The sequence below is a fragment of the Candidatus Brocadia sapporoensis genome (assembly GCF_001753675.2).
GTDB classification, from domain to species: Bacteria; Planctomycetota; Brocadiia; order Brocadiales; family Brocadiaceae; genus Brocadia; species Brocadia sapporoensis.
Genome location: NZ_MJUW02000024.1, coordinates 1 through 52242, shown reverse-complemented (window position 1 = coordinate 52242; position 52242 = coordinate 1). Strand labels below are relative to the sequence as shown.

The 52242-nt window shown below is 43.4% G+C and carries 40 protein-coding genes and 1 pseudogene; 24 read left to right on the top strand and 17 right to left on the bottom strand.

All coding sequences use genetic code 11. From position 1 onward, the window contains the following. Positions 1-432: 432 nt before the first annotated feature. The 3 genes from BIY37_RS02055 to BIY37_RS14000 form a co-directional block, all read right to left on the bottom strand. Complete coding sequence (locus tag BIY37_RS02055; RefSeq protein ID WP_070066187.1) at positions 433-1821, bottom strand: sensor histidine kinase; 1389 nt, start codon at positions 1819-1821, stop codon at positions 433-435. Then, positions 1818-2495, bottom strand: coding sequence for a response regulator (locus tag BIY37_RS02050; RefSeq protein WP_070066186.1), 678 nt, complete (start codon positions 2493-2495; stop codon positions 1818-1820). Before BIY37_RS02050 ends, BIY37_RS02055 begins: the two co-directional genes overlap by 4 nt. Before the next feature lie 407 nt (positions 2496-2902). After that, positions 2903-3037: a hypothetical protein gene (locus BIY37_RS14000; protein WP_261340824.1), complete on the bottom strand. Its 135-nt coding sequence runs from the start codon at positions 3035-3037 to the stop codon at positions 2903-2905. Here BIY37_RS14000 and miaB point away from each other — a divergent pair. From miaB to BIY37_RS02000, 9 genes are all read left to right on the top strand, one after another. Next, the gene (miaB, locus tag BIY37_RS02045) at positions 3036-4394 is read left to right on the top strand and encodes a tRNA (N6-isopentenyl adenosine(37)-C2)-methylthiotransferase MiaB (protein WP_070066185.1); all 1359 of its coding nucleotides are present in this window, start codon (positions 3036-3038) and stop codon (positions 4392-4394) included. The genes BIY37_RS14000 and miaB overlap by 2 nt on opposite strands. 176 nt (positions 4395-4570) lie before the next feature. Then, positions 4571-4843, top strand: coding sequence for a hypothetical protein (locus BIY37_RS02035; protein WP_070066183.1), 273 nt, complete (start codon positions 4571-4573; stop codon positions 4841-4843). 117 nt (positions 4844-4960) lie between these two features. Continuing rightward, complete coding sequence (locus BIY37_RS02030) at positions 4961-6034, top strand: hypothetical protein (RefSeq protein WP_070066182.1); 1074 nt, start codon at positions 4961-4963, stop codon at positions 6032-6034. Continuing rightward, on the top strand, positions 6031-6957 hold the full coding sequence (locus BIY37_RS02025) for a hypothetical protein (protein WP_070066181.1): 927 nt from the start codon (positions 6031-6033) through the stop codon (positions 6955-6957). Before BIY37_RS02030 ends, BIY37_RS02025 begins: the two co-directional genes overlap by 4 nt. A 252-nt stretch (positions 6958-7209) precedes the next feature. Continuing rightward, complete coding sequence (locus BIY37_RS02020) at positions 7210-7893, top strand: response regulator (RefSeq protein ID WP_070066180.1); 684 nt, start codon at positions 7210-7212, stop codon at positions 7891-7893. A gap of 3 nt (positions 7894-7896) precedes the next feature. Next, on the top strand, positions 7897-9324 hold the full coding sequence (pnpS, locus tag BIY37_RS02015; protein WP_070066179.1) for a two-component system histidine kinase PnpS: 1428 nt from the start codon (positions 7897-7899) through the stop codon (positions 9322-9324). Positions 9325-9514: 190 nt separating this feature from the next. Next, a complete protein-coding gene (locus tag BIY37_RS02010; protein ID WP_070066178.1) occupies positions 9515-10198 on the top strand; it encodes a hypothetical protein in 684 nt (227 codons plus the stop codon). A 265-nt stretch (positions 10199-10463) separates the two neighbouring features. Next, positions 10464-10967 (top strand): PH domain-containing protein, encoded by a 504-nt coding sequence (locus BIY37_RS02005; RefSeq protein ID WP_070066177.1) that lies wholly within the window; start codon positions 10464-10466, stop codon positions 10965-10967. A 102-nt stretch (positions 10968-11069) separates the two neighbouring features. Beyond that, a complete protein-coding gene (locus BIY37_RS02000; protein WP_070066176.1) occupies positions 11070-12488 on the top strand; it encodes a tetratricopeptide repeat protein in 1419 nt (472 codons plus the stop codon). Between the two features lie 23 nt (positions 12489-12511). Here BIY37_RS02000 and BIY37_RS01995 read toward each other — a convergent pair whose 3' ends face one another. The 11 genes from BIY37_RS01995 to rodA form a co-directional block, all read right to left on the bottom strand. Beyond that, positions 12512-13903, bottom strand: coding sequence for a sugar transferase (locus tag BIY37_RS01995; RefSeq protein WP_070066175.1), 1392 nt, complete (start codon positions 13901-13903; stop codon positions 12512-12514). Between the two features lie 174 nt (positions 13904-14077). Beyond that, positions 14078-15568 carry a B12-binding domain-containing radical SAM protein gene (locus BIY37_RS01990; RefSeq protein ID WP_070066174.1) on the bottom strand — a complete coding sequence of 497 codons (1491 nt, stop codon included), beginning with the start codon at positions 15566-15568 and terminating at the stop codon, positions 14078-14080. Positions 15569-16171: 603 nt separating this feature from the next. Further along, positions 16172-17323, bottom strand: coding sequence for a pyridoxal-phosphate-dependent aminotransferase family protein (locus BIY37_RS01985; protein WP_070066173.1), 1152 nt, complete (start codon positions 17321-17323; stop codon positions 16172-16174). A gap of 399 nt (positions 17324-17722) precedes the next feature. After that, a complete protein-coding gene (locus BIY37_RS01980; RefSeq protein WP_080324776.1) occupies positions 17723-18481 on the bottom strand; it encodes a ComF family protein in 759 nt (252 codons plus the stop codon). An 81-nt stretch (positions 18482-18562) separates the two neighbouring features. Continuing rightward, a complete protein-coding gene (locus tag BIY37_RS01975; protein ID WP_070066171.1) occupies positions 18563-19636 on the bottom strand; it encodes an LptF/LptG family permease in 1074 nt (357 codons plus the stop codon). Positions 19637-19640: 4 nt separating this feature from the next. Next, the gene (folK, locus tag BIY37_RS01970) at positions 19641-20138 is read right to left on the bottom strand and encodes a 2-amino-4-hydroxy-6-hydroxymethyldihydropteridine diphosphokinase (protein ID WP_070066170.1); all 498 of its coding nucleotides are present in this window, start codon (positions 20136-20138) and stop codon (positions 19641-19643) included. Between the two features lie 31 nt (positions 20139-20169). Beyond that, entirely contained in the window at positions 20170-22014 is a 1845-nt protein-coding gene (locus tag BIY37_RS01965; RefSeq protein WP_080324775.1) for a TIGR03960 family B12-binding radical SAM protein, read from the bottom strand. 323 nt (positions 22015-22337) lie between these two features. Beyond that, complete coding sequence (locus BIY37_RS01960) at positions 22338-23333, bottom strand: efflux RND transporter periplasmic adaptor subunit (protein ID WP_070066168.1); 996 nt, start codon at positions 23331-23333, stop codon at positions 22338-22340. An 8-nt stretch (positions 23334-23341) separates the two neighbouring features. Next, a complete protein-coding gene (locus BIY37_RS01955) occupies positions 23342-24070 on the bottom strand; it encodes an ABC transporter ATP-binding protein (RefSeq protein WP_070066167.1) in 729 nt (242 codons plus the stop codon). A gap of 4 nt (positions 24071-24074) precedes the next feature. Beyond that, positions 24075-25229 carry an ABC transporter permease gene (locus tag BIY37_RS01950; RefSeq protein ID WP_070066166.1) on the bottom strand — a complete coding sequence of 385 codons (1155 nt, stop codon included), beginning with the start codon at positions 25227-25229 and terminating at the stop codon, positions 24075-24077. 5 nt (positions 25230-25234) lie between these two features. Further along, positions 25235-26344, bottom strand: a complete 1110-nt coding sequence (rodA, locus tag BIY37_RS01945) for a rod shape-determining protein RodA (RefSeq protein WP_070066165.1) — start codon at positions 26342-26344, stop codon at positions 25235-25237. Positions 26345-26477: 133 nt separating this feature from the next. Between rodA and BIY37_RS01940 the strand changes: the two genes are divergently transcribed. From BIY37_RS01940 to BIY37_RS01900, 9 genes are all read left to right on the top strand, one after another. Further along, the gene (locus BIY37_RS01940; RefSeq protein ID WP_070066164.1) at positions 26478-27674 is read left to right on the top strand and encodes an ISL3 family transposase; all 1197 of its coding nucleotides are present in this window, start codon (positions 26478-26480) and stop codon (positions 27672-27674) included. Positions 27675-27923: 249 nt separating this feature from the next. After that, positions 27924-29846, top strand: coding sequence for a DNA mismatch repair endonuclease MutL (gene mutL / locus BIY37_RS01935; protein ID WP_070066163.1), 1923 nt, complete (start codon positions 27924-27926; stop codon positions 29844-29846). Positions 29847-30021: 175 nt separating this feature from the next. Then, on the top strand, positions 30022-30387 hold the full coding sequence (gene queD / locus BIY37_RS01930) for a 6-carboxytetrahydropterin synthase QueD (RefSeq protein WP_070066162.1): 366 nt from the start codon (positions 30022-30024) through the stop codon (positions 30385-30387). A 29-nt stretch (positions 30388-30416) separates the two neighbouring features. Then, complete coding sequence (gene hxlA, locus BIY37_RS01925) at positions 30417-31706, top strand: 3-hexulose-6-phosphate synthase (RefSeq protein WP_070066161.1); 1290 nt, start codon at positions 30417-30419, stop codon at positions 31704-31706. 42 nt (positions 31707-31748) lie between these two features. Beyond that, a complete protein-coding gene (locus BIY37_RS01920) occupies positions 31749-32246 on the top strand; it encodes a UvrB/UvrC motif-containing protein (protein ID WP_070066160.1) in 498 nt (165 codons plus the stop codon). After that, positions 32236-33288, top strand: coding sequence for a protein arginine kinase (locus BIY37_RS01915; protein WP_070066159.1), 1053 nt, complete (start codon positions 32236-32238; stop codon positions 33286-33288). The genes BIY37_RS01920 and BIY37_RS01915 overlap by 11 nt, the downstream gene beginning before the upstream one ends. 23 nt (positions 33289-33311) lie before the next feature. Then, a complete protein-coding gene (locus tag BIY37_RS01910) occupies positions 33312-35792 on the top strand; it encodes an ATP-dependent Clp protease ATP-binding subunit (RefSeq protein WP_070066158.1) in 2481 nt (826 codons plus the stop codon). Positions 35793-35877: 85 nt separating this feature from the next. Next, entirely contained in the window at positions 35878-37236 is a 1359-nt protein-coding gene (radA, locus tag BIY37_RS01905; protein ID WP_070066157.1) for a DNA repair protein RadA, read from the top strand. Positions 37237-37264: 28 nt separating this feature from the next. Further along, the gene (locus BIY37_RS01900; protein WP_080324779.1) at positions 37265-38281 is read left to right on the top strand and encodes an SHOCT domain-containing protein; all 1017 of its coding nucleotides are present in this window, start codon (positions 37265-37267) and stop codon (positions 38279-38281) included. 558 nt (positions 38282-38839) lie between these two features. On the opposite strand, the gene BIY37_RS13040 is transcribed toward BIY37_RS01900, so the two are convergent. Next, positions 38840-39262 (bottom strand): hypothetical protein, encoded by a 423-nt coding sequence (locus tag BIY37_RS13040; RefSeq protein ID WP_143299126.1) that lies wholly within the window; start codon positions 39260-39262, stop codon positions 38840-38842. Between the two features lie 56 nt (positions 39263-39318). Between BIY37_RS13040 and BIY37_RS01895 the strand changes: the two genes are divergently transcribed. Further along, positions 39319-39735 (top strand): hypothetical protein, encoded by a 417-nt coding sequence (locus BIY37_RS01895; RefSeq protein WP_230402407.1) that lies wholly within the window; start codon positions 39319-39321, stop codon positions 39733-39735. A gap of 235 nt (positions 39736-39970) precedes the next feature. Here BIY37_RS01895 and BIY37_RS01890 read toward each other — a convergent pair whose 3' ends face one another. Beyond that, entirely contained in the window at positions 39971-41443 is a 1473-nt protein-coding gene (locus tag BIY37_RS01890) for a DHH family phosphoesterase (RefSeq protein WP_070066154.1), read from the bottom strand. 668 nt (positions 41444-42111) lie between these two features. Here BIY37_RS01890 and nifJ point away from each other — a divergent pair. The 5 genes and pseudogenes from nifJ to BIY37_RS01850 all read left to right on the top strand — a co-directional run bounded on the left by nifJ (position 42112) and on the right by BIY37_RS01850 (position 51657). After that, on the top strand, positions 42112-45702 hold the full coding sequence (gene nifJ / locus BIY37_RS01885) for a pyruvate:ferredoxin (flavodoxin) oxidoreductase (RefSeq protein WP_070066153.1): 3591 nt from the start codon (positions 42112-42114) through the stop codon (positions 45700-45702). Positions 45703-46925: 1223 nt separating this feature from the next. After that, positions 46926-47735, top strand: coding sequence for a site-2 protease family protein (locus BIY37_RS01865; RefSeq protein ID WP_070066151.1), 810 nt, complete (start codon positions 46926-46928; stop codon positions 47733-47735). A gap of 45 nt (positions 47736-47780) precedes the next feature. Next, a pseudogene (mnmA, locus tag BIY37_RS01860) lies at positions 47781-48872 on the top strand (tRNA 2-thiouridine(34) synthase MnmA); the annotation flags it as partial. Positions 48873-48911: 39 nt separating this feature from the next. Beyond that, a complete protein-coding gene (locus tag BIY37_RS01855) occupies positions 48912-50318 on the top strand; it encodes an FAD-binding oxidoreductase (protein ID WP_070066149.1) in 1407 nt (468 codons plus the stop codon). A 151-nt stretch (positions 50319-50469) separates the two neighbouring features. Continuing rightward, the gene (locus BIY37_RS01850; protein WP_070066148.1) at positions 50470-51657 is read left to right on the top strand and encodes a pyridoxal phosphate-dependent aminotransferase; all 1188 of its coding nucleotides are present in this window, start codon (positions 50470-50472) and stop codon (positions 51655-51657) included. Between the two features lie 335 nt (positions 51658-51992). Here the strand turns inward: BIY37_RS01850 and BIY37_RS13760 are convergent. Then, on the bottom strand, positions 51993-52242 hold a 250-nt coding region (locus tag BIY37_RS13760; protein WP_230402406.1), incomplete at its 5' end, for a hypothetical protein.

The following is a 52242-nucleotide window of genomic DNA, read 5'->3' as shown; positions in this document are numbered from 1 at the left end:
TGGGCGATTCATGCCTAAAAATAACCTTTTTTCAGCTCGAATTGCGAAAGTCGGGTTAGCTCTGTTTGTCCAGTAATATTTGTGGGACATGCTAAGCTTTCTAGCGGGGAAACCCTCTGTTTGAAATTCCTTGACATCAAGTTATGCCTTCGGTTGCAGGGTAACATGGACTTCATCGGGAGGTTCGGCAGGCTCACCATGCACGGCGCTACATCCTGAGCCTGCCGAAGAATCCGTCGAACGACATACTTGTTCGTCCATGGTGCTTGAATATACACACGGATTTGGAATTTATCGCACAGACAAACAACGCTTGTCCGTGCCACCCGGTAATCTGCTTAAATACAATGATAATTCCTATGCAATTACATTATATCGTGCGGTGTATGAACAGGGGATGAACGCAAAATTAATTGTTTGTAATCCAGGGGTCTAACAGGTGGGGAGTGTGACGGTAAAGGCACTTCCCTTTTGCAGCGTACTTTCGACAGCAATTGTGCCATAATGGGACTTGACGATCCATTGACAGATGCTGAGTCCGAGCCCGGTACCGTTATGGTTTGCCGTACGGGCATTATTGGATCTGTAAAAACGATCGAATATGTGAGGAATGTCTTCTGGAGAAATACCGATACCATTATCTTTGATGACGATTTTTGCATAACCATTTGTCTTGCCGAGTGACATCCTGATTGCCCCATGCGGCAGGGTATATTTTACGGCATTGTCAACGAGATTTAAAAGCAGCATCCTGACAAGCAAGTCGTCACCGCTAATAAATGCCTCTTCCATCTTATCCATGGATACGAAGATATTTTTCGGCTCGGCAATAAGTTTTAACTGTTCAGCAATATCTGTGATAACAGGACAAAGATTCATCCGCTCCTTATGCAATTCATAACGTCCCACATCTGCCTTTGCCAGGAGAAACAGATTCTCTACAATTTTAGACAGCCGCCCCAAATCCTCCAGGGTGTTTGCAAGGACTTGCTGATAGCCACGGATATCCCTCTCTCTTGATAGAGCAATCTCGAGTCCCGCTCTCATAATAGCGATAGGAGTACGCAATTCATGAGAGGCATCGGCTGTGAACCGGCGTGTCTGATTAAAAGAGTTTTCCAGGCGCGACAACATTTCGTTAACAACTCCCGAAAGCTTATGGATTTCATCTTTCGCCGGATGGAGTGCCAGCCTTTCTCCCAATTGTTCGGTTTCGATCTTCCTGAGTTCTTTTGTCATACGATCTATGGGCTTTAGGGCCTTTTTCGCCATAAAGCGACCGCCAAACCAGCTACTGACAATCGCAAGGAATCCCAGCGCCGTAAGGATAAATAGAAAGATATTGAGTGCAACATCCTTGTTAATGGCGATTCCAATCTGAATTAATCCCCGGGTGTCCATCATGGACATCGTAATGATACGCAAAAGACGTCCCTTTGAGTTCTTCTTAGTCTTGAAGTATATCTTTCCTGAAAGGATTTCCTTGATTTGATGGCTTTGCAGCGGCAGATGAGCATCCGTTAAGTTTCCCGACCGGAATTGAAGGTTTCCTGCAGAATCGAGTATCGCGACATATTTTCCCGCAGCCCATTCATCATCTCTTTCATTTGAGATACGCACAATGTATTCCTTGAAAGAATTCATATTAATTTGTGCATAATGAGCTATTCCATCAGCTTCTTCTTTAAGCCCGACATCTATGCGTTTGTTATTTGCATAAGAAAATGCGAGATAGATTAATAAACCAAAAAGAACAAGCGTCGTTCCGAAAATGCTGGTGTACCAGAAGGTGAGTTTTGTGCGAATTGTCCACGATTTCATGATTTTTTATCTTTCATGATGTACCCGACACCCTTGATCGTGTGAATCAGTTTATGGGTGCGATCTTTATCAATCTTATTTCTCAGGCGATTTACAAAGACATCGATTACATTGGTAAGGCTGTCAAAATTGTAATCCCATACATGTTCTGCAATCTGGGTACGGGTTATTACCGTATTGAGATTTCTCATAAAAAACTCTAACAAGGCAAATTCTCTATTGGTAAGATCTACGGGCTGTCCATTTCGATAAAGTCTGTGTGTTGCCACATCCAGCAAAATATCCGCAACCGATAACCGTGTTTGATAATGAACCTTTCCCCTTCGGATTAATGCCCGTACCCGTGCCATCAGTTCTATAAAAGAAAAGGGTTTTACCAGGTAATCATCCGCCCCTGAATCTAATCCACGAGCCTTGTCCTCAACGGCATCCCTTGCAGTTAACAAAAGGATCGGCATATCCTTGTCGTTTTTTCTTGCCTGCTGTAGTATCTCGAGTCCGCTTTTCTTTGGAAGCAGGATATCCAGGATAACGAGATCATATTCATTTGCATTAAGCAGAAAGAGACCTTCTTCACCATCATGACTCACATCAACGGCAAAGTGGTTTTCTTCGAGCCCCTTTTTTATATAGGCTGCTAATTTTTTTTCATCCTCTACGACCAATATTCTCATAAAGTATCATTCTCTAAAATTCAAATTTTACCCCTATTTTTACCCACACCTGAATCCCTTTTCGACTTGTCCACTATTGCATTCCCTCCAGATTTACCCACGGATAAGTTTGAAGCATATTCTGTTACACGTACCAAATATTTCCCTGTTTAAAATCTTAGCGGTCCGTGAGGTATGAATTTGGGCAGCAAACGGTACGATACCCAAAAAATACTTGGATTACCTCCCGTGTTTCGTTACAATGTAAATCTTAGGTTAAGAGCGGCTAGTATGTCGTTTTCATAGAAATCTATACGCAAGCAATCCGTTGTTTACAAAAGACTTAAGATTGCTTCGCGGAGTTTACACGGGGCAATACGAATGTGCTCGCAATGACAATAACCCGTGTAGACACACCTTGTGAAACGCTACGCTAGCCTCCTGCGGTCTGACAGAACCTGCTTGCCAACAATTGATAGCTGAGCATTCGAAAAAAATGGAGTTGCTTTTAAACCGGGCGTAAGTAAAAAACCCACATATCGTTTGTTATAGATCCGTACCATGATCGATTCTCCTAATTTTACTAATAAAGGCCGCCAATACAAGACCGTTTTTTTTGAAACCTTCGGCTGCCAAATGAACAAACTCGATGCCGAGCTCTCATTAGGGTTATTACAGGAAGAAGGTTACAGAATTGTTGACAAACCTGACGCGGCCGATGTCATCCTGTTCAACACCTGCAGCGTACGGCAGCATGCCGAAGATAAGGTGTATTCCCATCTCGGTGCATTAAAAATGCTGAAGAAAAAACATCCGGAAGTCATTGTGGGTGTCCTTGGATGCATGGCGCAAAAAGACGGCGAATCTATATTTAAACGTATGCCTCATGTTGACCTGGTCTGCGGGACGCGCATGTTTTCCCGGTTGCCAGAACTGCTTTTAAATATTAAAAATCATGGTTCACATGTCCTTGCTGTAGAGGAGGATCAGATCGTTAACGTGAAGAGGGCAGTGACCTACCGGCCAAATTTTTATCAGGCATTCGTTACGGTTATGCGGGGCTGCGATAACTTTTGTTCCTATTGTATTGTGCCCTATGTGCGTGGACGGGAGATCAGCCGGACAATTGCCGATGTAAAAGAAGAGGTGCAAGCCCTTGTATCAAATGGTTGCAAGGAGGTTACCCTACTCGGTCAAAATATAAATTCCTACGGGAAAGGTTTGACAGGGGGTGTAACACTTGGAGATCTGCTTTCGGAATTAAACGATATAGACGGGCTTGAACGAATACGGTTTGTGACTTCACATCCTGCGGATATGTCCCGCGATCTCATCCGTACCATGAGCCGACTGAGCAAGGTCTGTGAACATTTGCACATGCCTGCCCAGTCGGGTTCTGACTCCATCCTCAAAAGGATGCGTCGTGGTTACACGGTGGATTATTACCGTGACTTGATCTCTTACGCAAGGGAATGGATCCCTCATATTAGCATAGCCAGCGACTTTATTGTGGGCTTTCCGGGAGAGACGGACGGAGATTTCCAGGAAACGGTGCGGTTGATGGAAGACATCCGTTTTCATAATTGTTTTATATTTAAATATTCACCCCGTACAGGCACGAAGGCTGCCGAACTGGAAGATGATTTACCCGATGGGGTGAAAAGGGCGAGAAATATGAAGTTGCTGGAATTGCAGAAAAGTATCAGCCTGGAAGAGAATAGAAAAATGATTGGCAAAAAGGTGCAGGTGCTTGTCGAAGGCGCCAGCAAATCCGACCCAAATAAGCTGTCGGGCAGGACAAGGCAAAACCATATCGTTGTTTTTCGCGGGTCACGGGACCTGGCAGGAAAACTGGCGGACGTTATGGTGGATGAGGTAACAGACCTTACCCTTTACGGCAAACAGCCTTCGTGTTCCTGAGCCTCTTTCTCCTGTTCCAGGAAAAGCGATATTCCAATCGCCCTTGTTTCAAAGAAAAACCACCTTTTCAAAAAACCAAATTGTTGCCAAAATTCAAAAATATTATTAAAAAAATGTTTGATTCAATGATATTACTCACTATAATTAATTCCTTAGAAAATTGCGGGTAAAATCAGATGTCAGATACTATAAAAAAGCATAGGGAATTGAGTAAAAAGGCGCTAATTTCCGGAGAGGCAAAATCCTCCGGGCAAAGAACGCCAGTGCAAACCCAACGGGGTATGACGCACCTCATGTATCTTTTTTTCCTGGGCGCAATAATTGGTTTTTTTATTTCGGTGACGATTTGGATTATTGCCGGATTTTCAAAAGTAGCAATTATGTTGCCGTTTATCATGGGATTTTTAGGTGTAACCATGGAGATGATACGACGAAAATGTTTCGAGTAGGCGGCAGGCAGTTACAGAATTTCTCTCTTTCTGATTTTGCTGATGAAGCGGCAGCCAGGAACCGACTACAGAATAGCCAACGATAATTAACAGCGTTTATTAGAGGTAATTTGGAATATGAAAGTAACCATGGTAGGAATTTCAGGCTCAGGCAAAACAACGTATATGTCGTCACTTTACGAGACCTTGGGAGACGCGGGGCAAAATGATGCGGGTTTTTGTCTTGCTCCACGTTCAATGCAACCATTTGATAAGGCCATTCTGAGTATCGGTGATTTTAGCAGATTCTCTCTTGCAGATACGTTTAGCTGGCCGGACGGGACACAACAAACCACGGTATGGCCTTTCACAGTTTTTTATAATTCAAAACCGGTAACGTATTTTGACTGGATTGATTATCGTGGCGGTATTTTAACGGAAATCACCGATATTCCTGATTCAAATGACACTTCGGAGATAACAAAATCAGAAATTTCTGACCTCGCTTCTCATATCGAACTCAGTAATGCGGTAATCCTCGTCGTCGATGCCTTTGTCCTCACGTATTATTCTAACATAAAAGAGGCACGGCACCGGTCGGGCGCCCGCAGGATCCATGAGATATTCACGACCTACAGCAGGGTATATCCCAACAGGAATCTAACCTTTGTAATCATGCTAACAAAAGCTGATACGGTTGATTCTAAATGGAAAAGCGATAATTACGCACCCTTGATAGAACGTGGTCTGGAAGTGTTCAATCAGATGGTGTCGTTATGTAAGCAAAATCCGGACTGGCAGGGCGGCATAGTCCCTGTCTCCGCCGTAGGAGAGGGGAATGCCAAAAGGACGGTTGTTCCCACAGGAGACGTAATGCATCCGTTTAAATCTGAAGATAAAATCATAGGATTTCCGGCGCCGCTAAATGCAGAGCATGTCTTGTTTTATTGTCTGGGACAAACGTTAAAACAGATGAAGGTTGAGGCCCACAAGAGTATTAAACAGCGCGAGAAAGAACTTTCAGAAGTTCTGAAAAAGGCGGGGCTAGTAAACAAGATTTGGTCACTCATTACCCGCAAGCCAGATGCTGAGAGCATCGCCAGAGCTATCCTGGAAGAAAAAAACAAGGATTACGAGGTGTTAAGTCAATTTGAACCACATATTGAACCTCTCCTCAATAAGGCGCTGGAAAGGGTAAGACGAATTGCATGATCTATCGGGAACTCTTATACTCTCGTTCCTTGTCCAGAGATTACCGGTGGATGATTATTCCGCCAAAGGTTTCTTTGGAAAGCCTTCAGGCATTAAATCGATTATACGATTCGTATGATGAGCACAAACATATCCTCAGCAAATCATCACTTTTGCCTCTCTACTGTTTGAACTATCCCGAGACGACATTTCTTGTAAGCTGCGGCTTGTCGAACCATAAAGACAAAGAGGGTCGTGATATTTATTGCCTGCAGGGAATAAGCGTCCCGCGGGAATACCGGCGGCATCTCTGGTTTGTCCTTCCGTGGATATTGGCGAACTATGACAGCAAGAACCTGTTAAATGTCTGGAGAAACCTGGACTTTTCCGGCGCGGATGCTATTGTTCGCCGCATATCGGGGGATTGTTTCTTCGAGATTGACCAAACGGATGAATCATTTACAGAAATGAAAAAGGGATGGAATCCTCCTTCTGAAAAATTATCCACGCAGGAATCAACCTATGTTTCGTTTAACGAAGATGGCCTCAAAGAATTATCTCATTTGATTGTATCGGCTTACCATGATTGCATCGACTTCGCCTTTGGAGTTACACCGGCAATGACTAAATACTTTAACTTCAAAATCATTGCTGAAACGGATATCCGTTCAAAAAGAAGTAATATTAAAAATAAGATACCCGAAGGTATTGCCTCTGCCACTCCTCCCTCTCCTGTTGGTTACGATCATGAGAAAACCATCGCAGAACCTTTTGATGATCCAATTTCCCGTTTTGATCCAGGAAAAAAAGATAAAGCACATCGGATGAATCTGTTGCGCGAAAACAGTTCTGCCCGTCTTCTTGGCCAATTTTTGCCACGTTTTTTGTCCCTCTTCAAGATAAGAGAAAGACTAAAACGATTCAACGGTTCGAACCAGCCTTGACTCGTTTGCCACACGGACAACCGCAGCAGACAATGATTGATGTACTATTCTTTGACCGGATTGGTACGGAGAGCTTCCGTCCTGTCAATTTTGGTTTTGGATACCACTATCGTGAGCTTTAAAAACAATCTGTGATATGAATAGCGTCACCAGACAAGGGTTGGAGGAAATAATGTAAAGACGTTTATTCCCTTGAGGAAAAGAATGCATTGAAAGTCCGGCTGTTGCTGAATTGAGACCCAAGAGAATTTCATGGCAAAAGAAAAAATCCTTGTAGTTGATGATGAACAAGACCTTGTCAAACTAATTCGTTATCATCTTGAAAAAGATGGCTATCGGGTATTATCAGCTTATAACGGCGAAGACGCATTGTTTCTGAGCAGAAAAGAGAGACCGGAGCTTCTCATATTAGATCTCATGTTACCGGGAATGGATGGTCTGGAGGTATGCAAAAAATTAAAAGCAGACCGGGATCTTACAAATACTGCCATTGTAATGTTAACTGCAAAAGGGGAGGAAGCAGATATAACAACGGGTTTAAAATTGGGTGCAGATGATTATATAACAAAACCCTTTAGTCCAAAAGAGCTCGTAGCGCGTGCACAGGCAGTCCTCAGACGGACAAAAAGCACTTCGGCAACACAAGAATATATTAAAATAGACGACCTTACGATTGATCTGGATAAACATGAAGTAATCATTAAGAATGAACCTGTTCAACTGACCCTAACAGAATTCAAGATTCTTTACCATCTTGCCAGAAAGCCGGGACGAGTGTTTACCCGCGACCAGCTACTCGATGCTGTTTCCGGTCCTGAAACAGCTGTCACGGACCGGACGATTGATGTACACGTCGCTTCCCTAAGAAAAAAATTAAAAACCTTCGCAAATCGTATTGCTACCATTCGGGGAATTGGCTATAAATTCAAGGAATAGCATATGTTAAAAAACAGCCTCTTTTGGAAGATTTTTATCAGCTACGCTGGCCTTTTATGCTTATGCCTGGCAATCGCTGGATATTTTGTAAACAAGATCATACAAGAATACTCCCTGAGTCCGTTAACCAGAACAATGGCATACGACATGAAAACAGTTATCGGCCACATGCTCCCGGCCTTTGTGATCACCCTGGTTATCGGTTTTGTCCTCATCCGGATCAATACGTCTTCTTTCCTACATATTACGCACATAGCAAAAAATTTTGCACGAGGCAATTTCGCTCAAAAAGCAGAGATTGTTTCCTCAGATGAGATAGGAGACCTGGCAACTGCAATTAATGCCATGGGGGCTGAACTTCAATCCCGTAAGCAAACGATCGTGGATGACAAAAACAAACTGGACGCTATCATGGCCCACATGAATGATGCGGTTATTACCACGGACTTGCAGGAAAGGATCATACTTATCAATAATGCGGCAAAAACGATGTTTGACATATCAACGGTTGTTTTACACAGAGATTATTTATGGGAAAAGATAAGAAATGAAAAGCTACATCGTCTGGTTAGAGAGACCATCAAAACACAAACGGCCAGGGTATCTGAGACAGAGATTTCTGCACCGGAGAAAAAATTACTACACATACATCTTTCTCCCATTCAGGTTGATAAGGAGAACCAGGGCATCCTTCTGGTATTTCACGATATCACAGAATTACGGAAACTGGAAAACACCCGCAGAGAATTTGTTGCCAATGTATCCCATGAATTACGAACCCCGCTGGCTTCTATTAAGGGATACGTGGAAACCCTGCTCGAAAACAACTCTCTAAGACAAGAAGAAATACACGAATTTCTTCATATTATCATGAAACACTCACAGCGGCTCGACAACCTTATCAAAGACATTTTAGAACTATCCAGACTCGATTCACATGACCTAAAAACAGAGTTCACCATGCTGGATATCCATCCATGCATAGAAAATATTTTTTCTCAATACCAGGAGCACGGTATCAGAAAAAATCAGGCGCTTGAACTGGACATACCCCAACAATTACCCCTGATAGAAACGAATGAATATCTTTTGCGCCAATTGCTGACCAATTTGCTTGATAATGCCATAAAATATACAGCAGAAGGCGGCAAAATACATTTAAAAGTTACGGCATTCAATACCTCCCTTTGCTTGGAAATATCCGATACCGGCATTGGCATCCCGCAAGAGCACATTCCACGCATTTTTGAAAGGTTTTACCGCGTCGACCTTGCCCGCTCACGGGAAATGGGCGGAACCGGACTAGGACTTTCCATTGTCAAGCACATTGTTCTTCTCCATCACGGACACATTCAAGTTGAAAGTGCGGTAAACATTGGAACGAAATTCCTCATTACCATACCTCAGCAACAGTCGAAGCATCCGGCATAAATGAGATATCGTGAACACAACAAAGAACATGGTTGTTGCGAACGGAGCGAAGCAATCCAGGCATGGGAGATTGCTTCGCTGCTCCACTCCTCGCAATGACATTTGTTTGTGTATAGGTTTTTATATGTTAGAAATACCATGGTTTTCTTCGTTCTTATTTCTACGGTCTAATTGACCCCAACGTGTCGTTATGGAATTCATCCTTCAATTTATTGAAAGCCTGTTGTATATTCACGGAGAGGTATTTTGGCTGAAGGAGTGTCTCACCGCATTTAAATCGCTATTGCTTTTCCTCTTTTTCCGGTGGATTATCAGTTGGAATTCAAGACAAGTGGTGCTTTTATTCCTGTCGGCCATTATTGGTGTCGCCTGTCTTTTTTTAGGAGACATCGGCTATTTCAGCGACAATGATGTGCTCAAGCTCATCGCGCCCATTTCTTTCTACCTCCTCGTTTATAATAAAGATCAGAAAAATGGCACCTTATTGTTTCTATTTCTAATACCATACTTTGTTACCTCCTACGAATTTTATCTGCATTTTCTTGCATTAATCGAATCCATAGTATCGCACGCATTCATTGTCTTTTGCATCATCCTTGTTAAGGAAAACAAATACTTTTCTCTGCTTGTCAGTACTGCAATTGGCATACTCATTAATTATATTGGCGATCATAGTCCGCCGGGAACGAATGATATCCTGATGAATCCCGCGCTCCTTACCCTTATCGTAAAAGGTCTTGAACTTTATACAAAAAATACCAAATATACCTCTTTTTTAAAATCCTTTTGGGCAACACTCTTATGCTTTGCCTTTTTTGGCAGTTGGATCTTTCATCTTATAAAACGGATCTATCCTTTGTACTCTAACCATTGACAATATAGTGTCAGGGCCGGGAGGAAAACCCTCTGTGCCACGATCATTATACGGATATAAACAGACCGGTAAGGATTTATTTTCTCCTGAATTTTCATCTGTATATCGTGAGCATCCTTATGGTGCATTTGCCTTGACATGATTGCCATTCTTGCCTATAATTCACACGCAGAGGGCATCTCCAGTTTTTGACAATCCAGGCAAGGCATTTTCCTAAAAATCAGGGACCGTCTGTTTGCGATTTTTTGAGACCAAATAAATCACCATGACAAACATACACACTTTATATAAAGACGCGGATTTCGATAAGGATGCAGAAACCAAAACCGTTCAATCTTTTAAACCGCAGATACGCCAAAACTGGTTCGTATTTACGATTTCTTCGTTTGCCATTTTTTTAGCATTAACAAAATTTGGTTTCGAGAACATTACAGGTTTGACCATCCTGTCTCTTAGTAGTCTCCTGATCCTCTATCATGTTCTTTCTGTTTACACAACCAAATATGTAATCACACAGGGTAAAATTCAGATTCAAAAAGGACTCTTTTCCAGAACGTTAAAGGAAATACCCTACGGTGATATCAACAATATTTCCGTAACGCAGGGAAACATGCAAAAGCGATTGAAAATCGGCAACCTTACGATAGTCACGAACCAAGCCAGTCACGTGTTCAGGGGAATTAAAAATCCTCACAAAACAAAAGAGCTCATCAATAAAGAAAAATATTTAGAGCATGAAAGGCGTACCTTATTGAGAAAAATATTATAAGTCGAATCAACCCTTACTATGTGCAGATATTTCGGAACACATCTTCGCTGCAAGCAAACCTGTCCTGTTACTTCATTCAGAAACAAGGAGAAAAGGAAAAACTTGTTTCCCGGGAAGCTGTTTTTGCGGGAAAATGCCGTAAAAATAGGTAATTATTTTGGAATTGTTGGCATTACCGTCTTTCTCTCTTTTCAAATGGTCTTTTCTTCCCCCATCGACCCCACCGACATCCCTGATAAAGAAATCATGAAAAAATATCAAAAAATACTTTTGCAAGAGCCTTCCAATCTAAATGCACACTTCAATCTTGGAATTCTTTTATATAGAAACGCTCACTATAATGAAGCCATCCGTGAATTCAACAAAGTCATTGAAATTAATCCAAATGACGCAGAAGCGTATTACAATTTAGGAAACATTTATAACAAAACGTCTCAGTACGACAACGCCGTCAATGCTTATAAAAAAGCCTTGGCTATTCAACCCCGCGACGCGGCGGTATTCCATAATATCGGGAATGCCTTTACCAACAAGGGAATGATTGACGATGCTATTACCTATTACCAGATGGCCGTCGAAATAGATCCAGGCCTTGCAGAAAGCCATAAAAACATGGCATACCTTTACAAAAAAAAGGGCGATGTCTCAAAATCCATTTCTTCCTTTGAAAAGGCAGCTACGCTCAACCCCAAAGACACCGGACTTCTCTTTGATCTGGCTTCTGCTTATGAATCAAACGGGTCGCAAGACAACGCCATTCTTACCTATAAAAAATTGCTGTCTGCAGACCCCTCTCATAAAGAAACAAAAAACCGGCTTGCTCTGCTGTATAACAATAAAGGAGTATCCTGTGCACTCCAGGGGAAAAAGGATGATGCGATCGCCTCATATAAAGAAGCTTTACAAAATAAGGAAGATTTTAGTGAGGTATACAATAATCTGGGGGCTGCCTATGTCGACAAAGGAATGATCGACGATGCAATCGTCACCTATAAAAAAGCGCTTACCATCAGCCCAAATTTTGGAGAGGTTTACAACAATCTGGGAGTAGCTTATACAAAAAAAAAGGCGTATGATGATGCAGTTTCTGCGTTCAAAAAGGCACTGTCTCTTAACAGGAATCACGCAGGCGCACATTTTAACCTGGGTGTTATTTATTCTGAAAAAGGGATGGCAGAAGAAGCAATAAACGAATATGGTGAAGTTTTAAAAGTTATCCCGGATGACCTTTCGTCACTTTATAACCGCGGGGTGCTTTATTTAGAAAATGGTAAGTTAGATGATGCCGCTTCGGACATAAAAAAAATAGTCGCACGCAACCCAAGGTTAGCAACTGCTCACGATAAACTTGGTGATATTTATCAAAAACAGGGGCACCTTGATGAGGCCATTGCAGAATACAAGAAAGCCCTGGAAATATCGCCAGAAATGAAGGATATATTCCACAAGTTAGAGGGCGCTCACCGGATAAAAGAACAACAGACAAAAAGCCAGATGAAAACGGGAGAGAAACCACAGTAACACCGTTGTCGCAAAAACACTTCTTATTTTCCACTTCCAAAAAATACGACCTTTATCGTTTTCAGCAATACCACAAAATCCAGCATAAAAGACATATTTTTGATATAGTAAAGATCGTATTGCAGTTTTTCTTCGGTTTGTTCTATCGAAGAAGCATATGGGTACTTTACTTGTGCCCAGCCTGTTAAGCCTGGCCTGACAGCGAGCCTCTGGGTATAAAAAGGGATTTTTTCTTCAAACTCTCTGATAAAGACATGTCGTTCCGGGCGCGGTCCTACCAGACTCATCTCTCCCTTGATTACATTGAGCAATTGAGGGATCTCATCCAGTCGCCATTTTCTCAAAAATTTTCCAATTTTTGTAATCCTGAGATCATTATCCGATGAATAAACCGCACCCGTAGTTAATTCGGCATTCTCCACCATGGTACGGAATTTTATGATCGTAAAACCTTTCCCATCTTTTCCGATACGTTCCTGCGTATAGAAAATATGCCCTTGTGAATCCATCTTTATCAATAATGCGATAACCACCATAACGGGCATGAACAGCACAAACAAGATCAACGTAAATAATATTTCAACAACAGGCTTCACCAATTTACCATACAATTTCGGTTTACTAATAACTACATGCAGCATCCACATATCATTAATGTGCTTGAAAGGTATCTTGCCTGTAAGCTGTTCGTAAAGGGTGGGCATATCGACAATTTCTATCCCATTCCATGAACAATTAATTAATGCCTTAATGAGATCCGCATGTTTTTCGTGGGTAATAGCGTTTACAATCAGGCTAATGTCATTTTGACGAACAACTGAGGGCAAGGTATATCGGCCTCCAAATACCGGGAATCCTTCAACGCTACCTTCCTGTTTTCCTGGGTTGTCATCAATGAAGCCTGCCACCTGCAACCCTGTTTTCTTTGCCCTGTTTATTTCTTGCAAAATGGTTTTTCCTGCCCAACCGGCGCCCACAATTAAAACGTTTCTTTTAAAAATCGGCTGATCCTGCAGATAACTGTAGAGAATCCTCCATCCGATGATAAAAAGGGTAATCAATAGACCATTGATAACAAATACACCTCGTCCTATCCTCAGAGACCAGTTTATATAAAATAAAAAGGTGGTAATAATAAAGGCACTGGCGGATGCAAAGGCAATGCTCATGATATTTCCGGCAGCCTTGAAATCCTTTCGGGTATCATACAGTTCGGCAAAAAAGAAGGTAAAAATAAAGATGATGCCTGTCAACACAAATGATAGGGGATTATTTCTTATATAGTCCCACCCATCGTTCAAGCCTAAACGGAGTATTGCCGATAAGAAAACCGATCCATTTACGATAAGCAGGTCTCCTGCAATGAGGAGTATCTGTTGTTTTGGTACAGGGTAATAAAACTTCTTGATTGACATATTCTTGTGTAAAGTAAAACCTTATAGTAATAAAAAAAATTTAGTGCTGTCCGGGTACGGGAGATTATTTCTGGCTGTCGCCCTTGCAAAACGACGCTTGCATGTATGCTTATTTGTTATGTCTGCTATACGTACAAAAGGAGAATCCATGATTTCTTTCTGATATTTTTCCCATCACCGTAGCCATCCTAAAAATTTTTTAATATCATTAAAAAAAATTCTGGGATTATGCAAATAGACATTGCTTCTGGCTTTTGCCCTTTCAAGGATACGCATTACACTTTTATTATAGTTATGAAATACGTCTTTCGCCTCATTTTCCATAGTTGTGAAATTCTCGTAATCCATGGTATCAACCCGCCGTTTAACGTCCTTTAAATAATAATCACTTGGTATATGAGTGAAAAAATCTTCATATGACATCTCTCTTTTCACCAACCCGTGTTCGATACCTACATCAAAGAGCTTTGTCCCAGGAAATGGTTCGTAAACACCGATTGAGGCAAAACTTGGCCGTATTTTATACAATAAATCCAGGGTCTTTTTCATATCTTCCTTTGTCTCCGTGGGAATACCCATCATAAAATAGGCGGTCCAATGAATTCCCGCTTCCCGGAAAAGCTTTGCCGCATTGTGAATGTGCTCAAGGGTAATACCTTTGTCCATCAATGCCAATATTCTTTCACTCCCGGATTCTATTCCCACCTTTATACTATTACAACCCGCCTTTTTCATCGTCTCCAGGAGTTCGAAATCAACTAAATCTGCCCGCGTATTGCAGTCCCAATTGATCTTTAAGTTCTCTTCGAGCACTTTATGACAAAATTCCAGGACTCTTTTTCTGTTAACCGTAAAAGAATCATCTTTAAAGGTAAACTGACGGGTACCGTAACGAAGATGTACATACTTGATTTCCTCTAAAATATTTGCTAGAGACCGATACCGTACCTTCCTTGTCCATATTTGTGTCGCACAATAGGAACAACGATAGGGGCAACCTCGACTTCCCATGAGTAACCCCATATCTTCCGAGGTATAGGTATCAAAACCCAAAAGCATCTCCCTGTCCGGGAATGGAAGAGCATCTAAATCGTCAATAAAACTTCGTGCTGCATTATGGACGATAGCATCACCCTGGCGATAAGAAAGCCCTCGTATCTCACGGAAAGCATTATTTCTCGCTCGTAAAGCATTTGCCAGCTCGAGGAATACCGCTTCACCCTCTCCGTTTATCACAAAATCAACATCCCGTGTATTCTTCAATATCTCATCGGACCTCAAAGTTGCATGAGGACCACCAAAGATAACGCAACAATCTTTGTTGTATTGTTTTGCCAGAGAGGCGATCGTAAATGCGGACGCCGTCTTTGGAGTCATAACCGTTATCCCAATGATATCAGGTTGATATTTTTTTATAGTTTCAGCAATCTCCTTTACAATGGGGTTCTCCGGATTCTTTAATTCTCTCAGATAGATACGATATTTTTCAGGCAATCGCGTATAATCCATTCCTTTTGAATTCTTATTGCAGTCTGCGTCATAGATAATCACCGCATGACCGGCTTTTTTCAGCGTAGAGGACAGGCAGCTCAATCCTAAAGGGAAATATCGATTGTAATAATTGAAAAAACGATAAAAAGGCGGGTCTATCAGAAGGATGTTCATGTGATCTTCTTCAATTACGTTGTCAGACCACGATACAGAATTTGGAATCGACCTGATCGATTTTTTTCATACCATTTAAAATCTCCATGTGAATACGATATATTTTAATATTTAAGAATCCTGTAATCAATCTTAAAACCCCTGGTGAAATGGATTCAGAAGAGATACTGTCGATGTTTCTGGTGAGATGTGTTAAATGATGTGAGTAAAAAGAATTTAATGTAAGCAAAAACGCAATGTATGATTTCCGTTTTGCAAATCACCGGAAAGCATTGCTATCAAATTCCTGCGTTTGATTCAATTATGGTCGTGAAAAACTATTTTATGTTGGAATATTACCGCGCAAAATCCTCCCTTCCTCTGTTTTCATGACGATACGTTTTAGCAAATCTTTTCACAACTCACATCCTCCTCCCTTTGCCAAGGAGGCATTGATTGTGGCTTGCCGTGTTAGGCTATCAGAAGTTACTCAATCCCTCTGCAATCTCTCTTTTTGATTAACGAGTTGCGTACCGAGGCTGAAAATCCTTTAGAAAAATAATAAATATTTCTCATTTCCGGGAATGAAAGACATAAGGCCTGAGGCCAAACCCATATGTCATCCTACCCCTGTTTCTTACTGACAAGCAACGACTGCACCGTGGAAAGTCCTATTCCTAATTCGAAGCGATATCCTGCATCATAGAGACCCTTTTCAAGGGCTGCGATAGCAACAATGACGTCAAAATCATTCACATAGCCCATGTGGCCGATTCTGACAATCTTTCCTTTTAACTCATCTTGCCCTCCCGTGAAGGTTACTCCTGTCTCGTCCCTTAGCTTTTTAATAATCTTATCGACATCTATCCCTTTCGGTGCCTTGATTGCGGTTAGTACATTGCTCGCATATTCCCCGGCAAAGAGTTCCAGGCCAAGCGACTTTGCTCCCTCTCTTGTGGCCTGAGCAAGGCGTGCATGTCTCTTCCAGACATTCTCAATTCCTTCTTTCTTGATCATATCCATTGCTGTTTTCATCGCCATGACCAGGGAAACGGCAGGAGTGAAAGGGGTTGTTTTGTCTTTTAATGCCTTCCCCATCTCCCTGAAATCCCAATAATATCTGGGCAAACCTGCTTTTTCTATGGCCGCCCAGGCGCTGTTATTCACACAAACAAAGGCAAGCCCTGGCGGCATCATGCATCCCTTTTGAGAACCGGTAATAGCAACGTCAATCTTCCATTCGTCCATCATAAATGGATGAACGCCGATGCCCGTAATAGAATCAACAACCATAAGAGCCCCGTATTTCTTCACAATGGGAGAGATCGATTGTATATCATGCACTACGCCCGTAGATGTCTCGCATTGTGTAGTAAATACCACAGTGATTCCCGGTGTTTTTTTCAGCGCTGCCTCAATATCCGCAGGATCCACCGCCTTGCCATTTTCAACGCAAATGGAAATCGTTTCAATGCCAAAACAAGCGCATAATTCTGCCCACCGTTCACCGAATTTTCCACTGACCACCACCAATGCCTTATCGCCGGGAGACAAGACATTCACCACGCATGCCTCCATAGCGCCGGTTCCGGAAGACATAAGGGTAAACACTTCGCCGGTCTTTGTCTGAAACAAATACTTTAAATCCTCACTCAACTCAAAAAAGATTTGCGAGAACTGTGGTGTCCGGTGATGGATCATCGTTTGCGCTTCAGCCAATGCAACCTCAGGCGGCACCATGGTTGGGCCAGGCGTGAAGAGGTAGTTTTTTTTCATAGAAATTGTCCTTTCGATTGTCTAGTAGCACCGGCAGTATAGCCGATCAACGGTTAAGAAGAAACTCCACAGCATTTACGAGATATTTTGAAAGAAAACACTATTTCCTCAGGAGAGACTTACCTACGGGCAAACACTATATAAATCAAAGAAAAAGCGTTATTATATGAAATTGAGAAAAAGAGTCAAGGAATAAACAGGTGAAAAATTATAGTGGTATTACCGTGTAAAATCTTCCCTTTTTTGTAAGTTTTTTATACCCCCATTCGCCTCCCTTGACTTCGTCGTGATGGTTCGACAGGCTCACCATACACGGCGCACATCCTGCGCTTGCCGAAGGGTCCGTCGAACGATAGGGGTGATCTGGTTGCGGATTTGCTGCGTTACGAATCATTGAAATTAAGAAGCGTACCTCGGGCCACGATCCGGTGCGGTCGCCAAAACGAGCAAATGAACAGACTTTGCGCCGGATTGTTTTAATTTTTTTGAACATTCGGATGCAGTTACGCCGGTAGTTAATACATCATCTACCAGCAATATCCTCTTTTCTTGAAACATTTTTGGATTATTTACACGAAACGCATTGTGGATATTTGCCTGTCTTTGTTTTTTTGACAACCGGGTCTGCGACGCAGTATTTTTAACACGGCAGAGATTGTTTAACAATATAGGCTTTGAAAAATATTGATGAATTCCCCACGCCAGAAGCTCTGATTGATTAAAACCCCGATACATCTTTTTAATCCAATGAAGAGGCACCGGTACAATGACGTCGATGTTCTGAATCGTCTCCTTCACGGTGTCTTGCGCCAGCATGATATCATTTAACGTACGAGACAAGAATTTTTGTTTCGAGTACTTAAACTTATGTATTAATGTTTTCATAACACCATCATAATAGGTGACAGATGTTGTTGTCGCATAAGGGAAATACCTTCCCTTGCATACCGTACAACCCTCCTGCATCGTTGAAAGACTGTGGGGTCCCAGAGCAGCCCCGCACCGGATACAATGAGTATTGCTGACGTAGGAAATTCCTTTTGTACAACCTTTACAGAGATAAAGTTCGTACGAACGGTTTAAATTACGATTACAATGGAGACACGTACGGGGATAAAAGAGATCCAGAAAGGCATGGAAGTATCCACGGATAGCCATATCATATTACCCGCTAAATACAAGAAAAATAAGGATTCGGGAGAGGAAAATACCAACGTCCTGTCGCCCATATTCGATCTGTTACATTCTCATCATATCAAAAAATAGCAATCCCACAGATCCAAACATAATATGCGGCAGCCATGCTGCCAATATGGGGTGAATCGCTCCCATATTACAGAGACTGGTACACACGAAAGACAATGCGTAAAAAACACCGCAGACAAAGACACACAGCCCCACACGAAGAAACAAATTCCTGCTTAACCGGTCAAATCCGATAACAAGAGGTATGCCAAGCAAGAGCAGCACAAAGTGTGTAAGGGTGTAAGCTATCCTGGAATGAAATAATACGCGGTTTCTTGGGTTATTCGGTTCGTTTTTACACAGTTCTTTCAATTGTTCAAAACTCAACAAACTAGGATCGAGCTTTATTTCCCCCAGCACTGTCGGTGTTATAGAGGATTTAAACTCCAAAGTATCCATTTGTGCTATAGGTGCAACCCACTTCCCCTGCTCATTATAAATATGTTTTGTCACCTTGCTCAGGAACCAGGTGTTATTTCCGATCCACCTGCCTTCATCGGCATTGATGGTAAATTTCTTTCTTTTGTTTTCATATCTTCCGAGAATAAACACCGATTGCATAGTTTGTGTTTTCTTATTATATCTCCAGATACGAACCAAGGTACCATTTTCCTTGTCATCCAAAAGGAGATTTCGGCTGATATTATCATCGAATGAAGCTTGCCGTAAGGTCTCTAACCTTTCCGCAAACCGCGGAATAATCCATTCCTGATCCCCAAATGAAGCAAAAGACAGGAATGCCGTAACAATAAAAATGGGGACTAAAATCCGGTATAACGAGATGCCGGCGACCTGCATTGCCAGTATTTCACGATTCCTGGATAATTTTACCAGAACAATACCGACTGCAATTAAAGTAATTGCAGGAAAAAATTGGAAGACAATAACAGGAAAGAGGTACATATAGTAACGCATCCCTGTGCTCAAGGCATCACTCCCCATATCCACAAATTCTCCCAGTTTTTGAAGGAGGTCAGCAACGATATAAATTCCGGAAATAATGAGCAGGCACATAAAAAACGTGGGGATAAAAGCCTTTAATATATAGTTGTCTAGCCTGGAAAACATGTCTTTATGCTGTAACTGATAATGAAGTTTGGAGTTCCCGATACAAATGAAGAATCGTTTTTTGTAATCCGGGATGAACCACGTTGGGCGCAATTTCGACAAAAGGCTCTAAAACAAATAATCGCGTATGCATCAGGGAATGCGGTATCTTCAGCCGGTCATCATCAACGATTTTATCACCATAGATCAGGATATCAATATCTATAGTTCTGGGCCCCCATTTCACCGTGCGTGTTCTGCCCATAAGGATTTCAATGCCTTGGAATTGTTCGAGTAATTTATGAGGAGATATTACCGTTTTTATACCGAGTACAGCGTTCAAAAACATCGGCTGCAGAGGCCCGCCAATGGGCACCGTTTCATAAAAGCGTGAACATCTCATCATCTGTATTCCCTGGATAGCAATAATGCGCTTACAGGCAGTACGTAGGTTTTCCTCCCTGTTTCCGATATTTGAACCCATCCCTATGTATACAGGCATCCTGGAAATTTTTTTTAGCATATTTCAACAAACCTCTTCTTTTTGTGAACTTTTACACAGCACAAAAATTCTGAGAACGTGCACAGCTTCCGCACTCCGGACACATGTCGATACGGCAATCAGGAGTAACTTCTTCGTGAAAGGACCTTTGCCTCTCCTGTATGAGAAATGGCTTTACAACACCGCAACTGATATGATCCCACGGAAAGACTTCATCAGCATCTCTTTGCCGGTGCGCATAAAAGGCCCACTCTACTCCTGCCTTTTGAAAGGCATCCATCCATTTTTGAAACCGAAAATGTTCTTCCCATGAATCAAACTTACAGCCATCCTGCCACGCCTGATAAATAACCTTCCCTAACCTTCTGTCTCCCCTTGCAAAGATGCCTTCCAGAATACTGCGCTCCGCGTTGTGGAATTTGATACGAATGCATTTGCGCCGGACTCGATCAAACAACCTGCTTCTGATCTCCTTTATCCGTTGAAGGCTAATCATAGGATGCCATTGGAACGGTGTATGTGCCTTCGGCACAAAAGGCGCAATGCTGATATTAACTTGTCCGAAATTACCGCCTACCTCTCTTTTTAATTCAGAGACATGATAGGCGAGGCTTGCAATGGCATCAATATCATCATCCGTCTCGGTAGGAAGTCCAACCATAAAGTAGAGCTTTACTAAATTCCAACCCTGTTTAAATGCTTCTCTAACGCCGTTGTACAGATCTTCGTCGGTAATATTTTTATTGATGATTCTTCTTAGGCCCTGAGTTGCAGCTTCCGGTGCAAGGGTAAGTCCCGACTTACGGACAACGTTCAACAGGGAGGGTAAAAACTGTAGCTGCTCATTCACCCGCAGGGACGGAAAAGAAATATTTACATGCCTCGGATGAAAGGCCCCGTTCATCTGCTCCATTAAGCTTTGTAATGCCGGATAGTCACTAATGGAGAGAGATGCCAGGGAAATCTCATTGTGCCCCGTATTCGCATAGCAAAGTTCGGCAAGCTTTACAATGTTTTCTACGGTGCGAGGCCGTGTAGGCCGCTTACTCATGCCTGATTGGCAAAACCGGCATCCTTGGGTACAGCCGCGCATAACCTCGATCGTAATCCGATCATGAATCGTTTTTACATAAGGCACAATCGGTTTTGTTGGAAAATAGGTTGTATTTAAATCCTTTACCGATGCGGATCGGATAAGCGGTGGCAAACCGTCTATCTTTGGGCGTATCTGTTGTATGGTGTTGTCCCATCGATAGGTAACGTCGAAGAGAGATGGAACATAGGCGTTTTTCATGGCTTGGGCGACAGAAACCATTTTTTCCTGCCGGGAGAGCCTTGTCCGCTTCATGTCCTTCCATAACGCAATGAACTGCGGCAGGCATTCCTCCCCGTCTCCAACGAAAAAAATATCAATAAAATCTGCTAATGGCTCCGGAGATATGGCGACAGGACCTCCGGCGATAACGAGAGGATCTGCTTCACTTCGGTCAGACGCTATGACAGGAATCCCCGAGAGATTCAACATGTTTAAGATATTGGTATAGGAGAGTTCATATTGAAGCGAAAAACCTATGATATCAAACTCCCGTAAAGGGGTATAGGTTTCAAGGGAAAAGAGGGGAATCTTGTGCTTTCTCATCAGAGATTCCATGTCGTCTAACGGCGCAAAAACTCTTTCGCAGACAGTATCGTCTCTTTCGTTGAGAAGTCCATATAGAATCTGCATGCCCAGATGTGACATGCCAATACTGTAAGTGTCGGGGAATGCCAATGCGATTTTTACATCGGCATCGGCATGGTTCTTAACAATGGAGTTCCATTCTCCTCCGATATATTGCCCAGGCATTTCCACCTGGGGTAATATATTTTCAGTTACGAAGCGTTTTAATGTATTCACGAATTTAATATTTAGTGTCTTTCAAAAATGTTACAAAACTACTCATGCCTGAGTTTAAAACCCTGACAGGGTCGGTGCGCAAAATTTATACTTCAGATTTTGCCTTTTTCAACTTGCCTGGGCTAGACTTTTTGCTTACTGCCTGCTGTATCTTTTTTGATCGTGACTATGCTCTATTTCGTAATAATAATATTATATCAGATATTAAGCAAGCCTGTTTCGTTTGAGATAATAGGTGTTTCATATTTTTATGCGAAAGATCAACATGAAAAACCCACAGACAGTGGCGAACTCCTTTTAGCAAGGTGCCGTATCTGCACTGATTATGAACCCTTCCCATTTATTCCTTCCCCTATAGTCTGCCGGTTTGCAGGGGAAGGCGAAAACTGATCAGGCGACTCAATAAATACGTCCATCTGTTGACCGGCAAAGACCTGCAGATTGGGATGCTCTATGCTGTATATGACCTGAAGCACCCTCGTGTCAACGCGTTCTGTACTGTCTCCGGTGAGCGATTTTTTGGGAACAACATACGGCTCAAAGCGCACAAATTTCAGAGGCGTGTTGATTTCTCTGTTGCCGCGCAGAAAAGCTACGGCCGGCGCTTCCGGACGCACCCGCCACGCATCGTTTTCATCTATGTCAACACGAACGTTCAGAGGCTCTATGTTACCGAAAATTATAAGCGCCGTTTGAGTGACGCCCGCCGGGGCAAATTCGCCAACGTGAATTTTCGCCTGCAGGACTTCACCGTCGTAAGGAGCGCGCACAATAAGCCGTCCAAGATTCGTCTCCGTCTCCTTTACCTGCGCCCTGGCGGAAACGACCGCCGCTTTTGCTTGTGCTACTCTTGCCTCAGCGGTTTGTACTGCATAACGACGTCTGTCCAGTTCATCTGTACCAATGACCTTTTTATAAGACAGTATTTCAGCCTTGATAAATTGATCTTGCAAATCATACAACTGGGCCTTTTCCACGCTAACATTTGCCTTTGCCACCCTGAGCGCCGACTGTCGTATCTCCAACTGTGCCCTCAGGTCCCTGTCATCAATCTTGAACAAGGGATCACCGGCCCGGACCTTGCTGCCAATGGCAACATATCTCTCGGAAACAACGCCAGGCACGAGTGTCCCGATGGAAATATTTTCTGTATTTGCTTCCACAATGCCAGCGCCAGCCACCGATGATCTGAAAGGCGGTGAACTCGGTTCCACGACAGGCGGAGAGGGGGGAAAGGACTTGCTGCCTTTAATAACCGTCAGCACGGCGAACCCGATGCCCAGAATGGCGAGAAAAGGAATCAGATATTTGATTATCATGAAAACTCCTAAGGCTTTTTTTTATTTGTGAAATTCGATTTTGAATTTTCTGTAGTAACAATATGACCGTCATCCATTTTGGCTATCTTGTCTGCAAATTCAAAGATACGTGCATCATGAGTGACAACGATTAATGTGCGGCCATCACCAACTGCAACTTCCCGCAACAACTCCATGATCTTATGGCCTGTCTCATGGTCGAGCGCACTGGTTGGTTCGTCGCAGACAATGAGCTTCGGGTTATGTACTATAGCCCGTGCGGTGGCTACGCGTTGCTGCTGTCCGCCCGATAACTGTGATGGGAGGGAGTAAGTTCGATCACTCAAACCAACACGGCCGAGCATTTCACATGCTCTGTCAATAGCTTCGTTTCGCTTAATCCCATTGATTATTAAAGGTATTGCAACGTTTTCTGCTGCAGATAATGTTGGGATCAAATTAAACATCTGGAAGACAAACCCGATGTTCTGCCCACGATACTGCGTTTTTTCACGCTGGTTCATGTGTTTATAATCATGGCCAAACACCAGGCATTCCCCATCATCTCTGTCCAGAACACCTGCGATAATAGAGATGAGGGTGGTCTTCCCGCTTCCAGATGGACCAACGAGCATCATCAGTTCACCCGCGTATACTTCAAGGTCTATGCCTCGCAGTGCATGCACTACGGTACTGCCGTTTACATACGTCTTGGTTACGTCTTTACATCGCAGAGCAATCTCAGATGAATTCGCCATGGTGTTAAATCTGGAAGACAATTGCTGGTTCAAGCCGAATAACTTTTCTTATGCTGAGGACAGCAGATGCTGCGCAGATAAGCATGACGGCAAACGCACTGATAAGCAGGAGTTGCCATGGCAACTGGAAGGAAAGTTCAGTATGGCCAGACAGGGTACCCAGCGCCGTGGCGATTCCTACGCCGAGTCCGTATCCAATACTTCCTACCACCGCTGCCTGAAGCAAGATCATCTGCAGCAACATGCGATCGGTAGCACCCATTGCCTTAAGAGTACCAAAATACCGGAGATTATCAAGGGTGAAGTTGAAGAAGGTTTGTCCTGCTATTGCAATACCAACGATAAAACCAAGCACCACCGTCATTCCAAAGTTAATAGGAATACCAGTATACTTCATGTAGTAGCGGATGGTAAGCGCTTTGAATTCATCCTTTGTATAAGCGACCAAGCCTGTTACTCTGTGAATACGCTGGCATAGCGTCTGAAGATCCTGACCTGGTTTGGCTTTTGCAGCAACAAAAGAAAGCAATTTACGCTCGCGAGGCGCGAAGATCGTTGCACGTGAGTAGGTAGTATAGATAACTGGCTGTGATTGAAACGTTCGCTGTACCTTACAAATCCCTACAACGACGGCACGGTGATCATTTAATTCCATAGTGTCGCCAATTCTCAATGGTATGCGCTTCCCATCCGGCAGGACTTTCGCCAGCTTGCCAGCCGCGCCAATATCATTTACAACAATAGCGTCACTTCGGCGCAGATCAGACAGGCTTCCCTGTAGCATTCGTGGCGGACCACCAATTAACGTTTCGTCATCAAGACCAATAACGTTGCACGTCTGGAAAGTTCCATTCGATAACCGCGCCTTCAGCAGTCCTTTGTACATCGGAACGGCCCAGGCGACTCCCTCCACACTACGAACACGAATCGATTCCGTTTCTTTCAGCGGTTTGATGTCGTCGATGTACTGCACCTTTGGGTCCATCACCCAGATGTCGGGAAGTGCCGTATCCGTCAGAAAACCAAACGTGCGCGTCATCAGGCCGACAAAGATGGCCGATTGTTGAGTAATGAGCAAAGAGGCAAACGTCAACCCGATGATAATGCCAGCATATTTGGCGCGATTCCCCACCAGCATTTTTAATGCAATGAAATTCATTTTTATTACCGCATTGTATGGTGACGTCTTGATGCCAGGTCAACCTTCGAGTGCATCTTGACATTAAAGATGATAGAAAGGGCGATAAATGAGGTGAGCATAGAGGAACCTCCATAACTGACAAAAGGAAGTGTTATTCCCACGATAGGAGCTATTCCCAAGGTCATACAGACATTAACAACAATTTGAGTTGCAAACATGGTAACCAGTCCCACGACAATGAGCCGTCCGCATGGCTCCCGTGTGTTTCGCGCAATACCAATGCCGCACGTCAAAAAAATCATATAGAGAAGCAGAACGAAGCATGCCCGTAAGAATCCCCACTCTTCAGCAATAACGGCGAAGATAAAATCCGTGTGCCGCTCGGGCAGGAATTTCATTTGGTTCTGTGTGCCATTTCCCCATCCGGCTCCAAATAAGCCACCGGAACCGATAGCAATGAGGGACTGAAGTCTATGATAACCGGCTCCCCAGTCAGTAGTTTTTTCAGGCCAAAGAAAGCCAATGATCCTTAATTTTTGATATGATTTTAATACGAATATCCAGAGTAAGGGAGAAATAGCTAATCCTGCACCAATGAATAGCAAGAGATAAGAGAGCCGGATACCGGCAGTGTATAACATGAAAAGCAAGATCGGAAGCATGATCAACGCGGTTCCTAAGTCTGGCTGCTTCACAATGAGCACCATGGGTACCAGAGTTAAAAGAAGGGAAATCCCGATATCAAATAGTCCGAGTCCGTACTTCTTGTACCTGAGAAATCGCGCAAGGGTAAGAACTATGGTGATTTTCATGAATTCTGAAGGTTGAATTGAAAAGGAACCAATAGATAGCCACCTCTGTGTACCTTTTACAGAACCGCCAAATGCCAGCAAGACAATTAACAGAAAAATGACACCGCCATAAATGATATACGCATGATTGGCAAACGAGAGATAGTCAAAGGAAAGAAGAATAAAAAAAAGCGTGAAACCCATTAAAATCCATATAAGCTGTTTAAGAACAAACTTCTCTGACGATGCGCTCCAGACAAAAAAAATACCCACGGCAAGAATAATACATATTAAAGGAAACATCAGCCAGTCAAAATTTTTTGAGTCGACCGTATTTTGCATAATATCTTATTATTACACAATCTGTCAGCGAAAGCAATGCTATAAAGGCCGCATAATGATCGTTTTTTAACAACAATTAGAGTTCTTAAAAAAATTGGGTCGTCGTGGAAACGAATGGGTAAAATTTAAGGGGATGAAAAAAGATGGCAAGATACAACGACAGGAAAAAAGAAGCGGCTCCTGGACGAATATCATTTTGCCAGGTCTCATCCGAAGGCCGAGATACAGGGGGTATTTGGCAATGCAAAGGCACGTGTTATCCGACTTGTTCGGACTCAAAAAACGGTGTGCGGTTGTGGTGGTGAGGTGCACCGGAGCTATTACGACAAGAAGGTCAGGTGGATACGCGACTTACCCTGCGCAGAGATGCGGGAAGGTGAAACGGGAGGCGTCAGGGTGGCTTTCGAGAAATTCTTTCTGCACAAAGATGTTTGCCTTTTTTGTAGGGAGGCGATGCCGGCCGATGACGATACAGGATGTGGCCAAAGAGTTGAAATTGGATTGGCATACGGTTAAAGAATTGGACAAACAATACATGGAGAAGCAGCTTCAGAGGACGGGAGTTCCTGCTCCTGGAGCTATAGGGATAGACGAAATATCGTTAAGGAAAGGCCATACGTATCGAATCGTGGTAAGCGATTTGGAGAGGAAGCGACCGATATGGTTTGGAGGCAAGGACAGGTCGGAAGAGAGTATGGATATGTTTTATGAGTGGCTTGGACAAAAGAAGATAAAAAAAGTACGGTTGGCGGTTATGGATATGTGGAAGGCATTTGAGAAATCCACGCGGAAGAATGTGCCAGGGGCATCTATTCTGTATGATAAATTTCATGTGATGAGACATTTAGGGGAGGCATTGGACAAGATTCGCAAGCAGGAGTATGCCCGGTTGAAGGAGAAGGATCGTTCGTTTATCAAAGGGCACAAGTATACCTTGTTGTCAAATTGGGAAAACCTCACGATAGACGGGAGAAAGGCGCTCAAAAAGCTGTTGGAGGCCAATAAGCGAATCCATATTGCGTATATACTGAGAGAGTCTTTTGGGCAGCTATGGAATTATAGGTCGGAGGGATGGGCAAGACGTTTTTTCGAAAACTGGAAAAAGTCTTTAAAGTGGCAGAGGCTTAAACCCTATGAGAAATTTGCTGAGATGATAGAAAGGCACTGGGATGGAATTGCTGCATACAGTAAGCCGGAGATTATAGTTTCTTTGGGTTTTGTCGAGGAATTGAATGGCAAAATCCGGGTTATCCAGCGACGGGCCTACCGTCTAAGAGATGAAGAATATCTTCACTTAAAAATTCTGACCTGTATGCTTCCGGAGATATAAAAACGCAAATTTTACCCACTCGTTTTTACGACGACCCATTTTATATTTTGCAAGTGAAACAACCCAATACCATATCTAAATTTATTATGATTTACACATATTAAGTGGTATTATTAGAATGCATATTACTTTGGGTATAAACTATAAATATGCGAACGGCATGTTTTCACGAATATTGTGCTGTTTGCGTTTTTTAGCATACTGGGATGGGGTTCAACAAAAGATAATTACTTTTCAGGAAAATGTACCATGTCGCATATTAAGATTCTCCCCGCATCTGTTATTAACAAGATTGCCGCCGGAGAAGTAATTGACCGGCCGGCTGCTGTCGTAAAAGAATTGATTGAAAATTCAATCGATGCCATGGCATCAAGGATCGACACCTATTTGGAGGATGGGGGAAGAAAAATGATCAGGATATCAGACGATGGCGTTGGGATGGATGCCGAGGATCTTTCTCTTACATTTCAAAGTCACGCCACCAGCAAACTCCTCAATGCGGATGATCTCTTTGCAATCCATACGCTTGGTTTTAGGGGGGAGGCATTACCCAGCATCGGAGCCGTTTCGCGTGCCAGCATTATCTCCAGAACAAAATGGGCGCTACAGGGAGCGGAAATAGCGATAGACGGCGGAGTTTTGGAGCGCATGAAGGAATGTGGTGCGCCGGAAGGAACACAAGTTGAAGTGCGGGATCTGTTTTTTAACGTACCTGTTCGCAAGAAATTTTTACGAACAATACCCACGGAAATGGCTTATATTTCAGAAGTACTTACAAGGTTTGCGCTTTCTTATCCAGCAATTCATTTCACTCTTATGCATAATACCAGGACGGTATTTAACCTTCCTCCGGTTCGGGAAACTGCCGAACGGATTGCAACGTTTTTTGGCGATGAGATGAGGAACAATCTCATCCCGGTATTTCTTCGGGAAGAACTGTTTACTCTTTCAGGATATATTGCACCACCTTTTTTTGACAAAGCGAATGCGCGAATGCAGTTCATTTTTTTAAACGGGCGCTACATCAAGGACAGTGCTATTTTCCGCGCTATCAGCGAATCCTATCACGGAAAATTAATGCACAAGAGGTATCCGATCGTATTTTTATTTTTACAGATAGCGCCCTCTGAGGTGGATGTGAACGTTCATCCGACAAAGACTGAGGTGCGTTTCCGAAATACTGCCACAATCTATAACTATGTTCTTTCTGCACTGAAAGAGGGCTTAAATAAATCTGCTCCGAAATCATCAGCCACAACATCTTTCTCGCAGAGAACAGAAAAGGAATTAACAAAAGCGGGGGATGTTGACTTTATTAGGGGATCTTTGTGGGAACAGTTTTCTTTTGGGAGAACGAGCGAAACAAAAGACATGAAGGGGAATGAAGATGTTCCACTATCCGTCTCCAGCATAAGTAACCGTGATACGCTTATCCCCCCTAACAAGGAGGAGATTGCCCCCGCCATTCCAGGAAAACATACAGAGGAAAATCCAGAAAAATTTTTCAATACAACAAGATCCCAAAAAGGAGCCTATGCTCAAACGCCAGGCGCCAGGGACTGGAAAGAAAATGTATTTCTTGCAGAGGAAATCAATAAAAAAAAGATATTTTTTCAAATTCACAATGCTTTTATTGTCGAAGAAACAGACACCGGAGTCAACATTATTGACCAACATGCGCTGCACGAAATTATTTTGTATCATGAAATAGAAAGAAATATGCGGGAATCCCAATCGTTGAGTCAGCGCTTGTTGATACCGGAAATGATAGAGTTGAGTCTAAAGGATTTTTTTTCCATTGTCAGTATAAAGAAATATCTGGAAGAGTTGGGAGTCGAAATTGATGAATTCGGGCAGAGTACCATTGTGATTCGTACATTTCCTCAAATCCTGAGGCATTTATCTGGTAAGGAATTTATAGAAAGCTTACTGGCCGAGTTAAGTGATGAGAATTATCTAAAAGGAAAAGACACGATTTTAAACAAATTAATAAGCATCATGGCGTGTAAAGGAGCTATTAAGGCAGGGCAACGGTTAGAACCACAGGAGATTGAAGAGCTTTTGAAAATGAAAGAGAGTATTCATGCATATACTAATAACTGCCCTCATGGGAGACCTACAACCTTATTCTTCTCCTTGGACGAACTACAAAAACAATTTAAGAGGAAATAGGGAATCTTATAGATTTTAAATTATCCTATGTTTTGTAGCAACGAGTGTTTAAGTCAAAATAAACAATTAGAAATCCCTTGACTTTTATTTTTGTGAATGATAAGATTTTCTTATCACTTCTTTGTAAAGTAACTGAAAAATCGCGGAAATCTGACATTTTGTAACTTATTAATACATGTTCGAACTTATAATTGAAACCGATTTTGCTGCAGCGCATAATTTACGGGAGTATAAAGGCCAATGCGAAAGGCTTCATGGTCACAATTGGAAGGTACAGGTTATATTGAGGTCGGAAAAGCTAGATAAATCAGGTATGGTTATGGATTTTAGAGATGCAAAAAGGATTATTGGGGAAATCATGAACAGGTTTGATCACGTTTATTTAAATGAACTCGCAGATTTTGCAGAGGTAAACCCCACTACCGAAAATCTATCTAAAATACTGTATGGAGAATTGCGGCATGGTCTCCCAAACGGAGTAAAGGTAGAAAAAGTTACGACTTGGGAATCAGACCGTTGTGGCGCTTCGTATTTCGAGTAGTAGTTCTTTAATAATCTGAGTATATACGTATGGCGATAATATTACAGGTAGCCCTTGATTTTGTCGACCTTCACAGAGCAATCAACGTTGCCAGGGAATCGCTTGATGGTGGGGCAGATTGGCTGGAGATTGGCACGCCACTCATCAAAAGCGAGGGAATGAACGCAATACGTCATTTTCGAAAGTTGTTCCCCAGGACGACATTGATTGCTGACATGAAAACCATGGACGCCGGTCGTGCAGAGATGGAAATGGCTGCCAAGGCAGGTGCTGATATTGCCGTTGTTATGGCGGATGCCCCGGATTCAACTATCAAGGAGTGTATCGAAGCAGGAAAAAACTATGGTATAAAAATATGCGTGGATTGTATAAATGATTTTAACATTGAGGATCGTGCTGTTGCTATAGAGAAATGGGGAGCAACCTATGTTGGAGTTCATGCTGCAATAGATGATCAAATGTATGGAAAAACACCGTTCAACAGCTTGCGCCGCATTTCCGACAAAATAAGAATACCTATTGCTGTGGCAGGTGGTATAACTTCTGAAAATGCGGTGGACGCTGTAAATGCCGGGGCAAGCATCATCATTGTTGGCGGGTACATCACCAAATCGGAGAATGTAAAGGCTGCAGCAGAAAGTATCAAGCGCTCCATTCGGGAAAACCAAAAGATTCCCACAACATTTTTTAAAAGGGCGACGCATGAAGGAGTACGTCAAGCCCTTGAGAAACTTTCTACGGCAAACGTTTCTGATGGCAGTCATCGCGCAAAAGGTATTACCGAATTATATCCGCTCTACCAAAATATCAAAATCATCGGGAATGCTGTTACGGTTCGGACATATCCTGGTGATTGGGCAAAACCCGTTGAAGCAATAGATGTTGCAAAAGAAGGAGATGTGATTGTTGTTGATGCGGGAGGTGTAGGCCCTGCAGTATGGGGAGAATTGGCAACCCATAGCGCAATGCAAAAAAAGATCAGTGGTGTTGTGGTTTGGGGAGCAATGCGGGATGTGGCAGAGATTAGAAAATTAAAATTTCCTGCCTTTACAAAAATGATAATGCCGACCGCCGGTGAACCCAAAGGGTTTGGAGAAATTAATATTCCAGTTTATGTATCAGGAATTCGAGTCAATCCGGGAGACTGGATTCTGGGCGACGATGATGGATTAATGGTAATTCCTCAGTCGTCAGCCGATGTCTGGATTAATTATGGCATGGACTGTCTGGAAAAGGAAAATAGGATTCGGGAAGAGATTGCATCAGAAAAAAGTTCTTTAGGAAAAGTTATAGATGTGTTAAAATGGGAAAAAGAATAAATTGAGAACTAGCATTTAAGATTCAATCAGGATATACAAAGAATGAAATGTGAATCTTGTAATAAAAAGCACGCAACGGTGCATTTAACAGAGATTGTTGGCACTGCAAAAAAAGAACGGCATCTCTGCGAAGACTGTGCACAGGGTATCAACAAACAGCTTGCCAAAATACCTTCTCCTACCGAAATTCTGACAAGTCTCATTAATCAGGTTGCCCCAGAAATTAATGAAATGTCCAAGATTGTTTGTCCGGTATGTGGACTGTCCTATTTAGAATTTCGCTCTCACGGGCGACTGGGTTGCCCTATGGATTATACGATTTTTAGAAAAGGATTGATTCCCTTGTTAGAAAAGATGCACGGGAGCACCCAGCATGTGGGAAAAGTGCCATCAATGGCCGGAAAAGAATTGATCAAAAAGAATGAGCTTATGCAGTTACGAAATGAACTGAACAAAGCTGTGGAAAAAGAAGATTACGAAAAGGCTGCCGAGCTACGGGATAGGATTTATGAACTTTCAGGCGATACCAATGAAGATTAGCGACCTGGCGGATAATACCGGAGAATGGCTTAGAGGCACAGGGGCTGAATCGGATATTGTTATCAGCAGCCGAATTCGTCTTGCGAGAAATGTGGCGCGATTCCCTTTTCTTTCAAGGGCTAATGTAAAACAAAAAAGAGAGCTGGAAGAAATTGTAAGGAATAAAATTAAGGAAGCTGAAATTACGTCGGATCTCCGGTATATAAATCTTGCGGACATTGACCCTGTAGACAGGCTTTTTCTTGTAGAACGTCATCTTATTAGCCGGGAACACGCCGGAGGAGAAGGTGAAAGAGGTGTGGCTTTTGGAAAATCAGAGACTATTAGTCTGATGGTAAACGAAGAAGATCATCTGCGAATACAGGTAATTCGTTCAGGGTTTGAACTCAAAGAAGCATGGAAGACGATCGACGAGGTTGATAATAAATTAGAGAAAAGATTGAATTATGCCTATTCATCGCGTTTTGGTTACTTGACAGCCTGTCCTACTAATGTTGGCACAGGAATGAGGGCGTCCGTTATGATGCATTTACCAGCGTTAGGAATGACGCATCATATCGAAAAAGTCTTCAATGCGGTTATGAAGCTTGGTCTGATCGTGCGGGGTTTATATGGTGAGGGGACTCAGGTTTCCGGAGATTTATATCAGATATCAAACCAGTTTACCCTCGGCAAGTCCGAGACGGAAATTATTGAAATTATCGAAGGGGTAATTCCCAGGATTACGAGTTATGAACGGATGGCAAGAAAAGCCTTGATTTCCGAGAGCCGCGAACAACTAGAGGATCGCATATGGCGGTCATACGGGATGCTTAAGGTAGCGAGGATAATTTCTTCAGAAGAAATCATGCATCTATTGTCGCAGGTTCGCATGGGAGTTAATCTGGGAATAATTAACGATATTGAAATGAAAACTTTAAATGAGCTTTTCATTCTCACATTACCGGGGCATTTACAAAAGTTAGAAGGGCGCGAGCTTACTTCCCAACAAAGAAATGTTATTCGCGCAGCATATGTAAGAAAACGCCTGGAAATGATATAAAGCTTGAAAGGATAGGTGCATTTATGTTTGATCGTTTTACTGACCGCGCCAGAAAGGTTATGGCGCTTGCACGAGAAGAGGCCAGGCGGTTTAATCACGAATATATTGGAACGGAGCACATTTTGTTAGGCCTGGTGAAAGAAGGAAGCGGGGTTGCAGCTAATGTTTTACAAAATCTGGATATCGAGCTAAAAAAGATCCGTTTGGAAGTGGAAAAAATTGTTCAAAGCGGGTCTGACCTGGTTTCCGTGGGACAGCTACCCTTTACCCCACGCGTGAAAAAAGTGCTGGAATATGCAATGGAAGAGGCGCGGGCATTGGGGCATAATTATATTGGAACTGAGCACTTATTGCTTGGGTTGTTGAGAGAGCAGGAAGGTGTCGCTGCGCAGGTGTTGCTTAATCTGGGAGTAAAACTCGAGGATGTCCGGGAAGAGGTTATTGGTCTCTTGGGTTCTGAGTCGGTTCAGGGTGGCATGACCCAAGAAAAAGAAGAAAAGAAGGGGAAGTCAAAAACGCCTGCATTGGATTCTTTTGGTCGTGACCTTACCCAGCAAGCCCGCGAACACGAACTCGATCCCGTTATCGGCCGACAGGATGTGATTGAACGGGTGATCCAGGTTCTGTGCCGCAGGACAAAAAATAATCCCGTATTGTTGGGCGAAGCAGGCGTCGGAAAGACCGCCATCGTTGAGGGTCTTGCGCAGGCTGTTGTTCAGGGAAATATTCCTGAACTATTGCGTGATCGACGGATCGTAGCCTTAGACCTTGCCATGATGGTTGCAGGCACGAAGTACCGAGGACAGTTTGAAGAGCGGATTAAAGCTGTAATGTCAGAAGTAAAAAGGGCAAAAAACATCATCCTTTTTATTGATGAACTCCATACCTTGGTTGGGGCAGGTGGCGCAGAAGGCGCCATTGATGCTTCCAATGTATTAAAACCAGCGCTGTCACGGGGAGAAATACAGTGCGTTGGCGCCACCACTCTGGATGAATACAGAAAATATATTGAAAAAGATGGTGCCTTAGAAAGACGATTTCAAACCATCGTTGTTGAACCCCCAACAAAGGAAGAAACTATTGAAATATTAAAAGGACTTCGTGATCGCTATGAAGCGCATCATAAGGTTCAAATTATGGATGACGCATTAGAGTCTGCAGCCGAGTTGTCCATTCGATATATCACGGGAAGATACCTTCCGGATAAGGCAATTGATGTACTCGACGAAGCATGCGCACGGGTACGACTGAAGGCGACGACCCAGCCGCCCGATTTGCGTCATATAGAGGAAGAAATTAATAAACTGGAAAAGGACAAAGATGAATCCGTTGCAATCCAGGATTTTGAAAGGGCTGCCCGTTTGCGGGATAAAGCCGATAAGCTAAAAAAGAAAAAGGAAACCATTGAAAAAGAATGGCGGGAAACAAGAGCCGAAGTCGAGGGTGTGGTGGATAGTGAAATCGTTGCTGAAGTTGTTTCTAAAATGACAGGAATTCCTATGACGCGTATAGAATCTGCGGAAGCCAAACGGTTGCTCCGGATGGAAGAAGAACTCCATAAAATGGTGATAAGCCAGGAGGAGGCGACGAAGGCAGTAGCGAAAGCTATACGCCGCTCTCGCGCCGGGTTGAAGAATCCAAACCGTCCTGTTGCCTCTTTCATATTTGTGGGACCGTCGGGTGTCGGCAAGACTCACCTTGCAAGATCTTTAGCGAAGTTTTTATTTGGGGAAGAAGAGGCTCTCATCCAGATCGATATGTCAGAATACATGGAAAAACATAACATTTCACGTTTGATCGGTGCGCCTCCAGGCTATGTTGGCTATGATGAGGGAGGGCAACTCACGGAAAAGATTCGCCGCCGACCTTATGCCGTTGTTTTGCTGGATGAAATTGAGAAGGCCCATCCGGACGTATTCAATATGCTGTTACAAATTATGGAGGATGGAAAACTGACGGATAGTTTCGGACGTCACATAGATTTTCGCAACGTGGTCATCATTATGACGTCAAATATTGGCGCCGATGTAATTAAGAATCAGGCATCTTTGGGTTTCAAAAAAGTGACCGACGAGCACACCTATGAAATGATGAAAGAGCAATTAAAGAAAGAAGTCGACAAACATTTCCGTCCGGAATTCATAAACCGGGTAGACAATATTATCGTTTTTAAACCCCTGACGAAAGAGGATTTGAAACGGATCATAGAAATTGAATTAAAGGGCGTTAGGAAGAGGCTGGAAAATTACAATATCAGTGTTACCTTGACGGATGAGGTATTAGATTTCTTGATAGAAAAAGGATACAATCAAAATTTTGGTGCACGTCCGCTTCGAAGAGCAATTGAAAGTTATTTGGAGGACCCGCTTTCTGAGGAGATTCTCCAGGGCAGATTTGAGGGAAAGAAGCATGTAAAGGCTAGGGTTCATGATGGCAAACTGGTTTTTGATGAGGTACTTGAAACCCAGGAACCTGCGTTGACGAATGCAGAAAGCAGTCTGTGAATGAAACGGGTTGTAAAGTGAAATAAAAAAGGGGAGAGTAAAGCTCTTCCCTTTTTTGTTTCTCTAACATTTTTTTTACACCAATATGACAAAAACAGGTGCGGTTTATGTCTGTCAGCATTGTGGCTGGAAAAGCCTGAAATGGGTCGGACGTTGTGGTGGTTGCGGAGAATGGGACTCAACTATCGAAGAAATTACCACTCCTCCCGGTTCCGCCTACAGATCAGTTGTGCTCCATCGGGAATTGCCACAACCGATAACGAATGTAAAATTAAAAGAATGCCCCTGTATTGAAACGGGGATGAAAGAGTTTGATAGGATTTTGGGCGGTGGACTGATTAATGGTTCCGCAGTATTGATTGGAGGAACGCCTGGAATAGGGAAATCTACCCTTCTGTTACAGGTTTGTCAGCTCATTAGTCAGAAAGGGTACATAACCCTTTATGTAACCGGCGAAGAGTCCGTGGCACAAACAAAACTGCGCGCTGAACGGCTATCCATTTTGTCAGAAAATTTGCTGGTTGTTGCTGAAACGAATCTCGAGTTCATCCTGGAAAATATTCATAACTCCCGTCCTGCCCTTGTAGTGATTGATTCCATTCAAATGATATATAAACCTCAATTGGATTCGGCCCCTGGTACAGTTGCACAGGTACGGCAATGTGCGAACGATCTCATTTCAATCGCTAAGTCCACAGGATCTGCGATTTTCCTGGTAGGCCACGTAACCAAACAGGGCATTATCGCCGGACCCAAAGTGCTGGAACATATGGCAGATACCGTTTTATATTTTGAAGGGGAAAAATTCCAGTATTATCGTATCCTGCGGGTAGTTAAAAATCGGTTTGGTTCTACCGATGAAATCGGAATTTTTGAGATGAGAAAAAATGGCTTGCAACCCGTAGACAACCCATCGGAGATATTCATTTCTCTAGGCAGAAGGGTTAGTGCAGGATCTACTATTATCTCCTGCATGGAAGGCACGCGTGCCTTGCTTGTTGAGATACAGGCGCTGGTGGCACGTGCAAATTTTGGCATGCCTGAGCGGAAGGTAAGCGGGGTTGACTACAATCGGGTCTCCATGATCCTTGCTATTCTGGAAAAACGGATAGGGTTAAGGCTGGGAGGGCAGGATGTATTTGTGAATATTGTAGGTGGTGTACAGGTAGACGAACCCGCTGCAGACTTGGGTATTGCGATGACTATTGCATCGAGTTTTAAAGAAAAGGCGATTCCAACGGACACGGTATTTGTTGGAGAGATAGGTCTGGGCGGAGAGGTTCGCAGTGTAAGTCAGATGGAAATCCGGCTGAAAGAGGCACAACGACTGGGGTTTAAAAGAGCAGTTATTCCAAAGGATAATGCGAAGGGAATTAGTAAAGACTTAAAGATAGAACTGATCGAAATATGCTATCTTTCTGAATCCGTAGAAATCATTGGATAAAAGGACCCATAGATTGTTGCAGATAGCTATGCAGTTAATTAATAATTGCCGATGGAAGCAGACCATCCTTCTTATAGGAATTATCTGCATGATATATGTGCGAGAGTTTCACGAGACCCATGCTGATACCTACACCGACGGCCAGATTATTGTAAAGCACGAAGAGTTAAAGGTGAAGAAAAATGGCCGCTACATTCAATGTGATCATCCGTATAAATTCCAGGAGAATGTTATCACGAATGCATTATCCAATATTTATTTTGAAGAAAAAGGGCTATTAAAGAAGAAAGGTGCCTTGCGCGTTTTTCAGGATGATGAGATACGAAAATTAGTTCCGTTGATTATACAGGCATTTTCCGTAGCAACACCTTCCCAGGTTATTGCTATTTCATCCTATTCAGAGCGTTTACTTTTAACGGACCAGCAAAATTACTGTATCGCATTTATTTTAGATCATAGCCTCAACATAGCCTTTAGCCGAGTTCATATGCTGCAAACGTATAATGATACTATGTCGGAGAAGAAACAATATACAACAAAAAAAGAAAACCCTGCTCAAATAAAGCGTAGTCGCTTTTGGAAGCTGATTCCCGCAGCCGGACAACGATTAGAATCAAATCATGAAAACTGGTTGGTTATTGATCTGTCGGATAAAATCTACCAGCAGCCTGTAATACAACGGACAGGAACGATTGATGAAAAGATCAAGGTGGGAACGTCTGAACTGGATACTCGCCTAAAAAAATTGGAAGAAAAAATGGGTGGTACTGGCGAAACGCACGCACCGAATCCATCAATCCTTATAAAAGAAAACCGTCAGGAAAGTAAAATAAAAAATAAGCTGATGCTCTTGCGTGAAATGGTTGATGAGGGAATTATTTCCGCAGAAGATTACGACTACAAAAAGGCTAAAATACTCAGAGAGGCCATGGGAAATCTGGGCATAAAGGAACAGTTACAGGAGATAAAAGATCTCAAAACCGAAGGGCTTATCACGGAAACAGATTACACAGAAAAGAAAAAGGAATTATTAGATCAGTTTTAACCACACGATCGTTTAACGTCGCGGATAAAATTATTATTTCGAATCATCATCGGTATTGTCCGGTTTCAATTTAAATCAAAAAGCAATGTTTTATTAAGAAAGAGAGACTGTTTACTTAATTTTTTGAAATAACTAACAACGGTAAAATATTTATAACATTTTGATGATAAATGAATTATAAAATACCATGTACCGTTGTACCTTTTGCAAATAGCAAAATATTCCAACGCTTCACAGAACCTTAAGCCGATGGCAAAGTTAGAAATCTCTTCTTCGTAAACACGACATCCTACTTCGCCCAGAAGGGAGTCACATACAGTTATTGTCAGTGCTATTATAAGGGCTTTGACCTACGGCAGGCAACAGGACAACTTTTGCCTGCCGTATTAAAGAACATACAATAAATCCGTTATAAAACCAATCCTTTCAAATCAGGAAACATACTCTTTTCTGGCACCCTCGCAGAGTTAATTGCATATCTTTCGCTGCTATCTACTGTCACAATAACTTCAAAGAACTTTGCAAAAATTACATTCTGCAAATGCTGATATTGGACGATTACTTTTCCGACGGTTCATGCTGATGGTCTTTGGGAACCTCCTTCTCGCAATCAAAGCAGAAATACGTCTTTCCGCATTCATGCCCTGCTCCAACTTCTGCTTTGCAGATAGGACAAAAATGAGTTACACCACAAATATGTTCATCTCCCACCTCTTTCTCGCAATCGTAACAGAAGTAAGTAATATCACAGATATGACCTGGACCTACTTCTTCTTCACACGTTGAACAAAAAGTAGTTACTCCGCAGATATGTCCGTCCCCCACCTCTTTTTTGCAATCCTTACAAAAGTACGTTAAATCACAAATGTGACCACTGCCCACTTCCTCTTTACATTGCTGACAATATGTGGTAACACCACAAATATGTCCTTCCCCAACTTCCTTATTACAAGTTGCACATTTGTGCAGTGTTTCAGCCATAGATTCCTTTTTTTCCTGCGATAATGCTTCTGTTTTTTCTTCCTGAGGTTTTACTGATGGTATTTCCGGGGCAGCGGCATGTGGAGCCTCTGGTGCAGCTTGAATTTCTGGTACAACTGGGGCTTTTGGTGCTTCAGGTACCGCTGGTACCTCTGGCATTGCTGGAGCTTCTGGTACTGCCGGTACTTCCGGTAATGCCGGTGCCTTTGCTGCTTCAGGTACTGCTGGGACCTCTGGTATTGCTGGAGCTTCAGGTACTGCCGGTACTTCCGGTGCCTTTGCTGCTTCAGGCACCGCTGGGACCTCCGGCATTGCTGGTGCCTCTGGTTCAGCCGGTACTTCCGGTAACGCCGGTGCCTTTGGCGCTTCAGGAATTTCAGATACTGGTGGAGCCTCGGACACTACAGCCGGTGTCACAGGAGCTTCAGGTGCTACCGGCGTCTCTGACACTGTTGGCTTGGACATCAGAGTGATTTCCGGTTTTGTTACTTGAGTTTCAGGGGCAACAGTTTTTTCTGGAGTAGGTATTGGTATTGCCTGCGGTCTTTTGGTCTCTTTCAGAGTCTCCGCTTTTACTTGTGGTGTTTCCTTGACTTGTGTTTCTGTGGTAACACAAGAACTTAAAAAAATGGTAAGACTTATTAAACCTAACACCCAAAACCCTTTCCTCATAATGCCCCTCCTTAATTTTTCAAATAGTTATTACGATTAATCCTTAATGCTGTTGCCGACCATTAATTCTAAGTCGTCGGGTATTTCCCGTTTTTCTATGTCTATTCCTGCCGCAGAAAAAAACTTTTTTCTTACCGCATCAAGTGTAATTCTTGAAAGTGATTTCTTATCGTTCACGTCTCCAAAAATCCCCAAGTCGATACTTCCTGCCGCCATGTTGGCATGCCCACCTGCATTCATAAATCCAAAAGCCTTTTGTAATAAAAATGCGAGATTGATCCTTGAATCTACACTTCGCGCCGATAGCTGGACTTTATCCTTGTCGATACCAAAAACGAGAACGGTAGATACGCCCTCCATTTGCAACATCAATTCAGCCGCCTGCGGTAATGCGTCTCGGTCAGTTATAAATTCTGCAAAAGATATCAGATACGAACCCCGTATTTCACGGTTTCGTATAATCTTTCCGATGATATCCATGGTTTCTGCGCTCATGGGAGGATTTTCGATCTGATTTAAGAGCGCCGTATCCAGTAAAGGCGAGAGGTAAGCCGCTGCGTCGAGATCTTCCGTGGTTGTATTCCTGGTAAAACCTCCTGTGTCTACCCGTATTCCATAACGAAGGGCCGTGGCAAGGGGTGGATCAGGAACAATATTCAGATGCCTCAAATACCGTGTCATGATTGTAGACGTGGCGCCAATATGGGGTAAAATTTCAACAAACTCACCTTTAACAAGGCTAAAGTCCGTTTGATGATGGTCAATGATAATGTGAAGAATCGTATCTATTGGCAATATATTATTTTTTGAAGGAATAGACGCTTCTATTAATGCTACCTTATCCGCTGCATTAATTATTTTCAGCACCTCATCCGTGGTTTTTAACCGAATCAGATCAGTTTCCAACAAATTGACGAGGGTCTTATTTTGCTGATGACCGATATTTCCACCGTAATAAATATTGGATTTAATATTATATTTTTCAGCAATTCGTTTAAGTGCAAATCCAGAGGCAATGGCGTCGGGATCCGGATTATCCTGCAAAAAAATAGCCAGTCCTTTGCTCTTTGCCGCCTGAATAACACTTACTAAACGGAAAACAGACCTTTTCAGCTTTGCAGTTTCTAGCTCGTTCTGTAATGCATTGGCAATAATCCTAACGGTTTGCACGGTACGATCTGTACCGTTCTTTAATAATTCAGCATCCTCTGTATCATCGGTTGCGCGCGATAAGATAAATTTATCCGGAAATAACTTCCTGATACGGTTTGCTAAGATCAAATTGTCATCGTACGTTTTCTGAAGAAGGATAAGGGCAATGGCATTTTTCATCGGTAACGAACCAAAGTCTACGGTATGAATATCGGCAACCACGGTGCGCAGATTGGGTTCTTTTAAGCCCGCAAAAACAGCCTCGTCATTGCCAACCACCAGGGTTTCCTCGCCAGACCTGCTTAAATTTCTGGCCAGAGCATGGGCGATTTCATCGTATCCAAGAATAATATACATCGACGTATCCTTTTACAGAAATTCTTCTCCAGGAAAAATCCAAAGGAAGAACATTATACGTTCATGTCTTTTTGAAGTCAACATTAAAAATGTTTCCGTTTTAATTTTAACCTTTTACAAAGATAGGAGTTAACTTTGTGAACCATAATATGGACGTCGTTTTGTGGTCGAGTTTTTACATAGAAAATATATTTCCTCGACAATGTGGGAAAAATAATGTATGTTAAATGAATATCATTTGTATTTACCACAGAGACACTAGGGTACAATGAAAATAGATAGCAAGTTTACGGATCACAAGTTATGTCTTCGGGTACAAGGTGGTATGGACTTCGTCGTGATGGTTCGTCAGACCCATCATGCACGGCGCTACATTCTGAGCCTGCCGAAGGATCAGCCAAACAGCAAGCTAGTTTGTCCATGTTGTTTGAATATACACACGGATTTGGAATATATCACACTGACAAACGACGTTTGTTAGTGCCACCCGGTAACTCGCTTAAATAAAATGAAAATTTCTATACAATTAAATTACGATTTGAGACGAAAAAATCATATAAAATCTTTCTTTGCTGAGTTTTTTACACATCCCTTACTAGGAAAGGGATTGGGTTGCGGTATGGCCGCGTCAGGTTTTTTCTCAACACCAAGACCAACAAGGAGAATGTATGAGTCGTAAAATGATAACGGTTGATGGTTGTACGGCGTGTGCACATGTGGTGCACGCCACAAATGAAATTATTACAATTTACCCCATAACTCCTTCTTCGCCTATTGCGGAAATCTGCGATGCAAAGTCGGCTGCCGGGCAGGTAAATATATGGAGTTCGGTGCCGAAGGTAAGTCAGATGCAATCGGAGGCAGGCGTTGCAGGCGCCGTGCACGGGTCACTGACAACAGGCGCACTGGCAACCACTATTTCCTGTTCTCAGGGGCTTTTGTTGCTCCTTCCGAACATGTTCAAGATTGCCGGAGAACTTGCCCCAACGGTATTTCATATAACCGCCCGTTCCCTGGCATGTCAGGGACTATCCATATTTGGCGATCATTCAGACGTCATGACTGCGCGATCCACAGGCTTTGCCATGCTATGCTCAAAAAACGTGCAGGAGGCGATGGACTTCGCCTTAATTGCCCAGGCGTCTGCCCTCGAATCCAGAATACCATTTATGCACTTCTTCGACGGTTTCAGGACGTCTCACGAGGTACAAAAGATTGAAGAGGTTTCCTTCGATGATATGCGGGCGATGATTGATTATGAGCTTGTTATAGCCCACCGCAAGAGGGGGCTTACCCCAGACAACCCCAATATCCGCGGCACCTCGCAGAACCCGGATGTATATTTCCAGGGTCGGGAAACGGTTAACAAATATTATCAAGCAACTCCGGCTATTGTGCAGAAGGCAATGAACAAGTTCGCAAAGATTACCGGACGTCAGTACAAACTCTTTGAGTATTCTGGTGCACCCAATGCGGAACGCGTTATTATCATTATGGGCTCAGCCGGAGAGACGGTACTCAATACCATCCAGAATCTCAATGCGAAGGGAGAAAAACTGGGGCTCGTTCAGGTGAGACTTTACCGGCCATTTGATGTAGCTGCCTTTGCTGATAGTTTACCGGCTAGTGTAAAAGCAATTGCCGCCCTTGATCGCACCAAGGAACCCGGCGCTATTGGTGAACCCTTATACCTTGATGTGAGAACGGCCATCGGCGAAGCAATGGATAAAGGCATAGCAAAATTTAAGGATTATCCGGTGGTGGTCGGAGGCCGTTATGGGCTCGGTTCAAAGGATTTTACCCCTGCGATGGTGAAGGCCGTGTTTGACAATATTACACAGGACAAACCAAAGAACCACTTTACCATTGGTATCAATGATGATGTCACGGGCACCAGCCTTGCTTACGACGAATCCTTTACGATAGAAGGGAAGGGGGCATACCGGGCGCTGTTTTACGGGCTGGGTGCGGATGGCACCGTTGGTGCAAATAAAAACACAATTAAGATTATCGGCTCTGAAACGGATAATTATGCGCAGGGTTACTTTGTGTATGACTCAAAAAAATCGGGTTCAACAACGGTATCCCATCTGCGCTTTGGAAAGGACAAGATACTCAATCCCTATCTTGTTTCGAAGGCAGATTTCATAGCCTGTCACAATCCTTCATTTCTTGAAAAATTCGACATGTTATCCAGTGCGGAGGAAGGCGCAACATTTTTACTTACTACCTCTCACAATAAAGATGAAGTGTGGGACAGTCTGCCGATTGAGGTGCAGGAACAGCTTATCGCAAAGAAAATGAAGTTCTATATTATTAACGCTATCGCTCTCGCCGAAGAGATCGGGTTGGGTTCAAGGATTAATACCATCATGCAGACCGCCTTCTTTGTTATTTCAGGCATTATTCCTAAGGAAGAGGCCATTGAGGCAATTAAGGCGGAACTCAAAAAAACGTATATCAAAAAAGGTGAGGACGTAGTGAAGATGAACTATGCCTCAGTAGACAAGGCGCTTCAGAACATTGTAGAGGTAAAAGTGCCCGATAAGATTACCAGCAAGATCAGGATGCGACCTCCGGTGCCTGAAGATGCACCTGATTTTGTTAAGAAGGTAACGGCAAAGATGGTTGCCAACAAAGGAGATAGCCTGCCCGTTTCTGCTATACCTGCAGATGGCACCTGGCCAACCGGGACGACACAGTATGAAAAGAGAAATATCGGGGTGCATATCCCCGAATGGGAGCCTGATGCCTGTATTCAATGCGGTCAATGCTCATTTGTCTGTCCTCATGCAACAATCCGGATAAAAGCGTATGATTCCGCATCATTACTGGGTGCACCTCAAAATTTCAAATCAGTTGACGCAACAGGAAAAGAACTGAAAGGGCTCAAGTTTACCGTTCAGGTAGCGCCGGAAGATTGTACCGGATGCGGTTCCTGTGTGTTTAACTGCCCAGGCCAAAAGAAGGATGCGCAGGGGAACAAGATTCCTGGTGTCAAGGCTATTAATATGAAGCTTCAGGAGCCGCTTCGCCAGATAGAGGCAGAGAATTATGCATTCTTTCTCAATCTTCCCGAAACGGACACTTCGAAGTTTAATGCCAATTCCGTAAAGGGGAGCCAGTTTGTAAAGCCGCTCTTTGAGTATCACAGTGCCTGTCCGGGTTGCGGTGAGACTCCCTACATAAAGTTGCTTACCCAGTTGTTTGGCGACCGCTTGATTATTGCCAACGCCACCGGCTGCTCCTCTATTTATGGCGGCAATTTACCAACAACACCTTATACCAAAAGGGCCGACGGGCGCGGACCTGCGTGGTCAAATTCTCTTTTTGAGGATACGGCTGAATTTGGTCTCGGCATGAGACAGACCGTGGACAAATTTCACTCACAGGCAGTGGAATTACTGGATAAGCTGGCCAAGACCCCTGGGTATGCGGATGCAAAAGAACTTTTTGAGTCATTGAAAAATGCCGACCAGTCTACCCAGGAAGGGATTGACAAACAGAGGGTGTGTGTAGAAGAGCTGAAAAAAAGGTTATCAAAGGATGCCGCACCTGATGCAAAAAACCTCCTCTCCCTTGCTGATTACCTGGTGAAGAAATCGGTATGGTCGATTGGTGGTGATGGGTGGGGTTATGATATTGGATATGGCGGGGTTGATCATGTACTGGCATCAGGTGAAAACATAAAGCTCCTTATTATGGATACCGAGGTTTATTCGAATACCGGCGGGCAGATGTCCAAGGCTACACCACTGGGGGCAATTGCCCAGTTTGCAGCGGGCGGAAAGAGAACTCCTAAAAAAAATATCGGCTTGATGATAGCCACCTATGGTAAAGTATATGTTGCCCAGATAGCTTTCGGTGCAAATCTTGCGCAGACCGTCAGGGCGATTACGGAGGCAGAGGCCTATAACGGCCCTGCGCTCATTGTTGCTTATTCGGTATGTATTGCGCATGGTATCGACATGAGCAGGGGTATCGAGCAACAGAAGAATGCCGTAGCGAGCGGCTACTGGCCTCTCTACCGGTATAATCCTCAGCTCGAGGCCCAGGGGAAAAGCCCGTTGGTTCTGGACAGCAAAGACCCGTCCGTTCCCTTTGAAGAATATGCTTATCATGAAAATCGCTACCGGGCACTAAAGGCAAGCAATCCTGAGGTTGCCGCAGCGCTTATGAAGCAGGCGGAGACAGAAATCCAGAGGAGATGGAAACTGCTCAAGCATCAGGCAGCATGGTCTCCAGCGCAGAGTCAGTAATGCCAGGAAGAATCATGGGCATAAATAAAATAATTGCAATGGCACGGACAAACGTAGTTTGTCCGTGCTGAAATTGCACAACACGGTATATTGCTGATCCGCCTTGCTCCCACATTATCACTCCAGTCGCCAAGAAACGAAGCCTAAGCTTCCTAAAACGTTACATACAATCTTTGAGACTCCAGTTCATTCCAATATTCTCTGGAAGGGCATTGAAAGCTTGCGAATTTCATGCGGTGCTGAGATTAGTGATAGATGAGGTTCGCGAGTGCGAATGTACTTAATAATGTACGAGCGGTATTCCATCGCCTGCTTCCCAGAAAAGAAACTGACAAAGGCACAGTCGTCCCGATGCGTCGGTTTTTAATAGGAACAGGAGTTGAACCATGATGCAGTATAAGGGGTTATGTGTCTCGGGTCGAGTTTGGCTCAGAGGCCAATTTCTTCCACGGTGAAGTTGTCAGCATCTGTGGCGTAATTACTTTTCAAGGCAAGTCCGTTGAAGAGCTAAAAAAGCATTCCAAGATTCCGTTGACGATTATTTGGAATTCTGTGCTCAACGTAACGAGTAGCCAGAAAAGCCATTTTCAGGCCGGCTTACGGTTCGTCTTTCCTCAAACAACATCGCAAAGCAATCCTCGCCGTTAAAAGAGCTGGTAAGCAAGTTGATTCATAGGTAGCCATTGCCCTTCTCAGATTGGCGCAATAAACAGCTAACAGCGTTTTCAACCGACAGCGGGACTCTGGGTTAACCCGACCTTCCCGCATCTCTGCACAGGATAAGTCTCGTACCCACTGGACCTTCTTGTTTTAATAGCTAGAGTGCATCTCACCACAACAACCGAACACCGTTTTTTTGAGTCCGAACAAGTCGGATAACACGTGTCTTTGCATCGCCAAATATCCCCTGTGTCTCTGTCTTCGAACGAAACCTGGGGAAAATGATGTTCGTCCGGGAGCCGCTTCTTTTTTCCTGTCGTCGTATCTTGCCATCTTTTTTTCATCCTCTTCAATTCACTTTCACCTTCCTTTATGCCTCATTACAACCTTTTCCCCCTAAATTTTACCCACTCGTTTCCACGATGACACAGAAAATATTTGTACGGACACTGACTACTACATAAGGAAAGGATGTATCAGCATAAGACATATCCGGCAATTGTTCCGCCGGACACGCAAATCCAATTGAATTTGGGGGTTTTTTTTGATAACATCATTACGTTATGGAACAAGTTACTTCAGAAAATTTCTTTAGCAAAGCGCGCATCCATGTATTGCTCTTTATTGCAACGTTTTTGACCACGTATTATGTTAATGGTCTTTGGTATTCAGTTACCATCATGACGATTCTGCTTTCCCACGAACTGGGACACTTTTTCATGTGCAGAAAGTATCGTGTTGCCGCTACGATGCCCTATTTTCTCCCCCTTCCTCTTCCACCTTTCGGCACCTTTGGCGCTGTGATCAAAATGAAGGGGCTTATACCAGACAAGAAGGCTTTGTTTGATATCGGTGCTGCCGGTCCGCTTATGGGACTCTTCTTTTCTATTCCTGCTATTATTATCGGCTTAAATCTCTCGGACGTACGCCCCGTACCCAGTGATACCTCTGATTATCTGGGACTTGGAGAACCAATCCTGTTTTCATGTATATCCAAGCTGATATTTGGCCAGTTACCCGATGGAATGGATATCTATCTCCATCCTGTCGCCTTTGCGGGCTGGGCAGGATTATTTGTCACCGCACTAAATCTCCTGCCGATTGGACAGCTAGACGGCGGACACATCGTGTATGCATTGTTGGGTAAAAAGAGTGCAATTGTTTACCGCATTGGCATTTTTATCTTTTGCATAATAGCGATCCTTTTATACCCCGGTTGGATGGTCTTTGCCATTTTGCTCCTTATCTTTGGCTTCAGACATCCAGCACCCATCGACGAGATTACCCACCTCGACCGCAAACGCAAGATCCTAGGGATAATTCTGTTCATTATATTTTTAACCTCTTTCACCCCCGTACCACTTAAACTTTGATTACAACAGAAACCGTGACACCGAAATCACAACGTAGCGAAAAAGGTTTTTTATAGTATGAAGACGAAAGTTGTTATTGCCATGAGTGGCGGTGTTGATAGCAGTGTTGCCGCACATTTTCTGGTTGAACAGGGATATGAAGTCGTTGGCCTGTTTATGCGTTTGGGTATTGATAAGCTCGATACGATAACCAAGACAAAGGTCTGCTGCAGCCTGGAAGATGCACATGATGCCCGTGCCGTGGCAGATCTGCTCGGTATTCAATTCCATGTACTAAACTTTAAAGACGCCTTTGACCGCATTATTAATACCTTTTGCACGGAATACCTCGATGGCAGAACCCCAAATCCGTGCATCCTCTGCAATCAGGATCTCAAATTTGGCAGATTGCTGGATTTTGCGAAAATGCTGAATGCTGATTTTATTGCAACCGGGCACTATGCAAAGGTTGAAAAGCCAAATAACCGGTATCTTCTGAAAAAGGGTACGGATTCCCGCAAGGATCAATCCTACGTATTGTTCTCATTAAATCAGGACCAGCTCTTAAGAACTATCTTTCCTTTGGGTACGACAACCAAAGAAGCAGTTCGGAAAGTCGCCAGGAACTTAAATTTAAAGACCAAGGATAAACCTGAAAGCCAGGACGTCTGTTTTGTCATTAACAACAATTACCGCTCCCTTTTATCTGAAAGATTCGGAAGCCGGATAACGCCGGGCCTTCTTAAGGACACACAGGGAAACATTCTGGGAAGACATCCTGGGTCACCCTTCTTTACCATTGGACAACGTAAAGGGCTTGGCGTTGCCCTGGGTACACCGCGGTATGTTGTCGATATAAACCCGTGGGAAAATACGGTCGTGATTGGTACCGAGGCCGAACTTATGGAAGATGAATTGATAGCGTCAATGATAAATTGGATATCGATCGACAGGCTCGATTCCCCCATGAACGTCCAGGCAAAGATACGTTACAATCATGTTGCGGCAGATGCTACCGTATATCCTTATAAGCCAGATACGGTACGTGTCATCTTCAAAGAACCACAGAGAGCCGTTACCCCGGGACAGGCAGTCGTTTTTTATGATGACGAGACGGTTATAGGAGGAGGATGGATTGAAAGGAAAAGTAACTGGTGAGGACTAAGCTCCTGACTAAAGGACTTTAAAACGCTAAACATGAATACAACTACCAGCAAAAAGACAAAAGCGGCCCTAGTTACAGAAAAACTAAACCAGCTCGTTGGAAAAGAAAACGTATTTTCCGTCCTCGAGGACCGGATATGTTATTCATATGATGGCTCGAAACAAAAATACGTACCGGATGTTGTTGTGCGGCCACGATCTACCCATCATGTTTCTGCCATATTACAGCTTGCACATGAGAACGAAATACCCGTGTATCCCCGTGGTGCAGGTTCAGGGCTTACCGGAGGTGCTGTGCCGGTAAAGGGTGGCATAGTATTGGATTTCACCCCAATGAATCACATTGTAGAGATCCGCCCTGAAGACCTGACAGCCACGGTAGAACCAGGTGTAGTTACCCAAACGCTCCAAAGCGAGGTTGCAAAATACAAACTGTTTTATCCACCAGATCCTGCTAGCGCTCCATTCTCAACGATAGGCGGCAATGTAGCTGAATGTTCCGGTGGAATCACCGGTTTAAAATATGGCGTTACGCGGGATTACGTTCTATCACTGCAGGTTGTCCTTGCCGACGGAAGCGTCATCCACACAGGCCGCAAGACACTGAAGAGCGTCACCGGCTATGATCTTACCCGCCTGTTTGTTGGCTCTGAGGGGACGCTGGGCGTGTTTACTCAGATTACGGTAAAACTGCTGCCACTGCCGGAAAAGATCGAAACCCTCTTGGTCTTTTTTGCAACAACTCAGGATGCTATACAATCGGCAAACCAGATAATTCTCAACAATCTCTTGCCCAGGGCATTAGAATTCATTGACAAATCGAGCATCACTTGCATTCAGGGATACAAGCAGGAAATTCAAATACCCGATGAAGTAGATGCCCTTTTGCTTATTGATATAGACGGAAGAGAGACGAGCGTTAAAGCTGAAGCGTCTCTTGTAAAAGAAATTGTTAGAAAAAACAATGCAATCCGTGTCACCTCCGCAGAAAATGCTCAAGAGCGCGATGCGCTTTGGGAGGTAAGACGCGCCATTTCCCCGGCGCTTTACAATATAGCCCCTTATAAAATCAACGAAGACATCTGCGTTCCACGCAGCAGGATATTAGAGATATTAGAGAGGATAGACGGTATCCACAAACGGTATCCTTCCTTAAAAGTTGCCAGCTTTGGGCATATCGGCGACGGCAATATCCACGTAAATGTTATGTACGACAAGGGAGATCAGCAAAAGGCATTGGCAGAGCGGATGATTGAGGAAATCCTCAGCAACACCGTGGAAGTGGGCGGAACAATTTCCGGCGAGCATGGCATTGGAAATGTAAAATCGGCCTTTCTGCCCCTTGAAATTCCACCGAGAGAATTAGAAATTATGAAGAACATAAAACATCTCTTGGATCCCAAAGGCATATTAAATCCCGGCAAAATATTTTTAGAATAAGAGGCACCGTGAACCACAGAAACACGGAAACACAGAGAATTCCGAACGGTATAATTATCTTAAAATTTTACTTTTTCATCTATGTGCCCCGGTGCTCCCGTGTTTTTTAACTAAAGAAAAGTACCCATACGAAAAAAGGAGATGTTTGTATATGACGTTATCAAGGATCGCAAGGGAGGTAAAGACATCGGCAACGCTTGCCATCACCGCCAAGGCCAAACAACTAGCGGCAAAAGGGGTTGATGTAATTGGCTTTGGCGCAGGAGAACCTGACTTTGACACACCAGAAAACGTGAAAAATGCAGCCATCAAGGCCATCAAGGACGGTTACACGAAATACACCCCCACCGCAGGAGCTCCTGTATTAAAGGAGGCCATCTGCGAAAAACTCCTCAATGAAAATCACGTAAAATATAACCCCTCGCAGATTATCATTTCTGCCGGAGCAAAACAGGCTATTCTGAATATTGTGCTCGTTTTATGTGACACCGGAGACGAAGCAATTATACCCACTCCTTACTGGGTAAGTTATCCGGAAATGGTGGTCATGGCGGGCGCAACACCCGTATTTCTGAGAACCACCGACAAGGAACATTTCAAGATAACTAAGGAATCCCTCGCCAAGGCGATCACGCCCAGGTCAAAATTGCTCTTTATGAATAGTCCTGCCAATCCGACCGGTATGGTTTACACCGAAAAGGACCTTCGGGAAATTATAGGCTTTGCCGTAGAAAGAGGACTTTACGTAATCTCCGATGAAATTTACGAAAAGATATTATACGACGGCGCCCAACATTTCAGCCCGGCGGCTTTTCATGAAGAGTGCTACAAAAAAGTCATTACCGTGAATGGTTTTTCGAAGGTCTATTCTATGACGGGCTGGCGGTTAGGCTATGCTGCTGGTCCTGAAGAAATCATCAAGGCGGCAACCAACATACAGGACCATACAACTTCCGGAGCCAACTCCATTACCCAACTGGCAGGTGTGGAGGCGCTGAAAGGCAATCAGGATTTTGTCGGAATGATGGTACGTGAATTTGACAGACGAAGAAAATATATCGTTGAGCGGCTCAACAAGATAGATGCGGTTTCTTGTTTGCTCCCACAAGGGGCTTTTTACGCCTTCCCCAATGTATCCGATTTGTACAAAAAGAAAGTTGGCGGACATTCAGTCACAAACTCTTTTGATTTCGTAAACCTGTTACTCGAAAAGGCACACGTCGCCTTTGTCCCCGGTGCCCCTTTTGGGTCGGATGAATGCATCAGAATTTCCTATGCAACTTCTATGGCAAATATTGAAAAGGGGATCGACCGGTTTGAAAAATTTTTGGGCATCTAGTGGATCGTTTCAAGAAGCACAAACTGAATCATGGGTAGTTTTATAAGGCCAAACGAAATTGCAAAAAAACATGTCAGGTTTATCCGGCAAGTCGATACTTGTTGAAGATGTTTGGGATTCTATTGCTCGGGGCAATCCTGAATTACCTATAACTAAATGCTAAAAAATGGAGCCAGAATTATCAGCGTAGCTGGTGGCTTGATTAGCCCTAAAAGGACATAATTAGTGTCTGAGCGAAAAACATCCTTTTTTTGAAAAGCGGCAGTGCGATTTTACACTTACTAAAATCGTTTCATAAAATTTGATGTTAGACTTCTGACAGAAAAAAGTATTTCTTACTTATTTCCCTTCATTTTAGACTTGTCTGGAGATAGTATCTCCCTTGTCATGCTGTTTCTTGTAGTTTTTAAGCAGCTTCTCGTGCTTCTTTTGCGTCTCTCCTGAAGCACGTTCCCCTGTTTGTGTAAATTCGCCGCCACCACTCCCAGTGCACAATACCTCTTAGCCTGACTTTCACAATTCACACTTAACCCGACCTTCGCAATTCGAGGGGTGTATGAGCTGCTAAGCCAGCAAATACAAGGG

Coding starts and splice junctions, on each gene's coding strand:
- BIY37_RS02055 (WP_070066187.1), bottom strand. CDS start 1,821: ATGAAATCGTGGACAATTCGCACAAAACTCACCTTCTGGTACACCAGC.
- BIY37_RS02050 (WP_070066186.1), bottom strand. CDS start 2,495: ATGAGAATATTGGTCGTAGAGGATGAAAAAAAATTAGCAGCCTATATA.
- miaB (WP_070066185.1), top strand. CDS start 3,036: ATGATCGATTCTCCTAATTTTACTAATAAAGGCCGCCAATACAAGACC.
- BIY37_RS14000 (WP_261340824.1), bottom strand. CDS start 3,037: ATGGTACGGATCTATAACAAACGATATGTGGGTTTTTTACTTACGCCC.
- BIY37_RS02035 (WP_070066183.1), top strand. CDS start 4,571: ATGTCAGATACTATAAAAAAGCATAGGGAATTGAGTAAAAAGGCGCTA.
- BIY37_RS02030 (WP_070066182.1), top strand. CDS start 4,961: ATGAAAGTAACCATGGTAGGAATTTCAGGCTCAGGCAAAACAACGTAT.
- BIY37_RS02025 (WP_070066181.1), top strand. CDS start 6,031: ATGATCTATCGGGAACTCTTATACTCTCGTTCCTTGTCCAGAGATTAC.
- BIY37_RS02020 (WP_070066180.1), top strand. CDS start 7,210: ATGGCAAAAGAAAAAATCCTTGTAGTTGATGATGAACAAGACCTTGTC.
- pnpS (WP_070066179.1), top strand. CDS start 7,897: ATGTTAAAAAACAGCCTCTTTTGGAAGATTTTTATCAGCTACGCTGGC.
- BIY37_RS02010 (WP_070066178.1), top strand. CDS start 9,515: ATGGAATTCATCCTTCAATTTATTGAAAGCCTGTTGTATATTCACGGA.
- BIY37_RS02005 (WP_070066177.1), top strand. CDS start 10,464: ATGACAAACATACACACTTTATATAAAGACGCGGATTTCGATAAGGAT.
- BIY37_RS01995 (WP_070066175.1), bottom strand. CDS start 13,903: ATGTCAATCAAGAAGTTTTATTACCCTGTACCAAAACAACAGATACTC.
- BIY37_RS01990 (WP_070066174.1), bottom strand. CDS start 15,568: ATGAACATCCTTCTGATAGACCCGCCTTTTTATCGTTTTTTCAATTAT.
- BIY37_RS01985 (WP_070066173.1), bottom strand. CDS start 17,323: ATGAAAAAAAACTACCTCTTCACGCCTGGCCCAACCATGGTGCCGCCT.
- BIY37_RS01980 (WP_080324776.1), bottom strand. CDS start 18,481: ATGGCTATCCGTGGATACTTCCATGCCTTTCTGGATCTCTTTTATCCC.
- BIY37_RS01975 (WP_070066171.1), bottom strand. CDS start 19,636: ATGTTTTCCAGGCTAGACAACTATATATTAAAGGCTTTTATCCCCACG.
- folK (WP_070066170.1), bottom strand. CDS start 20,138: ATGCTAAAAAAAATTTCCAGGATGCCTGTATACATAGGGATGGGTTCA.
- BIY37_RS01960 (WP_070066168.1), bottom strand. CDS start 23,333: ATGATAATCAAATATCTGATTCCTTTTCTCGCCATTCTGGGCATCGGG.
- BIY37_RS01955 (WP_070066167.1), bottom strand. CDS start 24,070: ATGGCGAATTCATCTGAGATTGCTCTGCGATGTAAAGACGTAACCAAG.
- BIY37_RS01950 (WP_070066166.1), bottom strand. CDS start 25,229: ATGAATTTCATTGCATTAAAAATGCTGGTGGGGAATCGCGCCAAATAT.
- rodA (WP_070066165.1), bottom strand. CDS start 26,344: ATGCAAAATACGGTCGACTCAAAAAATTTTGACTGGCTGATGTTTCCT.
- BIY37_RS01940 (WP_070066164.1), top strand. CDS start 26,478: ATGAAAAAAGATGGCAAGATACAACGACAGGAAAAAAGAAGCGGCTCC.
- mutL (WP_070066163.1), top strand. CDS start 27,924: ATGTCGCATATTAAGATTCTCCCCGCATCTGTTATTAACAAGATTGCC.
- queD (WP_070066162.1), top strand. CDS start 30,022: ATGTTCGAACTTATAATTGAAACCGATTTTGCTGCAGCGCATAATTTA.
- hxlA (WP_070066161.1), top strand. CDS start 30,417: ATGGCGATAATATTACAGGTAGCCCTTGATTTTGTCGACCTTCACAGA.
- BIY37_RS01920 (WP_070066160.1), top strand. CDS start 31,749: ATGAAATGTGAATCTTGTAATAAAAAGCACGCAACGGTGCATTTAACA.
- BIY37_RS01915 (WP_070066159.1), top strand. CDS start 32,236: ATGAAGATTAGCGACCTGGCGGATAATACCGGAGAATGGCTTAGAGGC.
- BIY37_RS01910 (WP_070066158.1), top strand. CDS start 33,312: ATGTTTGATCGTTTTACTGACCGCGCCAGAAAGGTTATGGCGCTTGCA.
- radA (WP_070066157.1), top strand. CDS start 35,878: ATGACAAAAACAGGTGCGGTTTATGTCTGTCAGCATTGTGGCTGGAAA.
- BIY37_RS01900 (WP_080324779.1), top strand. CDS start 37,265: ATGCAGTTAATTAATAATTGCCGATGGAAGCAGACCATCCTTCTTATA.
- BIY37_RS13040 (WP_143299126.1), bottom strand. CDS start 39,262: ATGGCTGAAACACTGCACAAATGTGCAACTTGTAATAAGGAAGTTGGG.
- BIY37_RS01895 (WP_230402407.1), top strand. CDS start 39,319: ATGGTATTTCCGGGGCAGCGGCATGTGGAGCCTCTGGTGCAGCTTGAA.
- BIY37_RS01890 (WP_070066154.1), bottom strand. CDS start 41,443: ATGTATATTATTCTTGGATACGATGAAATCGCCCATGCTCTGGCCAGA.
- nifJ (WP_070066153.1), top strand. CDS start 42,112: ATGAGTCGTAAAATGATAACGGTTGATGGTTGTACGGCGTGTGCACAT.
- BIY37_RS01865 (WP_070066151.1), top strand. CDS start 46,926: ATGGAACAAGTTACTTCAGAAAATTTCTTTAGCAAAGCGCGCATCCAT.
- BIY37_RS01855 (WP_070066149.1), top strand. CDS start 48,912: ATGAATACAACTACCAGCAAAAAGACAAAAGCGGCCCTAGTTACAGAA.
- BIY37_RS01850 (WP_070066148.1), top strand. CDS start 50,470: ATGACGTTATCAAGGATCGCAAGGGAGGTAAAGACATCGGCAACGCTT.